This window comes from Pseudomonas sp. AK-TSAG1-1, assembly GCF_056821665.1.
On sequence record NZ_CM165965.1, the window covers coordinates 228704 to 286374 of the forward strand.

Genomic DNA, 57671 nt, shown 5'->3' on the forward strand with positions numbered 1-57671 from the left:
GCTGGTGCAAGCGGTGGAAATCGAACTGGTACGTCTGCGTCATGAAGTGCTCGAAGGCATCGACCAGAGTGATCTGGAAGCTACGCTTCGGGTACTGAGAGCTTTTGAGGCGGCCAATCCGCCTGTGGTGATCAATTCTTGAACGGTTTTTTCTCCGGCATTCCTCCGGCCCGGGACTGGTTCTACGGGGTCCGTACCTTTGCAGCGTCGATGATCGCGCTGTACATCGCCTTGCTCATGCAAATGCCGCGTCCGTACTGGGCGATGGCCACGGTGTATATCGTCTCCAGTCCGTTTCTCGGGCCGACCAGTTCCAAGGCTTTGTACCGCGCCATCGGCACCTTTCTCGGGGCTGCAGCGGCGGTGCTGTTCGTGCCGATGTTCGTGCAGAGCCCTTACGTGCTGGTGGTGGTCATCGCCTTGTGGACGGGGATCTTGCTGTTCCTGTCGCTGCACTTGCGCACCGCCAATAACTACGCGCTGATGCTCGCCGGCTACACCCTGCCGCTGATTGCCTTGCCGACGGTGGATAACCCGCTGGCGGTGTGGGACGTGGCGGAGGCGCGGACCGAAGAGATTTTTCTCGGCATTGCCGTGGCGGCGGTGATCGGCGCGATGTTCTGGCCGCGCCGGCTGGCGCCGGTGTTCAACGACGCAGTGAGCAAGTGGTTCGCCGATGCCACGACATACAGCCTGAAATTTCTCAGCCGCGATGTGCAGCCGGAGCAAGTCACGGCCCTGCGCATGGCCATGGTCGCCAGTTTCAACAGCCTGGAATTGATGATCGGCCAGTTGCCTCACGAAGGTTCCCGGCCGCAAACCGTGCGCAACACCAAGGAGCTGCGTGGGCGGATGATTCACCTGTTACCGGTAATCGACGCCCTTGAAGACTCGCTCTACGCCCTTGAACGACGCACGCCGGAACTGGTGGAGAAATTCGCGCCGCTGCTGGCGGCAACCCGTGAATGGCTCGCTCATAAAGACGCCGATCTGGCGCGTTGGCAGGCCCTCAAGGATCAGCTTCAGGCCTTGCAACCGAGCTGTGAAGCGCTGGAAGACCGCAAGCAATTGCTGTTCTCCAACTCGATTTATCGCCTCGGCGAATTCATCGATCTGTGGCAGGACTGCCGCAGCCTGCAGGACGCAATTCTGTGCGAACGGCAGGACAGCTGGCGCGCGGTCTACCGGCACTGGCGCCTCGGACGGCTGACGCCGTTTCTCGACCGCGGGATGATGCTGTATTCGGTGGCCTCGACCATCCTGGCGATCATCGTCGCCTCGACGTTGTGGATTCTGCTCGGCTGGCCGGACGGCGGCAGTGCGGTGATTCTGGCGGCGGTGGCCTGCAGTTTCTTCGCCTCGATGGACGACCCGGCGCCGCAGATCTACCGGTTCTTTTTCTGGACCGGGATGTCGGTGCTGTTCGCCAGCCTCTATCTGTTTCTGATTCTGCCGAACCTGCACGACTTTCCGATGCTGGTGCTGGCGTTTGCGATTCCGTTCATCTGTGTCGGCACCCTGACCGTGCAGCCGCGTTTCTACCTCGGCATGCTCCTGACGCTGGTCAACACCTCGTCGTTCATCAGTATTCAGGGCGCGTACGACGCGGACTTCTTCGCCTTTGTGAACTCCAACCTGGCCGGGCCGATGGGGCTGCTGTTTGCGTTCATCTGGACCCTGATTGCCCGTCCGTTCGGCGTCGAGCTGGCGGCCAAGCGTCTGACCCGCTTCAGCTGGAAAGACATCGTGCACATGACCGAGCCGGCCAACCTCGCCGAACACCGGCAGTTGGGCGTGCAGTTGCTCGACCGCCTGATGCAGCACCTGCCACGTCTGGCGATGACCGGTCAGGACACCGGCATCGCCATGCGTGAAGTGCGTGTCGGCTTGAACCTGCTGGATCTGCTGGCCTACACCCCGCGTGTCGAAGGCGCGCCGAAGGTCCTGCTGCAACAAGTCGTGGCTGAGGTCGGCGAGTATTTCCGCGCTTGCCTGAAGGCTGGCGAACGCTTGCCGGCACCGAGCCCCTTATTGATGACGATGGACCGCGCGCGCCGTGCGCTCAAAGGCCACGGCGACGAAGAAACCCGTCTAAACCTGTTGCATGCCCTGAGCGGTTTGCGCCTGGCGTTGTTGCCCGGCGTGGAATTTGTCAGCACGAGCGATGCCGAAGAACCGCTGCCCGATGGAGCGCCCCTATGATCGGTGATCTGGATATCAGCGGCATTTTCCTGCCGACCCTGCTGGTGCTGATGGGCATCACCTATGTGTTGTTTCTGCTGGTGCACGGCGTGCTTATACGTCTGCACTTTTACCGTCTGGTCTGGCACCGGGCATTGTTCAACGTGGCTCTCTACGCTGTGCTGTTGTACGGCGTGGACTCACTCAGTCGATACCTGATGACATGAAAAAACCGTTTCTGACCATCGGTCGCGTGGTACTGACCCTGCTGATCGTGACTTTCGCCGTCGTCCTCGTCTGGCGCATGGTGATGTATTACATGTTTGCGCCGTGGACCCGCGACGGCCACATTCGCGCCGACATCATCCAGATCGCTCCGGACGTGTCCGGGCTGATCCAGCAGGTCGAGGTCAAGGACAACCAGTTGATCAAGCGCGGCCAAGTGCTGTTCAGCATCGACCAGGACCGTTTCAAACTGGCCCTGCGTCAGGCCAAGGCCGCCGTCGCCGACCGCGAAGAAACCCTCGCCCAGGCGCAGCGCGAAGCCAAGCGTAACCGTGGCCTGGGCAACCTGGTGCCGGCCGAACAGCTGGAAGAAAGCCAGTCGAAGGTCGCCCGGGCGCAATCGGCCCTGGCCGAAGCGCTGGTGTCGGTGGACAGCGCTCAGCTCAACCTCGACCGCTCGGTGATCCGCAGCCCGGTGGACGGCTATGTCAACGACCGCGCGCCGCGTGTGCAGGAATTCGTCACCGCCGGGCGTCCGGTGTTGTCGGTGGTCGACAGCAACTCGTTCCACATCGACGGTTATTTCGAAGAAACCAAGCTCGACGGCATTCATGTCGGCCAGTCCGTGGATATCCGCGTGATCGGTGACAAGGCCAAGCTGCGCGGGCATGTCGAAAGCATCGTCGCCGGTATCGAAGACCGCGACCGCACCAGCGGTAATAACCTGCTGCCCAACGTCAATCCGGCATTCAGCTGGGTACGTCTGGCGCAGCGGATTCCGGTGCGCATCGCCTTTGACGATGTGCCGGAAGACTTCCGCATGATCGCCGGGCGTACTGCCACCGTGTCGATCATCGACGAGCAAAAGCAGGAGCCTGCGCAATGAACAGGCTCCTGATGATCGCCGGGTTGGGCGTGATGCTCTCGGCGTGTCAGATGGTCGGGCCGGACTATCACCTGCCCGCTGACGCGGCAGTCCAGCGCAAGGACTTTCAGGGTGAACTGGCGGTGGACGGCAAGCCGGTGGTGTCGGCGCCGGTGCCGGCGGACTGGTGGCGTTTGTACCGGGACCCGCGCCTGGACCAACTGGTGCAGCAGGCCATGGCGTCCAACACTGACTTGCGGGTGGCGGCGGCGAACCTGTCGCGGGCCCGCGCGCAGGTCGATGAAGCTGAAGCGGCCGGTGGCTGGAGCGGCGGCGTGAAGATGGGCGCGCAGCGCTTGCAGGAATCCGGTCAGGCGTTCCTGCTGCCGGAAAAAGTGCCGGTGGCCAACGTTGCTGACATCGGCATCAGTGCTTCTTATCAGTTCGACCTGTGGGGCACGTTGCAGCGCGGCATCGAAGCGGCGAAAGCCAACGCCGATGCCACGCAAGCGGCGGCCGATACCGCGCGCATCACCTTGGTGGCGGACGTGGTGCGGGCCTACACCCAAGTGTGTGCCGCCAATGAAGAGCGGGAAATCGCCCAGCACTCCCTCGACCTGCAATCGCAAAGCACCACCCTGATCCAGCGCCTGCGCGATGCCGGGCGTGGCGATGAAACCCAGGTCACCCGTTCGCAAACCCAATTCAAGTCGTTGCGCGCCGACATGCCGCGTTATGAAGCGTCGCGTCAGGCGGGTCTGTTCCGCCTGTCGATGCTGCTGGCCAAACCGGTCGATCAATTGCCGGCCGGCACCGCGAGTTGCGCCGAACTGCCGAAAATCGCTCAACTGGTGCCGGTTGGCGACGGTGCGGCACTGCTCAAGCGCCGGCCCGATGTGCGTCAGGCCGAACGTCGTCTGGCCGCCGCGACGGCCGGTATTGGCGTCGCCACTGGCGAGCTGTACCCGGACATCAGCATCGGCGCGACCATCGGCACCGTCGGCATCATTTCCGATCTGGGCGATCCGTCGACCAACCGCTGGGGCTTCGGCCCGTCGCTGAGCTGGAAGGTGCCGACCAACGGCGCCCGCGCACGTATCCGCGAAGCCGAAGCCAATACCCAGGGCGCGCTGGCGCATTTCGACGGCGTGGTACTCAATGCCATCCGCGAAACCCAGACCGGTCTGGCCCAGTACAGCGCGCTGCTGCAACGCCGCGACGCACTGGCCGACGCCGAGCAGTCGGCGAAACTGGCGGCAGACCAGACGCATCGCTTCTTCCAGGCGGGGCGTGAGTCGTTCCTCGCCGACCTGCAGGCGACCCGCACCTACACCGACGTCACCGCGCAACTGGCCGCCGCCAACACCCAGGTTGCCATGAGCCAGATCGATTTGTTCCTCGCGCTGGGCGGCGGTTGGGAAAGCGGACGAACGCAAGCCTCAAGCGCCAGCAAACCCTGAAGCCGTTGCTATGCTTTGAAGTGTTGGAAGGGCGCCCCGAGCAAGGCGCCCTTTCAGCGCACATTGCTAGCGCTGGTCTAGGGGAAACCAATAATGAAAAACCCTTACGCTCTCGGCTTCTGGTGCGCCCTGGTAGCGCTGGTGCTGCTATCGGCCACCTATTTCTACGGCATCATGCTGGCCCACCAGATCGACAAGGCCATGGTCTTCCTCGACAGCGCCACAGCGTTGATCGCGGTGATGGCAATCGTGGTGGTGGCCTGGGCGTCGATCCAGGTGCAGCGGGTGAAGAAAAGACAGCTTGAACAGGGCAAAACCCTGGTGCTGATCTGGGACACCAAAGTTGCCCTGCGTCGGGTTGAAACCGTGTTCGATCGCTACTTCTGGGGCAGCTACTGGCAACCGGGGCGCACTTTCGCCGAAGTCATGGGCGAACTCACCGGCACGCCGCTGGAAAAAAGCCTCGAAGCCCTGAAAAAGCAGTGCCTGGAGCTCGACAAACAAATTGCCGATGAAGGCTGGCACTGGCTCAACAACGCCCGTGAACTGTCGGATGTCGCCACCGCGATGGCCCGCGAACGTTATCAACTGGACTTCTGCGACCCCCGGGCCGACGGGCCGGGCGGGGCGGTGATCGATCGCGACTTTGAAGTGCTGGTGTATACCTGGACGGCGCGGCTCAAGAGCTTTGATCATCAACTGGATGAGATCGAGGTTCAGTATTCCTGATGTGCATTGCCTTCACTGGCCACTTCGCGAGCAAGCCCGCTCCCACAAGCACAACTCGGTATCTGTGGGAGCGGGCTTGCTCGCGAAGGCGTTTGCAATAACAGCGAAACTCTCCCTGCCTGTCGACTGTCCACACTCCCCATAGACACTCTTTAACCTTTAAACATTGGGCCGCCTCGCGCTGCCAGTGCTAATCTCCACCGCTAATTTCAGCGGAGTCGAGCCGCGACCCGGTCACGGGTTCAGGGAAGACGACCACACTTTCAGCCACGGACATTGATCAGGTCATTCATGAATAAATCAGCAGGCGTGCTTCTCGGGATTGTTGTTGCCATCGGTGCGATCAGCGCCGGCGGGGCCTGGTACACCGGGACCAAGATTGAAGGCGTGCTGAACAACGCCGTCACCAACGCCAACAAAGAGCTGCAGACCGCGATGGCCGGCTCCAATGGCAGCGCGTCGTTGGAACTGGTGTCGCTGGAGCGTCACACCTTCACCAGCACCGCGCACTACCGCCTCAAGGGTGAAGGCGAGATGTTCGGTGACAAGCCGGTCGAGTTGCTGTTCGTCGACCACATCGAGCACGGCCCGCTGCCGTTCTCGCGTCTGGTGTCGCTGAAGTGGCTGCCGGTCATGGCCACCAGCAACTACGAGCTGGAAAAGAGCCCGGCCACCGAAAAATGGTTTGCCGCCACCAAAGGCGCTGCGCCGCTCAAAGGCGTGACCAACATCGGCTACGACGAATCCACCACCAGCAGCGTCGAACTGCTGCCGCTGGAAACGGCGTTGGACGAGCAGTCGAGCCTGAAGTTCTCCGGCCTGACCATGAACATCTCCGCCAGTGCCCAGGCGCAGAAGGTCAAGGCTGACGGCTACATGGACAGCCTGAAACTCGTCACCGTGGCGCAAGACCAGGCACCGGTGCAGGTTGAACTCAACGGTCTGACCCTGGCCAGCAACCTGACCAAGAGCAGCTACGGCTACTACACCGGGGAAAACACCCTGGAGCTGACCAACAGCAAAACCACTTTCGGTCCCAAGCAGTCGGTGCTCGGCGTGAAGAACTTCGAAATGAAGAACCTCACCGAAGAGAGCGGCAGCAACGCCTCCGGCCGTGCTGACTATCAGGTCGGCGAAGTGACCCTCAACGACAAGAAAATCGGTTCGGCCAGCATGGCCATGAGCCTGAAGAACCTCGACATCCCGTCGACCCTGTCGCTGATGCAGATCTACCAGACCAAATTGCAGCCGTACGAGAAGGACGCGGCGGCCGCTGCCGAAGCCGGCCTGCCGGCACCGGAGCTGAACTTGACCGAAGCCGAGTCGGCACAGGTCAAGGCTGATCTGCAGAAACTGCTGGGCGCCGGGCCGCAGATCGCGCTGGAAAACCTGTCGCTGAAGACCGCCAACGGTGAAAGCCGCGCCAGTCTGGTGATTGACCTGACCAAGCCGCAGTCGATGGATCTGCCACCGGATCAACTGGGCAAACAACTGATCGCGTTGCTGGATCTGAATATTCAGGTGTCCAAGCCGATGCTGGTCGATCTGCTGAGCGTCCAGGCGCAACTCGACGGCCAGACTGACGCCAAAGGCATCGTCGACCAGGCGAGTGCCGGTGCCGACATGTTCTCCGGCATGGCGGTCGGTTCGCAGTTGGCGACTGTCGATGGCACCAATGTCGTGACCAAACTGCATTACGCCGCCAATCAGGTGGAATTCAACGGCCAGAAGATGACCGTCGAGCAGTTCGTCGGCTTCCTGATGAGCAAGTTCGCTGGCGTCACGCAAGTGCAGTAATACTGCGTTCTAAATAGCAACGCCCGGCCTCTGATCCCCAGACGCCGGGCGTTTTGCTGTCCGGTGTACGGGTTTTCGGCTGATCCGGCGCCACATTCTGAACAATTATTGTGTTCTGAATATTCGACTACGCTTGCATGCAAGACTGCCTGACTAAGCTTGGCCGAGTGCTATCTGACTTGGTCTCCGTTACGAATGGGCAAGGAGGGCATTGCGACCCGGCTGGCCATGTAAGGATGCTGACGAATGCCGCGTATTGATGTTCCTGTTTTACATCGTGGTCTACGCCCGTTGTTTCGCGTTGCGCTGTGCAGCCAGTTGCTTTGGCCGGCATTGGCGTTTGCCGACACCCCCTATGATCAGATGGTGCGTGATGCCCGTGCCGGGCAGACCACGCCGGCGCTGAATGTGCTGCGTCAGGTGCCGCCCGGTCAGTCGACCACCGGGCAGGTCAGCGATCACCTGCAGATTGCCAGTTGGGCGGGTCTCGATGCCGAAGTGGTGCAGGTCTATGAAACCCAGGGCCGTGACCGGGTGCTGCCGGTGCAGGCGCTGACCGCCACCGCACGCGCCTACCGCAACCTCAAGCGCTGGGACCAGGCGACTCAGGTCTACAACAAGGCCCTGGCGCTGGAGCCGGACAACGCCGACCTGCAACTGGGGCTGGCCCTGACTCAGGCGGACTCGGGCAAACCCGACGAAGCCGTGACTCGCGCCAAGGCACTGGTCGCCGCCAAACCGGATGATCCTTCCCGTCGTCTCGCGCTGGGCTACGCCCTGACCCGCGCCGGCAAGCAGTACGACGCTCTGTTTGAATACGATCAGGCATTCATGCGCGCCGGCAGCAAGCCGGAAGTTGCCCGTGAATACGTGGTCGCCCTGCAAAAGGCGCGTCTGCCGGAACCGGCACTGCGCCTGGCCAATCAACGCCCCGGTCTGATCGACCCGGTCACCCTGCGTCGCCTCGAAGGCGATCTGGCCGCCGAACGCGTGCGTCTGGCCGAACTCGCTTCGCGCAGCGAAAAGGAACGCTACGTGATTGCCGACCGCGCGCTGGCCGATTACGACAAACTGCTTGCCACCTGGACCCCGGACGCCAGCGCCCACGATGACGTGATTCGCTGGCGCATCGATCGCATGGGCGCACTCAAGGCCCGAGCGCGCACTGCCGAGGTCATTACCGAATATCAAAAGCTGCAAGCCGAAGGCGTGAAGATTCCGACCTACGCCCTGCGTTGGGTGGCGGCGTCGTATCTGGATCAGCGCCAACCGGAGATCTCCACCGATCTGTATCGTCAGGTGCTGTCGGCGCCGGACGCCGATGTGGGTGATCGCCTCGAAGACACCACGGCGTTGTATTACTCACTGCTGGAAAGCGACCGCGCCGAAGAGGCGCGCAAAGTCGCTGAGGATCTGGCCAAGAGCCAGAACCCGCGGGTCGAACTCAAGGGCCTGCCCATCGGCAACCCCAACGACGAATGGATGGACGCCCAGCAACTCGCGGCGCAGGCCGGCACCTACAGCTCCGACCTGCCGCACGGTGAGGAGCGCCTGCAGACGCTGGTCGATCAGGCGCCGGGCAATATCGGCCTGCGCCTGGCCCAGGCCGACTTGTATCTGGCCCGTCAGTGGCCCCGCCGCGCCGAAAACCAGCTCAAGGAAACCGAGAGCATGGTGCCCCGCGACATGGGCCTGGAAGTGGCCCAGGCGCGTACCGCGATGACCCTGCAGGAATGGCGGCAGATGGATGCGCTGACCGATGACGTGGTCGAGCGTTTCCCGGACAACCGTCAGGTGCAGCGCGCGGCCCGTGAGCGCGAAGTGCACGACATGTCCGAACTGCGCGTCGAAGCCTACGGTGGCAAGGCCAATGGAGGCGGCGGCAGTGGTGGTGCAGGCGCGGTCAGTGGCAGCCGCGATTTCGGTATCCAGAGCACCCTGTACAGCCCGCCGATCGATGAAGACTGGCGTGTGTTCGTCGGTGCCGGTTATGCCACCGGCGATTTCGCCGAAGGCACCGGCACCGACCGCTTCCAGCGCGTCGGCCTGGAGCGGCGTACCCGCGACATGAGCCTGGAAGCCGAGGTCTCCAACCACGATTACGGTTACGGCGCCAAGCAGGGCGCGCGCATCGCGATTGCCCGCGACATCAACGACAACTGGCAGTACGGCGGCAGCTTTGCCTATCTGTCGGCCGAGACACCGTTGCGTGCCCTCAACAGCGACATCAAGGCCAATGGCGGCAATGCGTTCATCCGCTGGCGCGCCAACGAGAGCCGCGAGTGGCGGCTGTCGGTCAGCCCGTCGCACTTCAGCGATGGCAACAATCGCGTCGAGGCGTTGCTGACCGGGCGCGAAGGCGTTTACAGCGCGCCGAACGTGCAGGTCGATGCCGGTCTGGAAGTCGGCACCAGCCACAACTCCAATTCCGAGGATGTGCCGTACTTCAACCCGAAGTCGGACTTCAGCGTCATGCCGACGGTCAACGTCAACCATGTGCTCTACCACCGTTACGAAACCTCGTGGAGCCAGCAGTTCCAGGCCGGTGCGGGTACGTACAGCCAGCGTGACCATGGCACTGGCGGCATGGCGATGCTCGGCTACGGCCAACGTTATGCCTGGAACGACGTGTTCGAGGTGGGCGGCTTGTTCAGTGTGATCAACCGGCCTTACGACGGTGATCGGGAGACCGATCTGCGTCTGCTCGTCGACCTCACTTTCCGCTTCTAGAAGAGTTTGAAGATGCCTTTGATTACGCGTTTCATCCTTCTGCTGGGAGTGCTGCTGGTCAGCGCCTGCGCCCAGCAAGCCCCGGCCTTCGCACCGCCGTCGCAGCGTCCGGTAGCGGCCAATGAAAAACCGTGGCCGAAAAACCATGTGCTGGGCATTGCCTATCACGACGTCGAAGACCGTGACCCCGATCAGGCGGTGGTGGCGGTACGCACCGAACGCATGATCGAGCAGCTCGCGTGGTTGCGCGAGAACGGCTACAAACCGGTCACCGTCGACCAGATCATGGCCGCGCGCAAGGGCGGCCCGGAACTGCCGCCCAAAGCCATCCTGCTCAGTTTCGACGACGGTTATGCGAGTTTCTACACCCGCGTGCTGCCGGTACTGCGCGCCTATAACTGGCATGCCTTGCTAGCGCCGGTCGGTGTCTGGATCGACACGCCGCTCAATCAACCGGTGGATTTCGCCGGTGCGCCGCGAGCGCGTTCGGACTTTCTGACCTGGGACCAGGTGCGGGAAATCTCGCAATCGGGGCTGGTGGAAATCGCCGCCCACACCGACGCCAGCCACAAAGGCATCCTTGCCAACCCGCAAGGCAACCTGCAGCCGGCGGCGGCGACTCGTCGCTACGATCCGGTCACCAAGCGCTACGAGTCCGAAGAAGATTTTCGTGCAAGGATCCGCACCGACGTCGTGACCATTTCGGAGAAGATTCGCAAGGTCACCGGCTACAAACCACGTATCTGGGTCTGGCCGTACGGTACCGCGGACGGTACTTCGCTGGCCGTGATCGGCGACCAAGGCTACGAAATGGCCCTGACCCTGGACGACGGTCTCGATGCCCTCGACAACCTGATGAGCAGCCCACGCTTCCTGGTGGCCTCCGACCCTGACGGCGAGCATTTCGCCAACAGCATCGTCGCGGCGCAGCAGGATTTCACCATGCGTGTGGTCCACGTCGATCTGGACAACGTCTATGACCCTGACCCGGCGCAGCAGGAAATCAACCTGGGCAAGCTGATCCAGCGCATGGCCGACATGGGCGCCAACACGGTGTTCCTGCAGGCCTTTGCCGATCCGAAAGGTGATGGCCTGGTGCACTCGCTGTACTTCCCCAACCGTCACCTGCCCGTACGCGCCGACATCTTTGACCGCGTCGCCTGGCAACTGCGCACCCGCGCCCATGTGAAGGTGTTCGCCTGGATGCCGGTGCTCAGTTTTGGCCTCGATGCGAAACTGCCGCGCGTGACGCGCTGGGATCCGCAGACCGGGACCACCGCGGTCGACCCGGATCAGTACCAGCGCCTCTCACCGTTCGATCCCGAGGTACGGCGGATCATCGGTGAAATCTACGAAGACGTGGCGCGCCTGACCTCGGTCGACGGCATTCTCTATCACGACGACGCCGTGCTTTCGGACTTCGAAGACGCCAGCCCCCAGGCCTTGAAGGCCTACGCAGCGCATGGCTTGCCGGGGTCGATTGCTGCCCTGCGTGACGATCCGGCAGCGATGCAGCGCTGGACGCGGTTCAAGAGCCGTTACCTGATCGACTTCACCAATGAGCTGACCGCCAAGGTCCGGGCGATCCGTGGCCCGCAGGTGTTGACCGCGCGCAACATCTTCGCCGAACCGGTGCTCAACCCTGACAGCGAAGCCTGGTTTGCACAGAACCTCGACGACTTCCTCGTGACCTACGACTGGACGGCGCCGATGGCCATGCCATTGATGGAGAAACAGACCCAGGCGCAATCCGGCCCGTGGCTCGAAGAACTGGTGGCAAAAATCAAACAGCGCCCCGGTGCACTGGACCGCACGGTGTTCGAACTGCAGGCCCGGGACTGGACGAAAAAAGACCAGGCCGACATCGATGGCGCCCAACTGGCCGACTGGATGGGCCGGCTCAAGCGTCAGGGCGCGACCAGTTTCGGTTACTACCCGGACAACTTCCTCGACAACCTGCCGGACCTGAAAACCGTACGGCCTGCGCTCTCCAACAAATGGAACCCATGACATGCTGGATAGACTGTTAGCCCTGCTTGTTCTGGCGCTCGTCCTCGGCGTGCCGCTGGGATTGATCTTCCTGGTCACCGGGCAGTTCCTGATGGACTTCGTGTTCTTCTACCCGTTGTTCATGTCCGGCCTGTGGATTTCCGGCGGCCTGTATTTCTGGCTGCACTGGGAACGCCACTGGCCGTGGAAGGACGACACCCTGCCGCCGCCACTGGAAGGCGAGCCGCTGATTTCGATCCTGATCCCTTGCTACAACGAAGGCGACAATGCCGCCGACACCATCCACGCCGCGCTCGGTCAGCATTACCCGAACATCGAAGTCATTGCGATCAACGACGGCTCCAAGGACAACACCGCGCAAGTGCTGGACGCACTGGCCAAGGAAGACCCACGGCTGCGGGTCCTGCATCTGGCGGAAAACCAGGGCAAGGCCGTGGCCCTGCGCATGGGCGCGATTGCTGCGCGCAGCGAATATCTGGTGTGCATCGACGGTGATGCGCTGCTGGCGCCGAACACTGCGGCCTATCTGGTGGCGCCGATGCTCGACAACGCACGGCTTGGCGCGGTGACCGGCAACCCACGGATTCGCACACGCTCGACATTGGTCGGGCGGGTACAGGTCGGTGAATTCTCGTCGATCATCGGTCTGATCAAACGTACTCAGCGCGTGTTCGGGCGGATCTTCACCGTCTCCGGAGTGATCGTCGCGTTCCGTCGCACGGCATTGAACCGGGTCGGCTACTGGAGCCCGGACATGATCACCGAAGACATCGACATCAGCTGGAAGCTGCAACTCGATCACTGGAGCATCTTCTACGAGCCGCGCGCCTTGTGCTGGATCCTGATGCCGGAAACCCTCGGCGGCCTGTGGAAGCAGCGCCTGCGCTGGGCGCAGGGCGGTGCCGAAGTGTTGTTCAAGAACATTCGCGGCATCTGGCAGTACCGTCATCGTTACCTGTGGCCGCTGCTGTTCGAATACTGCCTGTCGACCGGGTGGGCGTTCACCTTCCTGCTGTCGGTGATCTTCTGGGCGGTGGGCAAGTTCGTGGTCATGCCGGATGCGATTGCCGTTCACCATCTGATGCCGCCGGCGTTCACCGGGCTGTTGCTGGCGTTCGTCTGTCTGGTGCAGTTCGCTGTCAGCATCATCATTGACCGGCGCTACGAGCCGGGCCTGGGACGCACGATGTTCTGGGTGGTCTGGTATCCGTTGGTGTTCTGGTTCATCAGCCTGCTGACCACGCTGGTCAGTTTCCCCAAGGTGTTGTTCGGTCAGCATCAGAAGCGTGCGCGTTGGGTCAGCCCTGACCGGGGTATCAAACCGGTCGGAGACGACGAAGAGGAGGTCATCAAATGAAAATCATCCGGACCCGCCAGCGCCCCTTTCTGGTCGTGATCGATGTGATCCTCACCGTGCTGGCCTGGGTCGGCCTGCTGTTTCTGCTGGTGCGTGGGTTGTGGCCGCTGATCGACACCCATGCCGGTGGGCCGCGCATCGACAACTCGGCGTTCGAAGCGCTCGGTACTCTGCACGTCTACCTGTGGGTGGCGCTGATCAACGCGGTGATCCTGATTGCCTGGGCCCGCTATCAACAGCGCAAGAGCAGAAGCTTTGCCCAGCGCCGCTTGCCGGCGCCGGTGGTCGACGATGAAGGGCTGACCAAGAGCTTTCGCCTGTGCGATGACCGTTTGCAGAAGCTGCGCACGCCCGGGGTGATGACCATCCACAACGACCAGGACGGTGATATCAGCCATGTGGTGCTGAACTTCCGTCCGCTAGAGCCAGAGCAACTGCCATCACCGCTGGCGCCGCTGGAGCACCCTCGGGTGATCTTCCTGCACGCCGAGGACGACGACAATCGTGATCCTATGAATCGTCCTGGCTGAACTCGCCAACCAGCCGCCATGCCTCTTCCATGGGCAGCGGCTGCTTCATCCGTTCGGCCAGCATCGCCATGGCCCGCTCTTGCTCGCAGGCCACGGCGGCGACCACCACGCCGTTGTCGCCGAACAGGCCGATAAAGGGCGGCTGTTCGGGTGTGCCCTTGAATTCGACTTCATCCCACTGGCTGGCATGGCCCAGGTAGTCGTAGTTTTTGCCGAAGTGCCAGGTCCAGAAAAACGGCACGTCCAGATAATGCTCATCAGCGCCCAGCATGTTGGCGGCGGCGATGCGCGCGTGCTGCTGGGCCAGGCGCCAGTGTTCGATGCGTTGCGGCTGGCCGTTCAGGGGGAACGTGGCGATGTCGCCAATCGCCCATAACCCTTCGCAGATGCGCAGGCCGGCATCGACGTGCAACGACTGGTCTTGCTCCCGAGGTAGCGATGCAAACGGCTCGGTGGCCGGATGCACACCGACCCCCGCCAGCACCAGATCCGCCGACACACGCAAACCGTTGTCCAGCAACACCGCCTCGACGCTACCGTCGCCGGTGATTTCGCGGGCTTCGTGATCGGTGATGAATTTCACTCCGTGCGCTTCATGCAACGCACGGATCGCCTTGCCGACGGCTTCGCCGAACTGCGTGGCAAACGGAATCGCGTGGCGAGCGATCACTGTCACGTCGAGGCCGAACTGGCGCAGGGCCGAGGCGCATTCGAGGGCGATGAAGCTGTCGCCGATGATGACTGCGCGCTGTTCGGGTCTGGCCGCGCGCATGATCTGTTCGGCCTGGGCTTTCGAGCGCAGGACAAACACCTGCGGCAGGTTGGCACCGGGCAATGGCAGGGGGTTGGGCGCGCCGCCGGTGGCGAGCACTGCCGCGTCGTAGTGCAGGGACTGGCCGTCGTCCAACTGCAGGGTTTGCGCTGAGGCATCGAGGGCAGTGATTTCGCCTTGCCGGCGTTCGATGCGCTGCTCTCTATAAAAATTTTCATCACGCAGTGGCGGGGTGTCCTGCGCGGTCATCTCACCGGCGAGGACAAATTTGCTCAGCACCGTGCGGTCGTAACCGGCGTCCGGTTCGCGGTCGATCATGATGAGCCGGCCACCAAAACCTTTCTCGCGCAGTGCCGCCGCACACGCGGTGCCGGCTGCACCTGCGCCGACAATCACGAAAGTGCGCGGATCATCCGCCGGCGGCGTGTGTGCATCCGGTAGCGGTTGATCGTCGACCCAGACCTCATCGCCACGTAACTCCAGCGGATAACGCTTGAGGCTGTCGAGGGCCGGTGGCTCGCACAACGCGCCGTCTTCGGCGCGAAACGCGGCCTTGTGCCACGGGCAGATCAGGCGTCCGTGACACAGCGCACCGTCAGCCAGCGGCGCGCCGGCGTGTGGGCATTCGCCCTGAAACGCCCGTAGTTGGCCGTTTGCGTGGAGCAGAACAATCTTGCAGTCGCCGATTTCGACTTGCAGGCCACGGTCTTCAGGGACATCGGCGACACGGGCGACACGGTGCAGGGACATGATCGGCTTCCTCGCGGGTATTTCTCTTACGAGTTTGCGGCACAGTGCGAGGTTCAGCCAATTGCTACTGCCACGGCATCAACGGTACAGCTATAGTTTGCAGGCCGACGAAGGCCCAACTGCACAAGGTGCTCCCGGAATGACCCGATTGACCTCTCTCAACCCTTGGCTGGCGGCCGTTGCCGTCGCCCTTTGCGTGCAGTTTCCGGCGCAGGCAGCCGAGCGCTTTACCCTCGACATCCCCGGTGTCTCGGACAACCGCCTGTTCACCTCGGCTGCTGCGAGCGATTCGGCCGGTTGCGGCGGCAAGAACCAGTCGCCGGCGCTGGCCTGGAACGCGGGCCCCAGCGCCACCCAGAGCTACGCGATCGTCATGCATGACCCGGACGGCCAGAAGGGCATGGGCGTCGATCACTGGATTCACTACGGCATCAAGGCCACCACTCGGCAGATCCCGGCCGGTGTCGGTGCCAAATCCAACCTCGAAGGCGTTGGCGGCACCAACAGCAAAGGCACCACCCATTACATCGGGCCTTGCCCACCGGTTGGCGACAGCGCCCACCACTACATCATCCAGATCTACGCCCTGGACCTCGCCCCGGACGCCTTGCCGGCCGGTCTGACCCGCGCCGAACTGATGGACAAGATCAAAGGCCACGTCCTGCGTAACAGCAGTGTGGTGCGGCGTTATCACCGCTGAAAATAATTTCAGTGGCGTTTAACCCGAACTGAAGGGGCTGCCCGTCTCAGTGGATGAATGGATCACTTTCATCCCGAGGTCAGCCCCCATGTCCCTTTCTCTGCCTTTTCTGCGACCTGCTGCGGTCGGTGTGTTGTTGGCCGTCGCCGGTTGCGGCGTGTCTTCCAATCCGGAGTCAGCCGCCGTCCCGGCGCCGGCCCAGCCGCAGGCTTCGATTCAGCACGAAGCGGTTATGGCCGATGTCGCCATGGCCAAACGCAGTGCGCGTCCGGCGTCGATGGCCAGTTTCGTGGCGATGCCGGCCCCTGAAAGTTATCCACAAGGCTATCGCGACGCGCAGCGCGAGCAATATCAAACGCTGGCTGACAACCCGATCCATAGCGTCGCCGAGTCCCCGGTCTCGACCTTCAGCGCCGACGTCGACACCGGCGCCTATGCCAACGTCCGGCGTTTGCTCAATCAGGGGCGTCTGCCGCCAGAAGGCGCGGTGCGACTGGAGGAAATGGTCAATTACTTTCCCTACGACTATGCGTTGCCAACTGATGATTCGCCATTTGGCGTGACCACCGAACTGGCCGCCACCCCGTGGAATCCGCACACCCGTCTGCTGCGCATCGGCATCAAGGCCTCTGACCGCGCCGTGGCCGAGCTGGCGCCGGCGAATCTGGTGTTTCTGGTGGACGTGTCCGGATCGATGGATCGCCGCGAAGGACTGCCACTGGTCAAAAGCACGCTGAAATTGCTGGTCGATCAGTTGCGCGAGCAGGACCGGGTGTCGTTGGTGGTGTATGCCGGCGAATCCCGCGTGGTACTTGAGCCAACGTCCGGACGGGAGAAAGCGAAAATTCGCACAGCCATCGAGCAATTGACCGCAGGCGGTTCAACGGCTGGCGCGTCAGGCATCGAACTGGCCTATCAAATGGCGCAGCAGGCATTCATCCCCAAAGGCATCAACCGCATCCTGTTGGCCACCGACGGTGACTTCAACGTTGGCGTCAGCGACTTCGACAGCCTCAAGCAAATGGCTGTGGATAAACGCAAAACCGGAATTTCCCTGACCACCCTGGGTTTTGGTGTGGATAACTACAATGAACACTTGATGGAACAACTGGCCGACGCCGGCGATGGCAATTACGCCTACATCGACAACCTGCGCGAGGCGCGCAAAGTGCTGGTGGATCAACTCGGCTCGACCCTGGCGGTGGTGGCGAAAAACGTCAAACTGCAGGTGGAATTCAACCCGGCGCAGGTCAGTGAATATCGCCTGCTCGGCTACGAAAACCGCGCGCTCAAGCGTGAGGATTTCAGCAACGACAAGGTCGATGCCGGTGAAGTCGGCGCAGGACATACGGTGACTGCGCTGTATGAAATTGTCCCGGCAGGTGAGCAGGGCTGGCTGGAACCGCTGCGCTACGGTAAATCGGAGGCGGCGGTTGCGGCGAAGAACGGGGAATTGGCGATGCTGCGTGTGCGTTATCAACAGCCCGAAGGTGGGAAAAGTCTGCTGATCGAGCGGCCGATTGCCAATCAGGTCGCACCGGCCAGCGAGGATCTGCGCTTTGCCGCCGCCGTCGCGGCATTTTCCCAGCAGCTCAAGGACGCTCGCTACACCGGCGATTTCAGCCTCAAGGACACCGAAGCGCTGGCCCGTGGCGCGCGCGGCGATGACCGTTTCGGCTTGCGCAACGAGTTTGTGCAACTGGTGGAACTGGCGCAAAGCCTGCGCACCTCAACCGCATCGAGTGCGATGCCCACTGAGCGACGGATTGAATAGTGAGCCGCCTCAAAGGCTTCATCACACAGCTGTTTGCCTCCGCCGACAGCCTTGAGGCCAGCAGCGACGAATCGCTGCTGGCTCGTTATCGCGAGGGCGACAGCGTGGCGTTCGAGATTCTGTACGCCCGCCATCGTCAGGGTTTGTACGGCTTTCTGCTGGGATTGAGCGGCAAACCGGAACTGGCTGACGAAGTATTTCAGGACACCTGGCTGAGCCTGATTCGCAGTGCCAGTCAGCCACAGGGGCGGGCGACGTTTCGTACGTGGCTGTTCCAGATTGCGCGCAATCGCCTGATCGATCACTGGCGCAAACACGGTGCTCATCAGCCGCTGCACGACAGCTACGACGAACAGCTGCATGCGGTTGGCGACGAGACCAACGATCCCGAACAATTGCTGAACCTCAGCCGCGACAGCCAGCGCCTGGAAAGCGCCCTGCAAGCCCTGCCCGCCGATCAGCGCGAAGTGTTCCTGCTGCGTGCCCACGGCGACCTCGACCTGGCGCAAATCGCCAGCCTCACCGAAACACCGCTGGAAACCGTCAAGAGCCGCTTGCGCTACGCCCAGCAAAAACTGCGTCGGCTGCTGGCCGAGGAGGTACTGACATGACTGACGCCCGCCAGACACCCGAAGAACAACTGCTCAAGCATTACCGCGAGCAACACACCGGCGAACCGCCAGAGCACCTCGATGCGCTGATTCTCGCCGCTGCCCAGCGCGCCGCGCCGGCACTGAAGCCAAGCCTGTGGCAACGTTGGCTGCAAGCCTGCCAGAAACCCCGTTGGCAGGTCGCGTTCGCCAGCCTGGTCGGCGTGGCCCTGATGCTGTCGCTGGTGCAACGTGCACCGGAGCCGCAACCTCGATTCGACTTCGCCCCGGCCGCCAAACCCGCCGCACCACTGTCGCGCAAACAAGCCCCCGAAGCGCAGTCGCTGGCAACCCCTGCTGGCGCCATGCCCGCGCCGGCGCCGATGATGGAAATGGCTGCACCGATGCAAAGCGACGTAACCAGCGCCGACGAAGCCAAAGTCAGCAAACGCGCCGCCGCCCCGGCCAACGGCCTCGACACGCAACTGCGCGAAGTGCTGCGCCTGCGCGAATCCGGCCAGTCGCAAGCCGCTGATGCGCTGTACAACAACCTGCACAAACGCTACCCCAGCGTGGACCTCGACCTGCGACTGGAACAAATCCGCCAAAATTGACCGCCTGTTCGCCCAGCCATTTGGCATTGCCCCGCAAAAACGCGCACTATCGGGCCATAGCTGAACGCTGGAGAACACCGTGGCACCAAAAATCGACCGCATCGCCCAACTCCTCAACTGCCCGGAAAAGGGCGAGGAGATGCGGCGCGCGATTACCGAGGCTCGCAAGGAGTTTCTGCTGAACCAGTCGGAAGAAGACGTCGTGGAAGAAGACGAGGTTTTTGAGGAGGTTGGGGAGGAAGACGATGACGAGGACGACGATTACGATGAGTTTGACTGGACGACGGAGTGATCGCCGTCGCATGAAAAACCAGCGCCCACAAAAAAGCCCCGGACCATCACAGTCCGGGGCTTTCTCGTTTAAATCAGTGGTGCACCAGGCGGGATTCGAACCCACGACCCCTGCCTTCGGAGGGCAGTACTCTATCCAGCTGAGCTACTGGTGCAGCGGGCGACATCATACCTAGGTCGGCTCGGGGCGTCCATGCCGGGTTTTGGCGGGTTTTGTCAGGGCGCGTGTCGGGAGAAATCGCTGCATTCCTTAAAGCTGTAACGTCCTGCAAAACCCTCGCTTGGCGCTTTTGCCGGGCTGATCTATGGTTTGGTTGCGGCCGGGGCTTTTGGCTCGTTGATCTGAAAATTTCCACAAACACGCCGTTTTTGTTCTTTTTTTCGAACGACCTATTGTCCTTTAACCCCTTTGATCCTACGATCCGTTTGAGATTTCAAACGCTCTTTGATTGGGTGTTGAAGCGCAGGCGCTGTGAATAACGCACTATCGCTGCGCCTCACCCGGTAGATGATTTCCCTGACGGCAGCCTTGCGAGGCGCCTTTCTACAATCATAATTTTGCTCCGCGCAGGCCGCGGTGCTGTTAAGGAAAGCCGACATGCAGCTTAAAGACACCCTGTTGTTCCGCCAGCAAGCCTTCATTGATGGCGCTTGGGTCGATGCGGACAACGGTCAGACGATCAAGGTCAACAACCCGGCCACCGGCGAGATTCTGGGCACCGTGCCGAAAATGGGCGCTGCCGAAACCCGCCGCGCGATCGAAGCCGCTGATAAAGCGCTGCCGGCCTGGCGTGCACTGACCGCCAAGGAGCGTGCAGGCAAGCTGCGCCGCTGGTTCGAACTGATGATCGAAAACCAGGACGACCTCGCGCGCCTGATGACCCTCGAACAGGGCAAGCCGCTGGCCGAAGCCAAGGGCGAAATCGTTTACGCCGCTTCGTTCATCGAGTGGTTCGCCGAAGAAGCCAAACGCATCTACGGTGACGTGATTCCGGGCCACCAGCCAGACAAGCGCCTGATTGTGATCAAGCAGCCGATCGGCGTGACCGCCGCGATCACCCCGTGGAACTTCCCGGCGGCGATGATCACCCGTAAAGCCGGCCCTGCGCTGGCCGCCGGTTGCACCATGGTGCTCAAGCCGGCTTCGCAAACCCCATTCTCCGCGTTCGCCCTGGCTGAACTGGCGCAGCGTGCCGGCATTCCGAAAGGCGTGTTCAGCGTGGTCTCCGGCAGCGCCGGCGACATCGGCAGCGAGCTGACCAGCAACCCGATCGTGCGCAAGCTGTCCTTCACCGGTTCGACCGAAATCGGTCGCCAGCTGATGTCGGAATGCGCCAAGGACATCAAGAAAGTCTCGCTGGAACTGGGCGGCAACGCGCCGTTTATCGTGTTCGACGACGCGGACCTGGATAAGGCTGTCGAAGGCGCGATCATTTCCAAGTACCGCAACAACGGCCAGACCTGCGTCTGCGCCAACCGCCTGTACATTCAGGATTCGGTCTACGACGCGTTTGCCGAGAAGCTGAAAGTGGCCGTGGCCAAGCTGAAGATCGGCAACGGTCTGGAAGAGGGCACCACCACTGGCCCGCTGATCGACGAAAAAGCCGTGGCCAAGGTGCAAGAGCACATCGCTGACGCCGTGGCCAAAGGCGCCACCGTGCTGGCCGGCGGCAAGCCGATGGAAGGCAACTTCTTCGAGCCGACCATCCTGACCAACGTGCCGAAAGACGCCGCCGTGGCCAAGGAAGAAACCTTCGGCCCGTTGGCGCCGCTGTTCCGCTTCAAAGACGAAGCCGAAGTGATCGCGATGTCCAACGACACCGAGTTCGGTCTGGCTTCCTACTTCTACGCTCGCGACCTGGGCCGCGTGTTCCGTGTGGCTGAGGCCCTGGAATACGGCATGGTCGGCGTCAACACCGGGCTGATCTCCAACGAAGTCGCGCCGTTCGGCGGCATCAAGGCCTCGGGCCTGGGCCGTGAAGGCTCCAAGTACGGCATCGAAGATTACCTGGAAATCAAATACCTCTGCCTGGGCATCTAAGCCGGGAAAGGGATCGCTGCAAACGCAAAGGGCACGAGAGCGCTGTCCCTTTGCGTCGTTTCAAACCGGAATTTTCTCTGCGGCCAGGAACGCCGTGGCAGTCGATCATCGCATGCTGCCACCGCCGATTTCTCCCGCTTAATCCTTGAACCACGCCGCCCGATGAGCGGTGAATGAGGACTGTAATGAGTAAGACTAACGCTGAACTGATGGCCCGCCGTACCGCTGCCGTACCCCGTGGTGTTGGCCAGATTCACCCGATCTTCGCTGAATCGGCAAAGAACGCTACCGTGACTGACGTTGAAGGTCGTGAATTCATCGACTTCGCCGGCGGTATCGCTGTGCTGAACACCGGCCACGTGCACCCGAAAATCATCGCGGCCGTGACCGAACAGTTGAACAAGCTGACCCACACCTGCTTCCAGGTGCTGGCTTACGAGCCGTACGTTGAGCTGTGCGAAAAGATCAACGCCAAGGTGCCAGGTGATTTCGCCAAGAAAACCCTGTTGGTCACCACCGGTTCCGAAGCCGTGGAAAACGCCGTGAAAATCGCTCGCGCCGCCACTGGCCGTGCCGGCGTGATCGCCTTCACCGGCGCTTACCACGGTCGCACCATGATGACCCTGGGCCTGACCGGTAAAGTCGTGCCTTACTCGGCCGGCATGGGCCTGATGCCAGGCGGCATCTTCCGCGCGCTGTACCCGAACGAACTGCACGGCGTGAGCATCGACGACTCGATCGCTTCCATCGAACGCATCTTCAAGAACGACGCCGAGCCGAAAGACATCGCCGCGATCATCATCGAGCCTGTGCAGGGTGAAGGTGGTTTCTACGTCGCGCCGAAAGAATTCATGAAGCGTCTGCGTGCACTGTGCGACCAGCACGGCATCCTGTTGATCGCTGACGAAGTGCAGACCGGCGCTGGCCGTACCGGCACCTTCTTCGCCATGGAACAGATGGGCGTTGCTGCCGACCTGACCACCTTCGCCAAATCCATCGCGGGCGGCTTCCCGCTGGCCGGTGTCTGCGGCAAGGCCGAATACATGGACGCCATTGCCCCAGGCGGCCTGGGCGGCACCTACGCCGGTAGCCCGATTGCTTGCGCTGCGGCCCTGGCCGTGATGGAAGTGTTCGAAGAAGAGCAACTGCTGGACCGCTGCAAGGCAGTCGGCGAGCGTCTGGTCACCGGTCTGAAGGCCATCCAGTCCAAGTACCCGGTGATCGGCGAAGTGCGTGCCCTGGGCGCGATGATCGCGGTCGAGCTGTTCGAAAACGGCGACAGCCACAAGCCAAACCCGACGGCCGTTGCAGCTGTGGTGGCCAAGGCGCGTGACAAGGGCCTGATCCTGCTGTCCTGCGGCACCTACGGCAACGTTCTGCGTGTACTCGTACCGCTGACCTCGCCGGACGAGCAACTGGACAAAGGCCTGGCGATCATCGAAGAGTGCTTCTCGGAGCTGTAAGCCCCGGCACTGTGTGATCGGTTCGACAAAAAACCCGCTTCGGCGGGTTTTTTTACGCCCCTTGAAACACATCCGGTGCTTTTGCGCTGTATCGAAAGGCCAGCATTGGCTAAGGTTCAGGCATTGCAAGGGAGAGCGCGCATGACTGCCGTTGATTTACCCGCCGTACCTCGAGTGCTGATTGCCGAAGCCGATCCGTGGTCCCGGGACCTGCTCAAACAAGTGTTGCTCAACGTCCGTTGCGATGCACGGCTGGACCTGTGTGCCGATGGCCAACAAGCTCTGTCATTGCTCAGCGAAGTGCCGTATGACCTGGCGATCGTCGACTGGGAGTTGCCGGGCATCGATGGCTTGAGCGTGCTGCGCAGCGTGCGTCAGCGCAAGCGCAATCCACCACTGCCGTTCATCCTGATGAGCAGCCGCAACGACAGCGCCAGCGTGCGCGAAGCCATCCCGCTGGCTCCCACGGCTTACCTGACCAAACCGTTGAACATGGAAAGCCTGACCGAACGCCTGCAGGGCTTGCTGCTCAATGCCGGCGAAGAAGTGTTCTGCGAGGTGCCGACGCTGGCGCCCGGCATGACCCTGGCCGTGTTCCTTGAGCGGCGCCGCGAGCGCGCCGATGGTGCGCCGTTGATGACCGATGTGCAGGTGGCGGTGAAGCGCAGCCTGAACCCCAGTGGCCTCGACCTGAAGTTGCTGGAAGATGAAATTCGCACTGATCCGCAAATCACTGCGGTACTGATCGCGGCGGCCAACAGTGCGGCGCAGCATCATGGCGCGGCGGTGCAGACCCTGGGGCAAGCGCTGCATCGGCTCGGCACCGGGCAGAGCATGAACCTGATTCTTGGTCTGGCGCTCAAGCGCAGTGCCAGACTCAGCGACCCGTGCCTGGCGGACTACGCCGAGCGCTATTGGGGGCTGTCGCTGCACACCGCGGAATACGCCCGCACCCTGGCACGCCTGCTCGATCTGGATCAGGAGCGCTGCTATTGCGCCGGCATGCTGCATCGCCTTGGCGATCTGGCGTTGCTGCGTTGTTTGCAGGAGTGGAAACAGGCCGGCGGAGAACTGGATGAGTGGGAGGAGGTGGGCGACGCGCTGGCGGAGTTTGGCGCGGCCTACGGTTCGGCGCTGCGCACGCGCTGGCGCTTGCCGCTGGAGCTGCGCGAGTTGATTGCGTCGGTCTATCAGCTCGGTGGCGGGGTTTATTCTCGCGAGGCGCTGGTGATGAACATGGCAGCACAAATGGCCCGCCTGACCGAGCATGAGGGCGTAGAGGAACTGGCCAGGAGTCGCACGGCGCGGCTGCTGAAGATCGGGTTGCCGGAATTGATGAGGATGCGTAAATAACCGGGGTTTTCACCCAACCCTGTGGGAGCGGGCTTGCTCGCGAAGGCGGTGTATCAGGCAACACAATTGCTGAATGACACACCGCCTTCGCGAGCAAGCCCGCTCCCACATCGGAGCTCTGGATGGCGCAAATCCGGGTTCAGGCAGTAATGATCCGATTCTTGCCCTGGCGCTTGGCCTCGTACATCGCCGCATCTGCCCGGGCGAACAGGCTGTCGAGGCTGTCGTCCTCTGGGTTGAGGCTGGTCAGGCCCTGGCTGACGGTGATGCCGAACGTCTGCCCGTCATGGCTGAAACTCAAGCGCTGAATTTCCTGTTGCAGCCGTTCTGCCACTTGCATCGCCATGTCCGATGCACAACCGGGGAACACCGCTGCGAACTCTTCTCCGCCAATGCGCCCGAACAGATCACCCCGGCGTAAAGAGCCGCGCCCGCATTCGGCGATGCGCTGCAGCACGCTATCGCCCTCGGGGTGGCCGTAGCTGTCGTTGATCAGCTTGAAGTCGTCGATGTCCAGCAGCAGAAACGCCAGTGGCGCACCTTGCAGGCGTGCCTCTTCGAATTCGCGGTTGGCGCATTCGAAGAAATGGCGGCGATTGCTGCTTTGGGTCAGCACGTCGGTGGTCGCCAGGCGTTGCAGCTCGGTTTCCATGTGCTTCTTGTCGGTGATGTCCTCGGCGATGCCGACAATGATCACCGGTTGTCCGGGCTCGTCCTGACGGTTGATGAAGCATTTGTCGCTCAGCCAGCGAAGCTGGCCGTCGGCGGCGATGATCCGGTATTCGCGGTCTTCCACCGCGCCCTTGTGCAGGACTTCGGCAAGGCTGCGTTCGGCGTAATCCAGATCGTCGGGGTAGATACTGTCGCGCCACTGGTTGTAGTCGGCGAGCAAGAGCCCTGCGGAGCGCCCGAAAATCCGTTCATACGCGGGGCTGACGTACAGCACCTGACGGGTTTCCCAGTTGAACGCCCAAAGCACCGCGTTGACGCTCACCAGCAGTGAGCTGAACAGCTGTTCGCGCTCGCTCAGCCGAGCAACTTCGCCCTGGGCGTGCATCAGCGCCATCAGGGTTTGCGCGGCCTCGGGCCACTGCGCAAGGGATGAGTCATTTTGATTGTTGTTGACCATCGGCACATATCTCAAAGGGCGTGCCGCAATTTCGACAACGGCCACAGTACAGCCCGCCGGGGTGGCGAAGTGTCTTTGAGATAGGGGATTTTGTGCTTAGTTCCGAAGGGTGCACCCGGGAGCCCGGGCGCACCGATCAACGGCATCAGACCGCTGCAGGACGCAACGAGTAGGTTTTCAACTGGTCGGCGAATTCACGCAGGGACTGAATACCACTGGCCTCGGCCTCGTGCACCCATTCCTTGATGGCGGCGAGCATGTCGTGGCCATTGGCGCTGGTCTTGACCCAGATCTGCTGCAGGGCCAGGCGTTTTTCGTAAATTACCTTCAGCGCCTGACTGTGCTCGAGCATGTTCTGGATGCGCAAGTGATGACGGTCTTCCAACAGGCTGGTTTCCCGCGACAGCAGGCGTTTGGCCCGATGGAATTGATGGCGTACCGAATGATCGACCTTGTCCAGCTCCTGCTTGACCAGCGGGCCGATCACCAATTTGCGGTACTGGGCCATGATCTGGAAGCGATTGTTGAGGATCGCCATGGCGGTATCCATGTCCAGGTTGCCCTTGCCTTCGACGCGGTGGGCGATCGGCGCCACACGCTGCACCTTGGCCAGACCGAGGAAGCTGAAGACCTTGATCCACGCCCAGCCGAGGTCGAACTCCCACTTCTTCACCGACAGCTTGGCCGAGTTGGGGTAGGTGTGGTGGTTGTTGTGCAGCTCTTCGCCGCCGATCAGGATGCCCCACGGCACCAGATTGGTTGCCGCGTCGCGGCATTCGAAGTTGCGGTAGCCGATGGCGTGCCCCAGACCGTTGACCACGCCGGCGGCCCAGACCGGAATCCACATCATCTGGATTGCCCAGATGGTGATGCCGATGGTGCCGAACAGCAGCAGGTCAATGACGCCCATGATTGCCACGCCCAGCAGCGGATAGCGGCTGTAGAGATTGCGTTCGATCCAGTCTTCGGGGCAGTTCTTGCCGTAGATGCGCAGGGTCTCCGGGTTCTCGGCTTCGGCGCGATACAGCTCGGCGCCTTTGCGCAGCACGGTAGACAGACCCTTGATGACCGGACTGTGCGGGTCATCTTCGGTTTCGCATTTGGCGTGGTGCTTACGGTGGATGGCGGTCCACTCGCGGGTGTTCTGCGCCGTGGTCAGCCACAGCCAGAAGCGGAAAAAATGTTTCAGGCCGGCATTCAGCTCAAGCGAGCGATGGGCCGAATAACGGTGCAAATAGACCGTGACGGCGACAATTGTCACGTGGGTCATCAGCAGGGTGACCGCGACCAGTGACCAGGCCGACAAGCCAAGAAAACCTTCGTACCACATAGGCTATAGGGCCCTCGATAAAGATAAAAACAGCCGTTGCATTATCACCAAGCACACAGATAAAACCAGTCGCCCTTTCAGATAAGAGTCGCTGGATGTTTCTTGACCTATAATTCCAACCTTTTTGTAGGGACATGGACAGCCGAATGTCTGCCACTTATCGCGATGCCTTGCGTGCAGCGCTGCTTTATCTCGTGCTTGCGGCCGTCTGGCTGCAAGGGACTGGTTATTTATTAAACAATTTCTTCGATGAGTCCGTCGATCAACTGCGTTGGCAACTGATCAACGGTTACGTCTGGGCGGCGCTGAGTGCCGGGCTGATCTTCCTGGCCCGCGTGCGTTTGTGTGAGTTTCTCGGCATTGGTGCGCGGTTGCGCGAGCGTCAGGCCGACCGTGAGCGCCTGCGTCAGGCGGCTGCGGTGTTCGACTGCACCCGCGAAGGGGTGCTGGTCACCAATCGCGAGGGCCTGATCGTGCACGTCAACCGCGCGTTCATGGAGATCACCGGCTACCAGCGTGAAGAAGTCCTCGGTCATCAACCGAGCTTGTTCAAGTCCGGTCACCATCCACCAGACTTCTATCAGGCGATGTTTGCCACACTGCAGGCACACGGCGAATGGAGCGGGGAAATCTGGAACCGGCGCAAGAGCGGTGAGATTTACCCACAGTGGCAGACCATCCGCGTGATTCACGATGATCAGGGACGCCTCAGCCACTATGTGGCGGTGTTTTCCGACATCAGTGCGATCAAGGATTCCGAGCACGAACTCAAGCACCTCGCGCACCACGATCCACTGACCGACCTGCCCAACCGTCTGCTGTTCAGCGACCGCGCCGAACAGGCGCTGACATCGGCGCAACTGCACAAGCGCGGCTGCGCCTTGCTGATGATCGATCTGGATCACTTCAAGATGATCAACGACAGCCTCGGGCATAACGTTGGCGATCGCTTGCTCAAAGCGGTGGCGGCACGCCTGCAGGATCTGTTCGGCCCCGGGATGACCCTGGCGCGGCTCGGCGGTGATGAATTCGCGGTGCTGGCGGAAAGTTGTCCACAGCTGGTACAGGCTGCGGCGCTGGCGCAACGCATTCTCGATGCGCTGAAGGAGCCGTTCGCCATCGACCGGCATGAGTTGTTCATCAACGCCAGTATCGGTATCAGCCTCTTTCCCAGCGACGCGCTGAGTGCCGATCAGCTGTTGCGCAATGCCGATGCCGCATTGTTCAAGGCCAAGAGCAGCGGGCGTAACGGATACGCGTTGTACACCGAAGAGCTGACGGCACATGCCCAGCAACGGGTCGAGATCGCCTTCGAATTGCGCCGCGCGCTGGAGCAGCAGGAGCTGCGGGTCTACTACCAACCGGTTCACGATTTGCACAGCAGTCGCCTGATCGGCGTCGAAGCGCTGGTGCGTTGGCAGCATCCACAGCGAGGGCTGGTGTCGCCGGCGGAATTCATTCCGATTGCCGAGCGCACCGGGATGATTGCCGAAATCGATGCCTGGGTGATGCGCCAGGCGTGTTCGCAGATGTGCCAATGGCAACAGGCGGGAGTTGTCCTGTCGTTCGTCGCAGTCAACGTCTCGTCGCGGCTGTTCGCCCGGCGCGAGCTGTATCAGCAGGTGGCGCAGGTGCTGCACGAGACCGGGCTGGATCCGGCCTATCTGGAGCTGGAAGTCACCGAAAGTGCGGTGATGGACGACCCTGAAGTGGCGCTGGAGCAGATGCATCGGTTGCGCGAGCTGGGCATTCGCCTGGCCATCGACGACTTCGGCACCGGCTATTCATCTCTCTTGCGGCTCAAGCGCCTGCCGGTGCAGAAGCTCAAGATCGATCAGGGTTTTGTGGCCGGGCTGCCGTCTGACGAGGACGATGTGGCGATCGTTCGCGTGATCATCGCCCTGGCCCGCAGCATGGGCATGCAGGTGCACGCCGAAGGGATCGAGCAGGCGGAGCAGGCGGCGTTTCTGTTGGATCAGGAATGTGATCTGGGCCAGGGCTACTGGTTTGGGCGGCCGGTGCCGGCGGGAGAAATTGATTGGGCGAAGGCTCCTGTTATCGGCTGAATCCAGTCTCTGTGGTGAGTACAAAACCTGTCGCGAGTGAATTTATCCCCGTCGGGTTGCGAAGCGACCCTGAAAATTTTGCGACTGCTGCGCAGTCCAGCGGGGATAAATCCCCTCACCACAGGGTTATCTGTCGGTCCCGAATCTGCGCAAACCCTTGCCCCGACAGATAATGTTTTCTAGTTATATAAACATTCTTAAATAGTCTTTTTAAGAATATCTGCGCCTCTCTTATATTGCTCCCACGCCGAACGCAGTGCCGCCCACTGCCAGGCATATCCCATTCAAAGGAGCAGCACCATGAGCGCATCCCTTCGCAGCGTTGACGGTCAGGACGAAACCACCATCTTGCGTGAAATCCAGAGCGCCCTGCGCGATCTGCGTTTCGGTGCGGTGGAGATCACTGTGCACAACGCCCAGGTCGTACAGATCGAACGCAAAGAGAAATTCCGTTTGCAGCAACCGGGCAACAAGCCGAGCTGAAAAAGATCGCCGCCTGCGGCAGCTTCTGCAGGGGGCTGTGCGCAAGAGCTGTCGCAGGCGGCGATCTTTGAATGAGCAACCCGACTCCAGCAACACATAAGAAAAAGCCACCACTCAGAATTCCAGGAGCTTTCACCATGTCGTCGATTCGCCGTTACGCTTTGGCCGCCTTGGCCAGCGCTGTGTTTGCCGGTTCCGCGGTTGCCAAGGATTACGAACTGCTCAACGTGTCGTACGACCCGACCCGTGAGCTGTATCAGGACTACAACGCCGAATTCATCAAGTTCTGGCAGCAGGACCATGCCGGCGACACCGTGAAAATCCAGCAATCCCACGGCGGTTCGGGCAAGCAGGGCCGCGCGGTGATCGACGGTCTGCGCGCTGACGTCGTGACCCTGGCACTGGCCGGCGACATCGACGAAATCGCCAAGCTCGGCAAGACCCTGCCGGCCGACTGGCAGAAGCGTCTGCCGGACGCCAGCACCCCGTATACCTCGACCATTGTGTTCCTGGTGCGCAAGGGCAACCCGAAAGGCATCAAGGACTGGGGCGACCTGGTCAAGAACGATGTCTCGGTGATCACCCCGAACCCGAAAACCTCGGGTGGCGCACGCTGGAACTTCCTCGCTGCATGGGCTTATGGCCTGAAAGCCAACGGCGGTAGCGAAGCAAAAGCCAAAGAGTACGTACAGACCCTGTTCAAGCACGTTCCGGTATTGGACACCGGCGCTCGCGGCTCGACCATTACCTTCGTCAACAACGGTCAGGGTGACGTGTTGCTGGCCTGGGAAAACGAAGCGTTCCTGGCGCTGAAAGAAGACGGTGGCGCCGACAAGTTCGACATCGTCGTGCCGTCGCTGTCGATCCTCGCCGAACCGCCAGTGGCTGTGGTCGACAAGAATGCCGAGAAGAAGGGCAACGAGCAGATCGCCGAAGCCTATCTGAAGCACCTGTACAGCCCGGCCGGTCAGGAGATCGCCGCGAAGAACTTCTACCGCCCGCGTGACAAGGACGTGGCGGCGAAGTACGCCCAGCAGTTCCCGAAACTGGAACTGGTAACCATCGACAAGGACTTCGGCGGCTGGAAATCCGCGCAGCCTAAATTCTTCAACGACGGTGGCGTGTTCGACCAGATCTATCAGGCGCAGTAATCTCAAATGAAACGAGCCTGATGTTCAGGCACAAAACATGTGGGAGCGGGCTTGCTCGCGAAGACGGTGTGTCAGACGACATAAATGTTGAATGATAGGGCCCATTCGCGAGCAAGCCCGCTCCCACATTGATGCGTTTTCAACCAAGGACTTTTATGTCGCGTCGTATCTCCCCCGTCATACCCGGCTTCGGGCTGACGCTGGGTTACACCTTGGTGTACCTCAGCCTGATTGTGCTTATCCCGCTGGCGGCGATGTTCGTCCATGCCGCCCAACTCACCTGGGATCAGTTCTGGACGATCATCTCCGCGCCCCGCGTTCTCGCTGCACTGAAGCTGAGCTTCGGCACTGCGCTGTGCGCCGCGATCATCAACGGCATCATCGGCACGTTGCTGGCCTGGGTGCTGGTGCGCTACACGTTCCCGGGGCGCAAGGTGATCGACGCGATGATCGATCTGCCGTTCGCGTTGCCGACCGCGGTGGCCGGTATTGCACTGACGGCGCTGTACACCCCGACCGGGCTGGTCGGGCAGTTCGCCGCCGACCTCGGTTTCAAGATCGCCTACACCCCGCTCGGGATCACGCTGGCGTTGACCTTCGTGACCCTGCCGTTCGTGGTGCGCACGGTGCAGCCGGTGCTGGCGGACATTCCGCGTGAAGTCGAAGAAGCCGCCGCCTGCCTCGGGGCGAAGCCACTGCAGGTGTTCCGCCACATCCTGTTGCCGGCGCTGTTGCCCGCCTGGCTGACCGGTTTTGCTCTGGCGTTCGCGCGGGGCGTCGGCGAGTACGGTTCGGTGATTTTCATTGCCGGCAACATGCCGATGAAAACCGAAATTCTGCCGCTGCTGATCATGGTCAAACTCGACCAGTACGACTACACCGGCGCCACTTCCATCGGCGTGCTGATGCTGGTGGTTTCCTTCGTCCTGTTGCTGCTGATCAACTTGCTGCAGCGGCGCATCGAAACCCCATAAGGAGGCGCGAACCATGTCCCAATCGTCTATTGCGGCCGCTTCCTCGGCCAACGCTGCGCGCCGTGGCAGCGCCACTTCGCGCAGAGTGCTGATCGGTCTCGGCTGGCTGATCTTTTTTCTGTTCCTGGTGTTGCCGCTGTTCATCGTCGTATCGCAAGGTTTGAAGAACGGCCTCGGTGCATTCTTCACCGCGATCTTTGAACCCGATGCCTTGTCGGCGCTCAAACTCACGGTGATCGCGGTGCTGATTTCGGTGCCGCTGAACCTGGTGTTCGGCGTCAGCGCCGCGTGGTGCGTGAGCAAGTACTCGTTCCGCGGCAAGAGCATGCTGGTGACGCTGATCGACCTGCCGTTCTCGGTATCGCCGGTGATCGCAGGTCTGGTCTACGTGCTGATGTTCGGCGCCCAGGGCCTGTTCGGGCCGTGGCTGCAGGATCACGACATCCAGATCGTCTTCGCCCTGCCGGGCATCGTGCTGGCGACGATCTTCGTCACCGTGCCGTTCGTGGCCCGTGAACTGATTCCGCTGATGCAGGAACAAGGCACGCAGGAAGAGGAGGCCGCGCGCCTGCTCGGCGCCAACGGCTGGCAGATGTTCTGGCACGTCACCGTCCCCAACATCAAATGGGGCCTGATCTATGGCGTGGTGCTGTGCACCGCGCGGGCCATGGGTGAGTTCGGTGCGGTGTCGGTGGTTTCCGGGCACATTCGCGGGGTGACCAACACCTTGCCGCTGCACGTCGAGATCCTCTACAACGAATACAACCACGTGGCCGCGTTCGCCGTGGCGAGCCTGTTGCTGATCCTGGCGCTCTTCATCCTGCTGCTCAAGCAGTGGAGCGAAAACCGTATCAACCGCCTGCGCGCCAGCGCCGCGGAGGAATAACTCATGTCGATCGAAGTGCGTAACGTCAGCAAGAATTTCAATGCGTTCAAGGCGCTGGACAACATCAGCCTGGACATCCATAGCGGTGAACTGGTGGCGTTGCTCGGCCCGTCCGGTTGCGGCAAGACCACGCTGCTGCGGATTATTGCCGGCCTGGAAACCCCGGATCAGGGCAACATCGTCTTCCACGGTGAAGACGTCTCCGGCCACGATGTGCGTGATCGCAACGTCGGTTTCGTGTTCCAGCACTACGCGCTGTTCCGCCACATGACGGTGTTCGACAACGTCGCGTTCGGCCTGCGCATGAAGCCGAAAAACCAGCGCCCGAGCGAAAGCCAGATCGCGACCAAGGTCCACGAACTGCTGAACATGGTGCAACTGGACTGGTTGTCGGATCGTTACCCGGAGCAATTGTCTGGCGGCCAGCGTCAGCGTATCGCCCTGGCCCGCGCGTTGGCGGTGGAACCGAAGGTGCTACTGCTCGATGAGCCGTTCGGCGCCCTCGACGCCAAGGTGCGCAAAGAGCTGCGCCGCTGGTTGGCGCGGCTGCACGAAGACATCAACCTGACCTCGGTGTTCGTGACTCACGACCAGGAAGAAGCGATGGAAGTCGCTGACCGTATCGTGGTGATGAACAAGGGCGTGATCGAGCAGATCGGCTCACCGGGCGATGTCTACGAAAACCCGGCCAGCGATTTCGTCTATCACTTCCTCGGCGACTCGAACCGCTTGCTGCTCAGTGACGACAACCACGTGCTGTTCCGCCCGCACGAAGTGTCGCTGTCCAAGCATGAACTGGAAGATCACCACGCCGCTGAAGTGCGCGATATCCGCCCGTTGGGCGCAACCACGCGGGTGACGTTGAAGGTGGAAGGGCAGACGGACCTGATCGAGGCCGAAGTGGTGAAAGACCATGACAGCCTGATTGGTCTGGCCAAAGGTGAAACGCTGTTCTTCAAACCGAAGGTCTGGCAGAAAGTCGCAGGCCTCTGACGTCAAAAGCTTCGTCGGATCGCCGCCCCGAGCAAGCTCGCTCCCACACTTGGAATGCGTTTCCCTGTGGGAGCGGGCTTGCTCGCGAATGCGATCTACACAGCCGCCCGATTCGGATTGACCCGTACCACGCCCGCCCGCGCCTCGATCTGCTCTTTCAGCGCCTGTCGCATGCCGAGCATGAACGCCAGTTCCGCCACCACAAACAACGGCCCGACAATCAACCCGCTCACGTCATCGACAAACGCCGGTTTGCGTCCTTCATAGTGGTGCCCGACAAACTGGATCACCCAGCCGATCACAAACATTGCCAGGCCGCTGCTGAGCCAGACCATGGTGCTCTGCTGCGCCAGTACATGCCCGGCCCAGACCGACAACGCCATCAGCACCGTCATCAGAACGCCCAGCTTCACTTCCAGGCGCAGGTAGAACCACGCTGAGGCCAACGCCAGCAACACCGCCGGAGATAGCCACAAACTGCCCAGCGCCCATTCTGGCCGCGACAACAACACCGCCACGGCCACTACGATCAGCGGAATGCCGATAAAGTGGCTGGCGATGTTGCGCGGGTCGCGGTGATACGCGGCGTATTGACTCAAATGATCGACGAGGCTTTTCATTGTTGTTCCTCCTGTAGGGTGAGAGCAGCATGCCCCGGGTTCGGCGTTCGCTCTGTCAGGCAGGCGACAATTGGGAGTGTTCATGGATAAGCGTTCACAGCTGATGACAGGGCAATGGTTCAGTCATCTGCCAGCGTCCTTTCAGGATAGTCTGCTGGCGGCGGCCCGGGAGCGGCGGCTGACGGCGGGGCAGCGGCTGTTTCAGCGCGGCGATGCGCCGTGCGGATTGTATGCGGTGCTCGACGGCGCGATCCGTATCGGAGCGGTGAGCGAGCAGGGCAAGGAGGCGTTGCTGAGCCTGGTGGAAGCGCCGCACTGGTTCGGCGAAATCTGCCTGTTCGACGGCCAGCCGCGCACCCATGACGCCTACGCTGTCGGGCCTTGCACCTTGCTGAACATCGCGCAAAACACCCTGCTGACAATCCTCGACGAGCAGCCGCTGTACTGGCGGCATCTGGCGTTGCTGATGAGCCAGAAATTGCGCCTGACCTTCATCAATCTTGAACAGTTGAGTTTGCTCCCGGCCCCGGCACGCCTGGCCCATCGCCTGTTGATGATCGCCGAAGGCTACGGCGAACTCGACCCGCCGCGCCGTGTGCTGCAACTGCCGCAGGAGCAATTGGCGTCGATGCTGTCGCTGTCACGGCAGACCACCAACCAGATCCTCAAGGATTTACAGGGGCAGGGGATTATCGGGCTGGGGTACGGCGAGATCGAAATTCTTGATGCCGTTCGATTGCGGGCGCTGGCCACACTCTGAAGAACACGGGTTTCCCCTGTGGGAGCGGGCTTGCTCGCGAAGGCGGTGCATCAGCTAACACATCATGAACTGACACACCGCCTTCGCGAGCAAGCCCGCTCCCACATTGGATCAATGTTGTTTCTACGAGCCGCGATAGGTCGAGAAGCCATAAGGGCTGAGCAGCAACGGGATGTGGTAGTGCTGGTCAGTCTGCTGCACCTGGAAAATCACCGGGATCTCCGGGAAGAACGTCTGGCGCTTGTTCTTCTCGAAATACTCGCCGGTCTTGAACACCACGCGGTATTCGCCCGCCTCGAAAGGCTGTTTGGCCGGGAACAGTTCGGCGATGCGTCCCTGTTCGTTGGTGGTGCCCTGGGCCAGTGGCTGCCAGTCCTGGCCGACATGTTTTTCCAGGGTCACGTTGATCCCGGGGGACGGCAGGCCGTTTTCCAGATTGAGCACGTGCACGCTCAGTGGGTTGCCGGCGGCCAGCGCCAGGCCTGAAACAGCGCTCAGGCCGAGCGCGGCGAAGGTCATGCGCAGGGGGGTCATGGTCAGTCTCCTTATGGGGAACGGATGAGGGTCAGGCCGGCCTTTTCGGCGGCCTTGATGGCACAGTTTTCGTCTTGTTCGCCGCCGCCGGATCCGGCCACGCCCATGGCGCCCACCAGCTCATTGCCGGCGAACAACGGGATACCGCCGCCGAGCAACAGCAGCTCATCGAGGGTGTTGAGATTGGCGGTCTGCGGGTTGCTGCGGGCGTGCTCGGCAAACAGCCGGGTCGGGGTTTTCGTCGACAGCGCGGTGTAGGCCTTGCGCTGGCTGGCGGCGGTGTTGTGCGGGCCGATGCCATCGCCGCGCAGAGTCACCAGCAGGTTGCCGCCACGGTCGAGCACTGACACCGTGCCGGTGCAATTGCTCAGCGCCGAATCGGCCAGCAAGCGTGCGGTTTTCAGATCGAGGTCGGCGTGACGTGGCAGTTCCGGGCTGGCAACCGCGCTGGCGCTCAGGCCGATGGCGAGGCTCGCGACAAGATATTTGAAGGTCATGAACAGGCTCCGAAAGCGAAGGTCGCCACCTTAGCCGGCGCTCTTCGTCAGAACCTCGTCAGTCGGATTACAAGTTTGTAATGGGCAACCGGACCGAAGGCGCCTAGCCTGTGTGCCTGATCAATCGAGGTGTGCCATGCGTTTGCTGGTCGTAGAAGATGAAGCCAAAACCGCGAATTTCCTTGCCAAAGGGCTGGGCGAATCGGGTTTTGCCGTGGACGTGGCACTCAATGGCCTCGATGGGCGCTATTTCATCGAGCAGCAGGCATACGACCTGATCATCCTCGACGTGATGCTGCCGGGCCTCAATGGTTGGCAGTTGCTGCAACTGATCCGCCAGCGCGGCGCCACGCCGGTGCTGTTCCTGACCGCCAAGGACGCTATCGAAGACCGCGTGCGCGGACTGGAACTGGGCGCCGACGATTACTTGCTCAAACCCTTTGCCTTCGCCGAATTGCTCGCGCGGGTGCGCACGCTGCTGCGGCGTGGGCCGATGCGCGAGGCCGAGTCCTACTGCATCGCTGACCTTGAGATTGATGTGCTGCGGCGTCGGGTCAGTCGCGGCGGTCAGCGCATTGCCCTGACCAACAAGGAATTTGCCCTGTTGCAATTGCTCGCCAGTCGTCAGGGCGAAGTGTTGTCACGCACGCTGATCGCCTCCCAGGTGTGGAACCTGAATTTCGACAGCGACACCAACATGGTCGAAGTCGCGGTGCGCCGCTTGCGGGCCAAAGTCGATGACCCGTTCATGCCAAAACTGATCCACACCGTGCGCGGCGTCGGCTATCAGCTGGAAGCGCCCGACGATGCGCGCTAGGTCGATCGCCTGGCGTCTGGCGCTGGCGTTTGCCGTGGTCTGCGCGTTGGTGCTGAGTGCGATTGGCGTGTTTCTCTATCGCTCGCTGGCGTCGGAGATCGCTTACCGCGATGACCTGGCCCTGCTCGGCCGACTTGAGCAGGTGCGCGCGCTGCTCGCCGACAGCGACAGCCTTGACGCCTTGCAGGCGCGCCCGCGTCTCTATCAGAACATGCTCGGTAACCTCGACAGTCTGCTGCTGGTGCGGCGTGCCGACGGATCGAGCGTGATCGGCATCAACCCTCGTCAGCGCGAGTTGCCGGCGCTGAACGCCATCCCCCGCGAGCAGACGCCACAGCGTCACGACGTGCTGACCTGGCAGGCGCCGGACGGTGCCGAGCTGGCGTTGTTGTCCGGTGAAGCCCAAGGGCCGAACGGCGAGCCGCTGACGGTGATTGCCGGCAAGGTGCTCAGTGAACGTGAGCAGATGCTCGGCAGCTATCGCTTGCGCCTGTACCTGGCGGTCGGGCTCGGCGCGTTGCTCGCGTTTGCGCTGGGCCTGGTCCTGCTGCGCCGGGGTCTGCAACCGTTGCGGCAGTTGAGCGATGCGGTGCGCGGAATTGATCTGCGCAGCCTTGATCAACGGTTGTCGGCGAGCGGTACGCCGGCAGAGCTGCTCGAACCGGTGCAGGCGCTCAACGGCATGCTCGCCCGGCTGGACGACAGCGTGCAGCGGTTGTCGCAGTTTTCCGCTGACCTTGCGCACGAAATCCGCACGCCGTTGCACACCTTGCTGGCGAGCAACGGCCAGGCGCTGAATCACCCGCGCAGCACTGCGGAGTATCAGGAGCTGCTGGCCTCGAACATGGAAGAATTCGAACGCCTCAAGCGCATGGCCGAAAACCTGATGTTCCTCGCCCGCGCCGAACAGGCAGAACGGGCGCTCGAACGGCGGACGCTTGATCTGCACAGCGTCGGCAGTGAGCTCTGCGATTACTTTGAAGCGTTGGCCGATGACCGCGAGTTGCGCCTGAATAACCAGTTGCACGGCGAACTGCTGGCCGACCAGCAACTGCTGCAACGCGCCCTTGGCAACCTGTTGGCCAATGCGGTGCGGCACGCGGATGCAGGCACGCTGATCAGCCTTTGCCGCCGTGATGAACCTGGCATGTGCTGGTTGCAGGTGCACAACCTCGGCCCGGCCGTCGCGCCACAGCACCTGGGCAAATTGTTTGATCGCTTTTACCGGGTCGATCCGTCACGGGCGGAACCGGGGGATTCCGGTGGGTTGGGGCTGGCGATTGTGCAGTCGATCATGCAGTTGCATGGGGGGCGGGTGCGGGTGAGCAGTGATGCCACTGGTACCGTGTTTGAGTTGGGCTTTGAGGTGTTCTGACTGACGCCTTCGCGAGCAAGCCCGCTCCCACTTTGAAATACGTTCCCCTGTGGGAGCGAGCCTGCTCGCGAAGAGGCCCGTGAATTCCCCACAAATATTGGTTAGCGCAACTGATCGCGAAACTGCCCCGGCGTCATCCCGGTCCAGCGCTTGAACGCCCGACTGAAACTGCTGGTATCAGCAAACCCCAGCAGATAACTGACCTCGCTCAACGAACACTGCGGATCGCGCAGGTGCAGCAGCGCGAGGTTTTCGCGGCTCTCGTTGAGCAACGTGTCGAAGCGACACCCTTCATCCGCCAGATGCCGTTGCAGGCTGCGCAGGCTCAGGTGCAACGCCTGGGCGATGCGCTCGGCACCGGGCTCACCTTCGGGCAGTTGCTCTTCGATGGCGTCGCGCACCTTGCGCTCCCAGGTCAGCGGTTTGAGCTGGGCCAGGGTGCGCTTGAGCACCGCTTCGTTGTGTTCAGCCAATTCCGGGTTGGCGTCGTCAAGGTGGCTGTCGAAGTCGGCGAGGGCGAACTCCAGGCGGTCCTCGGCGGAGGAGAAATGCACCGGCGCGCGAAATACCTTGTGCCATTGGTGCGCATCGGACGGTTCCGGGCGGCGCAAGTACACCGCCAGCGGCGCGTAGTCGCGGCCCAGACGATTTCGACAAGTGCGCACGTAGATCGCGGCAAAGGCATCGATGGCCTCGAAGGCCGGCGCCGGATTACCTGACGGAATGTTCAGACGAAACAGATAACGGTCGTCGCTGCGGCTCAGTTCCAGCTCCAGCGCATCGCTGACCACCGGGTGATAACGCACGATGCGCTCGAACACTTCACGCAGGCTGCCGCTGGCCACCAGCGCATAACCGAGCGCATGGAACGTGGTCGGGCTGACGAACCGCGAGACCCGCAGGCCGATCGCCGGATCACCGCTGAACTGCACTGCCAGCTCCCACAGGCGTGTGGTGCCGGATAACGGGTAACGCGCGTTCGGGTCATCCATCAACTGCGGATCGAGGCCGGCCTGTTGGCACAGGCCAATACTGTCCAGCCCCAGCGCATCGAGTTGCTTGCGCAAGGCACGGGTCCAGCTGGCGAGGGAGGTCGGTTCCTTCATGCTGATTGGCGCTTCCGGTCAACAGGTTGGCGTTCTCGGCTAGCGTGTTCTGCAAATGCACAGGGCAGGATGCGAACATCGATAACCAGAGGATGGAAGCATGGACCGTACTTCTGCAAGCCCCCAGCGACACAATGCTGCCCAGCGATCAGCGCATATTCGCGAAGTGGTGCTGGCCAAGGGTGTCGAGTTGCGCGAGCGCTACCCGATTCTGCTGTATCAGGACGCGCTGGGCGCCGGGATTCTGGCCTTTGCCCTGGTCGGGATGATCGGTTCGGCAGCGCTCTACATCACTGGCCACATGGCGTGGTGGGTGTGCTTGCTGCTCAATGCGTTTTTCGCCTCGTTGACCCATGAGCTGGAGCACGACCTGATCCACAGCATGTACTTCCGCAAACAGCGCGTGCCGCACAATCTGATGATGGGCCTGGTGTGGCTGGCGCGGCCCAGCACGATCAACCCGTGGACTCGCCGGCACTTGCATCTCAATCATCACAAGGTCTCCGGCACTGAAACCGACATGGAAGAACGCGCGATCACCAACGGCGAACCGTGGGGCTTTGCCCGGTTGCTGATGGTCGGCGACAACGTGATGTCGGCGTTCATCCGCATGCTGCGGGCGAAAACCTGGGCGCACAAAATCAGCATCATCAAACGCAGCTTGAAGGTTTACGCGCCGCTGGCGCTGGTGCATTGGGGCGCGTGGTACGTGTTTCTCGGCTTCCATGCGGCGAATGGCATCGCCTATCTCGTGGGGTCGCCGATTGAATGGTCGGCGACCACGCTGTCGGTCATGCAAGTGATCGACATCGCGGCGGTGGTGATCATCGGCCCGAACGTGCTGCGCACGTTTTGCCTGCACTTCATCAGTTCGAACATGCATTACTACGGTGACGTCGAGCCAGGCAATGTGCTGCAGCAATGCCAGGTGCTGAATCCGTGGTGGTTGTGGCCGCTGCAGGCCTTTTGCTTCAACTTCGGCAGCAGCCACGGGATTCACCATTTCGTGGTCAAGGAACCGTTCTACATTCGCCAGATGACGGTGCCGGTGGCGCATGAAGTGATGCGTGAGATGGGGGTGCGGTTCAATGATTTCGGCACGTTTGGGCGGGCGAACCGGTTTGTTCGTCGGGATGAAGTGGTGCAGGAAGAGGTGCGCACTGCCAGGGCTTGATGGGTGAGTTTGCGGGCCTCTTCGCGAGCAAGCCCGCTCCCACAGGGAAACGCATTCCAACTGTGGGAGCGGGCTTGCTCGCGAAGGCGTCAGATCAGGCAACCTCAATCCGGTTGAAATGGCGAAGCACCGAGAATCACCCCGGTCTCCTCCCACAGGGGAACGCATTCCAACTGTGGGAGCGGGCTTGCTCGCGAAGGCGTCAGATCAGGCAACCTCAATCCGGCTGAAACGGCGAAGCACTGAGAATCACCCCGGTCTCCTCCACATACTGCTGCCAATGTCCGATCAAGCTGCTGAGCCGATCCGGCTGACTCAACGCCAGATCATGAATCTCCCCCGGATCACTCGCCAGATCATAAAGCTGCCAGGTCGCCGGCCCCACCGGCCCGGGGATCCACACCGCTTTCCACGACCCTTGCCGAATCGCCCGCCGTCCAAACAATTCCCAACCGGTGACGGTGTGCTCGTCATGCACCTGCGCCGTCTCGCCGGACAAAAAGCCCAGCCACGATTTACCGCGTAACGGCGCCACCGGTTTGCCGTGCCATTGCTTGCCCGGGTGGCGTACGCCGGCCAGGTCGAGGATGGTCGGAGTGATGTCCATCACCGTGCCAAAGCCGTGGCTGATCTGCCCTTTGATTGGCAGTTGCGGGTAGTGCAGCAGCGCCGGCACACGAATCCCGCCCTCGGTGGTAAAGGCCTTGAACAGCCGTGACGGCGCGGTGGCCACCTGCGCCCAGTTCGGCCCGTACCAGACGTAGGAATTGGCCCGGCCGATGTTGTCCAGGCTGTTGTCGTAGTGCTGGTTCAGATAGGTCATCAACTCCGGGCCGAACTTGGGGAAGGCTTCCAGCAGCGCGCCTTCGGCTCCGTTGTCGGACATGAACAGAATGAAGGTGTTGTCCAGTTGCCCTTGCTGGCGCAGGTAATCGACCACCCGGCCGATGTTCCAGTCCATGCGCTCGACCATTGCTGCGTAGACCTCCATCGCCCGTGCGGAAATCTGTTTTTGCTCAGCGCTCAGCGCATCCCATTGCGCGCTCAGCTGGATCAGCGGGTGCGGTTCGACGTCGGGCTCGATCAGCCCGAGGGTTTTGAGTTTTTCCAGGCGTTCCAGGCGCAGCACTTCGGGACCTGAGTCGTAGCGGCCACGGTATTTCTCGACGATATCGGCCGGCGCCTGCAACGGCCAGTGCGGTGCGGAGAAGGGCAAATAGGCGAAGAACGGCCGGCTCTGATCACGCTCCTTGAGGTACTGCAGCAGCTTGTCGCCGAAGGCGTCCGACGAGTAAAAGTCCTTGGGTAATTCGTCGAGGAATGTGTCGTCTTCGATGTACAGCGCCGGGGTCGATTTCAGCAGGCCCGGGGTGTGCTCATCGTAAGTCGGCTCGAAACCGTAGTGGTTGGCCGCTCCCGGCAGCAGCGAGAATGAACGCTCGAAACCACGGGCCTGCGGCGCCTGTTCAGCCTTCAAGCCCAAGTGCCATTTGCCGCTCATCAACGTCTGGTAACCGGCCTCGCGCAGCAGCTCGGGCAGGGCGACAACGCGGTCGTTCAAGTAGCCCTCGTAACCCGGTTTGCCGATCAGCTCCGGGGTCAGGGTTTCCGCCATGGTGCCGATGCCGGCGATGTGGTGATCGGTGCCGGTCAGCAACATCGAACGGGTTGGCGAACAGGTTGGCGCGGTGTGGAAATCGGTCAATCGCAGGCCGTTGCTGGCCAGGGCATCAAGGTTCGGCGTGGCGATTTCGCCGCCGAAGGCACCGAGGTCGGAGAAGCCGAGATCGTCGGCCAGGATCACCAGAAAATTGGGACGTTGCGGCATCGATAAAGCTCCTCTCAACAGGCAATGAACGACAGCGGCAGATCGCGGATCTGCACCGGTACGCTCGGTTGGTAATGGTCGTCACTGGTCAGCTCGTGCAGCAGCTCTTCGCGCAGCTGATGGAAGTCGAAACTGCTGCGCTGGCGCGGATGCGGCAGGGCAATCTCGACCACTTGCTTGATCCGTCCCGGACGCGGCTCCATCACCACCACGCGGTCGGCCAGAAAGATCGCTTCCTCGACGTCGTGGGTGACCAGAATCGTGGTGATTTTCGCCCGGGCACGAATCGCCAGCAGCTCGTCCTGCATCTGCTGGCGGGTCAGTGCGTCGAGCGCGCCGAAGGGTTCGTCGAGCAACAGGATCCTTGGGCTGGCGACCAGCCCGCGAGCAATCGCCACGCGCTGCGCCATGCCGCCAGAGAGCTGGTGTGGATAGGCGCGGGTGAAGTCACGCAGGCCGACCAGCTCGATGAAATCGTTGATGCGCCGCTGCTTTTCGGCGGCAGCCAGTGGCTCGTTGACCAGGCCCAGGCCGATGTTGTCGGCCACGGTCAACCACGGAAACAAACGGTGTTCCTGAAACACGATGCCGCGTTCGCCGCCAATGCCGCTGACGGCTTTGCCATCCACCGTGATCTGCCCGCGAAACTGCGTGTCGAGGCCCACCAGCAAACGCAGCAAGGTGGATTTGCCGCAACCGCTGGAGCCGACAATGGCGACGAATTCGCCCTCGGTGATGTCCAGATTGAATTCGCGAATCGCCTCCAGTTCGAAACCGTCGACGTCGAAGGATTTGCCTACGTGGGTGAAACTGACAATCGGTGCGTTCATGCGTGTCTCCAGCGGGTGGCGCGAATTTCCAGGCGTTGGCCAACAAGGTTGAGCAGGGCGCCGGTCAGCCCGACCAGGAGCATTCCGGCCATGATCAGGTCCATGCGCAGCAGCTGTTGGGCGCCGATCATCTGGCTGCCGATGCCGCCGTTGGACGGCATGAAATATTCGGCGCCGATGGTGCCGAGCCAGGCGTAGATCAGACTCAGCCTGAGCCCGGCGAAAATCCCCGGTGCTGCGCCCGGCAACACCAGACGGCGCAGGCGCTGGCCGAGGCTCAGGCGTAGCACCTGCGCGGCTTCATTGAGTTGCGGCGAGAGGTTGGCGACGCTGCGTTGGGTGGCGATGAACAGCGGGAAGAACGCGGCGAGGGCGACGAACACCCACTTCGACAGTTCACCCAGGCCGAACCACGCGGTGAGCAGCGGCACCCAGGCGAAAATCGCGATCTGGCGGATTGCGGCGAGTGTCGGGCCGAGCAACCGTTCGCTGGTGCGCGACAGGCCCAGCAGCAGGCCGAGGGCGAAACCGAGTCCGCCACCCAGCAACAATCCACCGACGGTGCGGCCGAGGCTCAAGGCCATGCCGCTGATCAACGTGCCGTCGAGCAGGCCGTTTTTAGTCGTTTCCAGCACTGCCACCGGGCTGACCAGAATGTTCGCGTCGATCCACTGCTGATCGCTCGCCACTTGCCACACGCCAATCAGGCCCAGCGGCAACAGCCACGGTTGCAGACGTTGCCAGCCTTCATAGCGCGGGCCTCGGCGGATTTCTGCGGTGGCCGGGTGCGGCCAGCGCACCAGTTTGCGGTCGAGCAAGCCGATGCCGCGATCCATCGCCACGCCGAGCAGGCCGATGACTACGATGCACACGAACACGATGTCGAGCATGAACAGTTGCCGCGCCCAGACCATCAGGTAGCCGATGCCTTCGCTGGACGCCAGCAGCTCCACCGCCAGCAATGAAGTCCAGCCAGCGGCCAGAGCGAGGCGCACGCCGGCCATGAATGCCGGCAGTGCGGCGGGCAGCATCAGGCGGCGGATCAGCAGATAGGACGGCAGGCGCAATACGGCGGCGGCTTCGCGCAGTTTCGGTTGTGCATCACGGACGCCGACCAGTGTGTGCAGGGTCACCGGGACCACGATGGCCTTGATCAGCACCACCAGTTTCAGCACTTCGCCGATGCCGAAAAACACCATGAACAGCGGAATCCACGCCAGCGTCGGCACCTGTGCCAGACCGGCGAACGTCGGAAAGACCAGCCGTTCGAGGCGCCGGCTGAAACCCAGCGCGGCACCCAGAACTGCCCCAGTGGATATGCCTGCCAGCAAACCCCAGAGCAGGCGTTGCAGGCTGATCCACAGATGACTCCACAACTCGCCCTGGGACAGCTCGATGGCGCTGTTCCACACCAGTGATGGCGCCGGCAGGATCTGTTCGCTCATCCATTGATTGCGCGCCGCCAGCCACCACAGGGTGAACAGGCTGATCGGCAGCAGCCAGGGCAACAGACGCTGGTTGAGGCTTGGCCACGCCCGCCGACGTTTGAGCGGCGGCGCAGGCAGCGACAGGCTGAGCAGGGAATCACGGGCCATGGGTGACCTCCGTTGTCGGGTTGCATGGCTGACCGCTGTGCGGGTGTGGGCGTGGGCTAGCTCACGAAGGTGGAGTGTCAGGCGCCAGTGATGGTGGATGACACGGTCTCTTCGCGAGCAAGCCTGCTCCCGCAGTGGGTTAGCGGTGTATGCAAAATTGGTCTAATAAAATTCAAATCAATTCTATTAAGAGATAAGCAAGACCATTTAAGGCCTCCAGAGCGATGCGCATCCAATGCATTCGAAGAATATTTTCGATGCTGTTAATGCATAGGCCGCTGCAAGCCGCGTTTTTTCTCGCTTAGCGTAAAAAGATATAAAAATGTGCATTTATAGTATTTAAGCGAAGGTCCTGCTTCGGCCTACTTTCGGCTCCTCAACGCCCGTCGTGATCAAGGAGCCGTACCCATGAACCTTCCCTTCAAACGTGTCTTCAGCCTGTTGACCATCCCGGCGCTGGCGGGGCTGCTGGCCTTTACCGCGCACGCCGACGAACTCAAGGAAATCAGGATCGCCGTGCCCGACTTGAGCGCCGGCACCCAGCACAGCGGTGGCGGCGTGGTGGACGTGCTGCGCGATCGGCAGATCTTCGAAAAGGCCTTTGCCGATCAGGGCATCAAGATTCAGTGGAGTTTCTTCAAGGGCGCCGGGCCGGTGATCAATGAGGCGTTCGCCAACGGGCAGGTCGATCTGGCGTATCTGGGCGATCTGGCGGCGATCATCGGCAAGTCCAACGGTCTCGATACGCGTCTGCTCAGCGCCAGTGCGCGCGGGGTGAAGCAGTATCTGGGCGTGGTGCCGGGTTCGGGGATCAAGACCTTGCAGGATCTCAAGGGCAAGCGCGTGGCGATCTTCCGTGGCACCGCCACGCAGTTGTCGTTTGACGCGGCACTGGCCAGCCAGGGTTTGAGCGAGAAGGACTTGAAGGTGATCAACCTCGACTTCAGCGGCGCGGTCGCGGCACTGGCGGCCAAACAGATCGACGCGTCGTGGGGCAGCTCAGGGCTGACGGCGCTGCAAGCCAAGGGGCTGGCGGAATTGCCACTGAACACCAAAGACCTGGGCGGCGCCGGCAGCGTGCAGTCGGTGCTGGTGGGGGCCGGCAAGTTTGTCGACGGGCATCCGGAAGTCGTGGCGAAACTGCTCAAGGCGCAGCAGCAGGCGGTGGAGTGGTTGACCCAGGACAGCAACAAGGAGGCCTATGTGCAACTGGTGTCGGGGCTGGCAAGTTATCCACCGGTGATCCTGTCGCAGGATCTGCAGGATCAGAAACTCAGCGAAGTGTTCCCGTCGACGCTGGACCCGGTGTTCCTCGGCAAATTGCAGGACTCGGTGGACCTGGCGGCGCAGCAGAAGCTGATTCGCAGGCCGTTCAAGGTCAGCGATTGGGTGGCGCCTGAATTGGCGGCAGCCAAGCTCTGAATCTCCGTCGTCTGGTGGGGCCTCTTCGCGAGCAAGCCCGCTCCCACCTGGAAATGCATTCCAACTGTGCGAGTGGGCTTGCTCCCACCTGGAAATGCATTCCAACTGTGGGAGCGGGCTTGCTCGCGAAAGGGCCCTAAACCGCGACGCTGACCTCCTGCTTATCCACCGCCACCAACGTCTCGATCATCGCCCGCGCCGCCGGCGACAGCCTGAATCCGGTGCGACTGACAATCCCGCAGCGTGCATTCATGCTCTCCAGATTCTGCGGCAGGTTGCGCCAGTGCAGCAGCGCCAGCGAACCCTGGGCAATGTCCTCGACGAACGCCTCTTCCGTGCCCACGCCAATCGCATTCGATTGCAGCACCACTTTCACCAGTGCCGGGAAATGCTCGGTCTCGATGGTCGGCGAAAAATCGATCCTGCCACTGAGGTTCGCCAGCAGTTTGCGGATGCCCGGCGGGATCAGCGTGGTCGCCAGCGGGTAATCGAACATGTCGTTGGTCGACAGACTTTCCTTGGCCAGCAACGGATGCCCCGGGCGGCAGAAAAATACCCCGCGCTTGGGCGTCAGGGCCTGGGTCTGGAAGTTTGGGTCGGCCTCGAAATGGCGGATGTCGGCGATGAAGAATTCGATTTCCTCGCGGCTCAGCGCGCGGCTGAGTTTTTCCCAGTTATCCACCTGAAAACAGGTGCGCACTTTCGGGTGCGCATTGACGAATTGCGCCACCGCATCGGGCACCAGTTTCACTGCCGGCGCCGGGCCGCAACCGAAGTGCAGTTCACCGGCATCGAGCTTGGTCATCTGCGTCACCTCGGCACTGAGCAGCGCGGCGCCCTGCACCAGGCTCAGGGCGTGTTGCAGTACCACCTGGCCCTCGGGCGTGGGGCGCAGATCCTTGTTGCCGCGATCCACCAGCACACAACCGAACTCCTGCTCCAGCCCCTGAATGCTACGGCTGAACGCCGGTTGGGTGATGCCCATCGCGTCCGCCGCACGGACAAAACTGCGGTGTTCGTTGAGGGCGATGAAGTAACGCAACTGGCGAAGATCCATATGCTTTTCCGGCATCCTAAAAATAGCTCGAAGGCATTTGCGACGAGGGTTGCTTGAGGTTTTAAATGCAAGCTCTTATTCCGTCAACGAAGCATGTGAATATCTATTAGATGTAAATGGAATATAGATAGAGCGATGTTTCGCTGCCGCCCAACCGCAAGCAGTCGATGAGGGTCTACCCATGAGCAATGCCGCACTCGCTGTAAAACCCGCTGTCCACGCGCTGGAAATCCATCCGGTGGCCGGTCGTATCGGCGCCGAGATTCGTGGCGTGCACTTGTCCGGTGAGCTGGACGCCGCTACGGTCGAAGCCATTCAGCAGGCGCTGATCCAGTACAAGGTCGTGTTCTTCCGCGAGCAGACCCAACTCGACGATCAGCGCCAGGAAGCCTTCGCCCATCTGCTCGGCGAACCTGTGGCGCATCCAACTGTGCCGGTGCGTGAGGGCACGCGTTATCTGCTGGAACTGGACGGCGCCGAGGGCCAGCGCGCCAACTCCTGGCACACCGACGTGACGTTCGTCGACGCCTACCCGAAAGCCTCGATCCTGCGCTCGGTGGTGGCCCCGGCCTTCGGTGGCGACACCCTGTGGGCCAACACTGCGACCGCGTACAACGAACTGCCAAGCGAGCTGCGTGAACTGGCGGACAAACTGGTCGCCGTGCACAGCAACGAATACGACTACGCCGGGGCCAAGCCGGACGTGTCGGCGGAGAAGCTCGAGCGCTATCGCAAAATCTTCACCTCGACCGTCTACGAGACCGAGCATCCGGTGGTGCGTGTGCATCCGATCAGTGGCGAAAAAAGCTTGCTGCTGGGGCATTTCGTCAAACGTATCAAGGGTTACTCGCAGGCTGATTCGGCGCACCTGTTCGGGCTGTTGCAGAGCCACGTGATTCGTCAGGAAAACACCGTGCGCTGGCGCTGGAAGGCCGGTGACGTGGCGATCTGGGATAACCGTTCGACCCAGCATTACGCGATTGATGATTACGGCACCCAGGATCGCATCGTGCGGCGGGTGACGCTCAAGGGTGAAGTGCCGGTTGGGGCTTCGGGGCAGCGCAGTCAAACGATTAAAGGTGCCGAGCTCGTCGGCGTCTGATCGGGCCTCTTCGCGAGCAAGCCCGCTCCCACAGTGGGAATGTGTGGAACACAATGGATGTGAACAACACATAACCCTGTGGGAGCGGGCTTGCTCGCGAAGCTTTTAATTACCAGACACCGATCTGCACCACCTTCTCGCTTTCCGGCTCCCCATATCGAAACCGCTGCCCGCGCGAATCAATCTCCTGATGACTGATCGTGGTGCGCCGCTTCAACCCACGCACCCATTCAAACAAATACCCCGCATGCTCCTCGCGCACCGCCGCGTACGCCGGATCTTCGCCCAAATCACGCAGCTCCTGCGGATCATTCAGCAGGTCAAACAACTGTGGCCGGAAGCCGTCGTACGCCAGGTATTTCCAGCGGTCGCTGCGCACCATGGTCATGCGGCAACGGTCGATCGGCTGGCCGAGCCGCTCACGTGCCGGGGCTTGAAAGGCGTAGTCGTATTCGCTGATTGCATAGCGGCGCCATTCAGGATTTTCGCCGTGCAACAGCGGGATCAGCGAGCGCCCTTCCAGTCGATGTTCGGCCTTTGGCAAACCCAATGCCTGCAGAAACGTCGGCAACGCGTCGATGGTTTCCGCCAGGCGCTCATCCACCGTGCCCCGAGTGATGTCTGCCGCCGCGCGAGGATCGCGCACGATCAGCGGCACGCCCACCGCCTGCTCCAGCAAAAACTCCTTCTCGCCCAGCCAGTGATCACCGAGAAAGTCGCCGTGATCGCTGGTGAACACGATCAGCGTGTCCTCCCAGCGGCCGTTGCTCTGCAGAAAATCGAACAGCCGCCCGAGCTGATCATCCACTTGCTTGATCAGGCCCATGTAGGTGGGGATTACGTTCAATCGTACTGAGTCACGGGAGAAGTTGAGACTTTCCTCATGCTGGCGAAACGCCGTGTATACGGGGTGTTTGCTGGCTTCGGAGGGCGTCGCGCGGACCGGTTCGAGAATCGATTTCGTACTGTACAAGGTGTGGTATGGCGCCGGTACGATGTAGGGCCAGTGCGGTTTGATGTAGGACAGGTGCAAACACCAGGATTTGTCACCTTGCTCACCGATGAAGTCGATGGCTCGATTTGTAGTGTAGACAGTCTCTGAAAATTGCTCGGGAATTCGCGCTGGCAAATGCGCATGACGCATCTGCCAGCCGCTGAGGATTTCGCCGTTCTCGCCTTCGGCGGCGTTGGCCCAGTCGTGCCAGGGGTTGCGCCCGTCGAAGCCCTGCTCGCGCAGGTAATGGGTGTAGGGCGCGGATTCGCGTTTGGCGTCGAACAGCGGGTCGTCGGGGAAGATCCCGTCGTGGCGAAAGTACGGTTCGAAGCCGACCTCGTTGAGCACCTCGGCCTGCGCGCTGTCCGGGTTGATCGCCAGCCGCTGCAGCGCGTCGACATTGGCCGTGGCGTGGGTCTTGCCGACCAGCGCGGTGCGGATGCCGTGGGGGCGCAGGTAGTCGCCGATCGTCAGTTCTTCCAGCGGTAACGGCACGGCGTTCCACGCCACTTGGTGGCTGCTGACATAGCGCCCGGTGTAGGCCGACATTCGCGATGGCCCGCAGATCGTGCCTTGGGTGTAGGCATGGCTGAAGCGCACGCCGGCGGCGGCCAGGCGATCGATGTTCGGCGTGTGCAGATGCGGGTGGCCGTAGCAGGACAGGTAATCGCGGCGCAGTTGATCGCACATGATGTACAGCACGTTGCGCACGGGGTTTGGCGGGTTGGACATGGGGTTCACCGGTCAGAGAGACAGGCGAGGGTTTTCGCTTTCGGCGGGGGTGTTCGGCAAGTGCATTTGGGGAATGGGTTTTATGCAGTGGATGCATCGGTGTCTGTGACGACGCCTTCGCGAGCAAGCCCGCTCCCACAGGCGTACGCACATCCAGATGTGGGAGCGGGCTTGCTCGCGAAGGCGGTCGCTCAGACGGCAAAATTCTCCAGCGAACACACCTCATCATCCACCGCATCAATCGCCTTGATCTGCTCAATCATCGCCTCCGCCAGCGGCGACAACCGATACCCCGCGCGGCTGACAATCCCATAACGGGTGTACAGCTCCTCCAGATCATCCGCCAGGCCCTCGATCTTCAAGCACACCAACTCACCTTTGGCCTGATGCAGAGCATCGGAGTACGCGCCAACGATCCCGATCGCGTCCGAACGCAAAACAACGCTGAGCAGGCTGGAACTGTTTTCGCATTCCACATTGGGCGTGAAGTCCGGGCGGCCGCTGAGATCGACGATGACCTTGCGCAGGTTCGGCGGACGGATGCTCACCGCCAGTGGATAACTCATCAGTTGCTCGGCCGTGACCCGTTCACAAGTGGCCAGCGGATGCCCGGCACGACAACAGAAATGCCATTTGCGCGGACGTAATCGATAGGTCAGGTAATCCGGATCGGCCTCGAAGTACCGGGTGTCGGCGACAAAGAATTCGAACTCCTCGTTGAGTAGGCGTTTGCTCAGGCTCTGCCAGTCATCGACCTGAAACTGCACCCGCGCCTTCGGATAACGCCCGATGAACGCGCCGATCGCTCGCGGGATCAATCCGGCCGCTGGCGCCGGGCCGCAACCGAAGCGCAGCTCACCGGCCTCCAGGCCATTGAACTGATTGATCTCGTTGGCCATTTGCTGCGCACCGCTGACCAGTCGCCGTGCATGTTCGAGCAGCACCTGGCCTTGTTTCGTTGGCGGCAAATCCTTACGCCCGCGATCGACCAACTGGCAGCCGACGCTGTGCTCCAGTGCCTGAATACTGCGGCTGAACGCCGATTGCGACAGGTTCACCGCCTGCGCGCCAGCGACGAAGCTGCGTTGTTCGGCGAGGGCGATGAAGTGTCGTAACTGGCGCAAGTCGATATGCATTTTTCACATAAAAAATATCCGGGAAATGCATTGGATATGCATTAGGTCGACTCCTTATAAAGGCAATCTCTTATGCAGTAAATATTTGTAAATCCATAAATAAATAACTGAAAAGAATATGCAGCACTGAAGATGTCTGTGTGTTTTTTGACCAGGAGCCGCGCCATGAGTCCGTTGAACCTTGCGTCACCCTTAACGCCACGACGGCTCAAACGCCTGCCTCTGGCCTTGTTGCTGGCGGGCAGCGCCAGCTGGACACACAGCTACGCCGCCGACGCTGAAACTTCGCCATCGGCGCCGGCCGGCAAGCCGGCGGCCAACAGTTCGCAACTGGAAACCGTGACGGTCACCACCCGCCGTCGCGAAGAAAGTTCGCAAGACGTGCCGACGCCGATGAGCGTGGTCAGCGGCCAGACCCTGGAGACGCAGCGGGTCTACCGGATTCAGGATTTGCAGCAGCTGGTGCCCAGCGTCAACGTCGCCTACATGCACGCCCGCCAGTCCAGCGTGTCGATTCGCGGCTTGGGCAACAACCCGGCCAGTGACGGGCTGGAAGGCAGCGTCGGCCTGTACATCGACAACGTGTATCTGGGTCGCCCGGGAATGGCGGTGTTCGACCTGATGGACATCGAACAGCTCGAAGTCCTGCGCGGGCCGCAGGGCACGCTGTTCGGCAAGAACACCACCGCCGGGGTGATCAACATCAGCACCCGCGCGCCGACATTCACGCCGGAACGCAGCATCGAAACCTCGGTCGGCGAGGATGGCTATTTCCAGACCAAGGGCACGATTTCCGGGCCGCTCAACGATCAGTTGGCCGGACGCTTTTCGGCCTATCGCACCCGCAGCGACGGCGACATCAAGAACGAGTACAACGGCCATGATCTGAATGGCGGATCGCGCGACGGTTTCCGTGCGCAGTTGCTGTTCAAGCCCAACGAAGATTTCAATCTGCGCTGGATCGGTGACTACAACGAAGAGGATTCCAGCGCCGGTACCCGCGTGCTGTACAACACCGGGCCGACCATCAACGGCGTCAACCTCTATCAATCGCGGGCCAACGCCGCCGGTGCGACGCTGGTCAACGGTTCGCACCGCAAGGTCAATCTGGACAACGACCAGCACGTCACCGTGCATCAGGGCGGCACGTCGGTGGAGGCCAACTGGACGTTGCCCAGCGACTTCACCCTGACCTCGATCAGCTCCTACCGCTTCTGGAATTTCACCCCGGCCAACGACGATGGCCTCAACGTCGCGGCGACTTATAACGCCGGTGTCTCGGTGGAAGACAAACAGTACTCGCAGGAATTTCGCCTCGCTTCGCCCAAGGGCGAGTTCTTCGATTATGTGGTCGGCGCGTACTACTTCGGCTCGGATCTGGACAACAAATCCTTCGCCTATTACGGGCCGCAGGCCGACATCTGGAATGGCACGCCGCGCGGTGCCCTGGCCAATGTCGGCAGCGTCGGCAACGGCCACATCAAGACCGACAGTTTCGCGCTGTTTGCCCAAGGCACCTGGCACCTCACCGAGCGTCTGGATTTTACCGCCGGGGTGCGCGGCACCTATGAAGAGAAGAACGCTTGGGTCACCCGCGATGCACCCGTCGGTGGCGCTGCTGTCAGCGGCGCAGCGGCCACCGCACGACGCGGCCGTGCCGGTGCCTACGATTCCGGCGATCTCAATCAGTACAGCTCCAGCCCGTCCGGGTTGCTCAACCTCAGCTATCGCATCACCGATGATCTGCTCGGTTACGCCACCCTGTCCCACGGTGAAAAATCCGGTGGGGTGAACCTTGCCGTGGGGTCTGCGCCAACCGCCGGCGCCGACTCGCTGCTGATCGGCACCGAGCGCGCCAACAACGCCGAACTCGGCTTCAAGAGCACCCTGTGGGACCGCCGTCTGCAGCTTAACGCCAACCTGTTCTGGACCCAAGTCAACGCCTACCAGACCAACGCCTACGACGACGTCAATCGTGTGCAGTACCTGACCAACGCCGGCTCCGTGCGCTCGCGCGGCGTCGAGTTTGAAAGCACGGTGATCCCGCTGCGCGGCCTGACGCTGAACTTCAACGGTTCGTACAACGACGTCAGCTACCTCTCGTACAAGGATGCACCATGCCCACCTGAAGTCAGCCAGGCACCAGGTGCGCCGGCCTCTTGCGACCTCAGCGGTCACCAGGTCGTCGGTGCCTCGAAATGGATTGGCAACGCCAACGGCAAATACGAATGGAATCTGGCCAACGGACTGCAACCCTACGTTACCGGCAGCTACGCATTCCGCTCCAAAGCAGTGGGCACGGTCGAGGATTCCGACTACGGGCAGATCCCGAGTTACGCGGTGGTCAATCTCTCCACCGGCCTGCGCGGCGATTTCCATCAGGGACAGTGGGACGTCTCGCTGTGGCTGAAAAACGCCTTCGACAAAACCTATTACACGACCCTGTGGACCGGCGGCAATGGCGGCTACGAAGGCCTGCTCGGCACGCCGCGCACCCTGGGCGTGACCGGTCGCTACGACTTCTGATTTGATCGTTCAAGGAGCTGCATCATGTTGCCAGGCAAAACCGCTTTAGCGCTGTTGGTGTCCGGCGCGGTACTCAGTAGCGGGGCGTTTGCCGCGCCCAGCGTGTACCCGACCGGCGTTACCCGCTACGACCCGAACAAGGCGTTCAATCAGTACGTGATCTTCAGTGGCGCCGACAAGCAGACGCACCTGATCGACATGAATGGCAACGAGGTTAAAACCTGGCCGCAGGCGGGGTTTCCGTCGGCAATCATCGACCCGCAACTGGTCGGTGGCGAGCGCGGGCATGTGCTGCTGCAACTGAGCGACAAGGATCCGGGCAAGCTTGGTTCGGCCGGCAACGGCCTGGGCAACCAGAGCGTCGGCGAGCTGGACTGGAGCGGCAAAGTTATCTGGCAGTGGGGCGACAAGGCCCCTGGTGGCGCGGCGCAACAACATCATGATCAACGTCGTTTGAGCAACGGCAACACCGTCGTGCTGGCGAACAAGGTGCACCAGGTCAAGGGCTTCAAAGTACCCGAGGTGATCGACGATGCGATCTATGAAGTCAGCCCTGACGGTGCGGTGAAATGGCAATGGTTGGCCTCGGAACACCTGAGCGAATTCGGCTTCACCCCGGAGCAACTGAAACTGGTGCGCGCCAGTGACAATCCGGATTACCTGCACATCAACAACCTCAGTGTGGTCGGGCCGAACAAGTGGTTCGATGCCGGCGATAAACGCTTCAATCCGGACAACCTGCTGCTCGATTCGCGCAACGCCAACTTCATTGCGATCATCGACAAACACAGCGGCAAAGTGGTCTGGCGCCTCGGTCCGAATCTGCCGCTGATCAACCCGAAAACCGCGCAAAAACTGCCGCGTCCGGTGGACCAGTTTGTCGGTCAGCATGATGCGCACATCATCCCGGCAGGACTGCCCGGCGCCGGCAATCTGCTGGTGTTCGACAACCAGGGTTCGGCGGGGTATCCGAACGTTACGCTGGGGTTGATTTCCGGGTCGCGAGTGCTGGAAATCGATCCGCAGAAAAACCAGATCGTCTGGCAGTACAGCGCCGCCAATTCGAAGCAGCCGGGGTGGGCGTTCTACAGCTCGTTCATCAGCAGCGCGCGACGTTTGCCCAATGGCAATACGCTGATTGACGAAGGCATGAACGGGCGGTTTTTCCAGGTGACGGCCAACGGCGAAAACGTCTGGGAATACGTCAGCCCTTACCTGGGCAAGGCGCCAGGCAGCGATGCAATCAGCAACTGGGTCTATCGCGCCTTGCCGGTGAGTTACGACTGGGTGCCGGCGGGCACGCCGCGCTCTGAGAGCGCCGTCATTGCTCCGGCATCGGCCGTGCAACAGACAAGCGCCAGTCGTTAGTTGAAAAGGAATTAATGCTCGAATGAATGGCAATAAGTTATGTGTGATTTGGGCAGCGCTTATTGCAATTTCGTTGAAAAGTCGCGTGGACAATAAGTGAATGCCGAACCATCCTGATTGTCGTGAGTTTCCAGGAGGAAACTTGCTCTCATCGGAAGACACTTATCCAACGATAAAGGAAATCTCGTTATGTCGAGCATTAATGGCAACTATATAAACGCTAACGCTGGCGCCAAACTGACGATTACCGATGGCAACGACTCCAACGGCACCTTCAGCGGCAAGTTCAGCCAGAACGGCGTGAACTACGACATCGCTTACGGGCATTACCATTTCCAGAACAGCACCGGGCAGCCTACGATCATCACGTTCACGGCTCTGAATGATGGCACTGGCTATCAGTCCTGGACATTGTTCTCACCCGATCACAATTACTCGAAAGTGCGTGCGGTGGGTTCACGCAATAATTTTGATGGTGATGTTGTTGGTCTGGCAGGAGAGTTTATTAAACAGTAATTTTGTGTAAAAAAGCCGCCCAGCTATTTAAGCTGGGCGGCTTTTTTCTTACATGAAATAAGTCGTTTTCATGTCGGTCGTGCTTCCAGTGGATGACAGAGTTTACTCATGCTTGATTCTAAGCTCACTGTGAACTTAATCATTCGATCAGGACGCTTTAGATGCAAAACGCACTTTATTCCAACACTCACAATGGTCCCTCTCTGACGATTGTCGACTCCGATGATCGCACCGGAATCTTCGCCGGCACGCTGCATCACCAAGGCATCAACTACGGCATCGTCGATGGCCGTTATGCCAGCCTCAACGGCTATCAGCCACCGACGGTGGTCACGCTCATTGCGGCTCATCAGGATCATGGCTACTTCGCCTTGACGCTGTTTTCACCCAGCCGTGGCACCCACGAACTGACAGGGCATTGCGTGCACGTCACTTACGACGGTGCGGTCAGCAGTCTGCCGGGTGACTTCGTTCGAAATGCCTGAGCGCCGCCTGCTTCAGGCCTCGCCCTTCAAACTAAACCCAGCAAGGATGCTACACATGTCCACGATCAACGGCGTTTATCGCCACGAGCCTTCCGAAACGACCCTGACCCTGACCGAGGGCGATGATCGCACCGGCAGTTTCACCGGCACTCTGTCTGTGTCCGGGATCGATTACCCACTCGCATTCGGCAACTTTCATTTCAGGCATGGTTTTTCAACGGGCGCGGTTGCCATCACGTTCAGCACGTTGATGGCCGATGGTACGGGGCAAGCGTGGGTGATGTTCTCGCCTGACCAGTCCTATGCACGCCTGCGGGCAATGGGCAGCGCTGCCGACCTGGCCGGAGAGGTCGCGTTGACCGGCCTTGAGTTTGTCCGACAAGCACCCTGAAAAAGCCCGGATTAAACGGTTTTCGCATGCCTTGGCCGAATATTTTTCATGCTTGAAAAGCATTGTAAATTTGCGTTGCGGCGCAAGCCCTTGCAGGCCGGGGCCTCGCGGAGATTGCTGAGAATTCATATTCAATAAACATCTAAACACATCAATAAAAGTTACTTTCGGAGATAAGTGATTGCTCCAATGATTCACCCAACGACCGGTCGCACGGGGGATACAGGTGGCGGCCGGTCGGGTACTTCGCAAAAGAGACCGCAGGGAGTGAATCAATGGGCAATGTCCAGACCGCCGCCAGCGCACAGGAATTGCTGTGGCGCCAGGCACCGAGTGGCGAATTGGTCGATCTTGGCCGGCCTCATCGTGTGCCGTTGGGGCAGTTGCGTTTGCAGCGTGCGCCCAAGGGCATTCTGAGCCGACGCGAAGCGATCCTGCTCGGGGTGCTGGCGCTGCTGGTGCACGCTGCGGTGATCTACTGGATCAACCAGCAGCCAACGCCGGTGCTGCCAATCGTGCCGCCGGAAATTCCGCCGATGACCATCGAGTTCTCGCGGCCGGCGCCGCCTGCACCACCCGTGGTTGAACCGCCGCCACCGGCTCCGGTGGTCGAGCCGCCGCCACCGGTTGAAGACGAGTTGGCCGTGAAGCCGCCACCGCCCAAACCGATCCCCAAACCCAAGCCGAAACCGGTGGCCAAACCGGTGCCGAAGCCGGCACCCAAAGCCGTGGAGCAACCCCCCGCGCCGCCGCAACCGGCAGCCCCGGTCGCTGCGCCAGCGCCACCCGCACCACCGGCCCCGGCGCCGGTGACGCCGGCCTCGGCCAACGCCGCGTATTTGAAGAACCCGGCGCCGGAATATCCGTCGCTGGCCCAGCGTCGCGGTTGGGAAGGCACGGTGATGCTGAGGGTGCACGTGTTGGCCAATGGCAAACCGGGCGAGATCCAGATTCAGAAAAGCAGCGGTCGGCAGCAACTCGACGATGCGGCGCTAAGCGCGGTCAAGCAGTGGAGCTTCGTCCCGGCCAAGCAGGGTGATGTTGCCCAGGACGGCTGGGTCAGCGTGCCCATCGATTTCAAGATTCATTAATTGGTAATCAGCCGGCTTTATTCTCGCGGTGTGTCTGGAACCGTCATCGCGAGCAAGCCCGGCTCCCACACACGAGGGAACACATCATGACGTTACTGGCATCTCCACTGGAATCCATCGAAAGCGCGGTGATCTGGCTGCTGGTGGTTTTTTCCGTCGCCACTTGGGGGCTGGCGCTGCTCAAAGCTGTGCAGTTTGGTCGTCTGAAGGCGCAGGATCGCAAGTTTCATAAACGCTTCTGGGCGGCGTCGAGTCTGGATTCCGCCGCCGAGTTGAGCGAAACCCAGCCTGGCGCTGCAGCCCGGGTGGCGCAGGCCGGTTACGCGGCGATCCAGGTCGGCGAAGCACCGCAGGCCAATGACCTGAGCCAGGCGATCAACCATCAGGATCGACTGGAGCGCGCCTTGCGTCAGCAGATCGTGCGCGAACGCCGTTCGCTGGAAACCGGTCTGGCGGTGGTCGCGAGTATTG

General features: G+C 61.4%; 51 protein-coding genes and 1 tRNA gene (2 of these 52 running past the window's edge). 38 read left to right on the forward strand and 14 right to left on the reverse strand.

Translation table 11 applies throughout. From position 1 onward, the window contains the following. From AC1UK9_RS00975 to pgaD, 11 genes are all read left to right on the forward strand, one after another. Positions 1–142 carry the end of a MarR family winged helix-turn-helix transcriptional regulator gene (locus AC1UK9_RS00975; protein ID WP_007961473.1) on the forward strand. Its footprint begins 287 nt before the window's first position, so 142 of the gene's 429 nt are visible here — the last part of the coding sequence; the start codon falls outside the window, past its left edge; the stop codon is at positions 140–142. After that, on the forward strand, positions 139–2202 hold the full coding sequence (locus AC1UK9_RS00980; RefSeq protein WP_482579041.1) for an FUSC family protein: 2064 nt from the start codon (positions 139–141) through the stop codon (positions 2200–2202). The genes AC1UK9_RS00975 and AC1UK9_RS00980 overlap by 4 nt, the downstream gene beginning before the upstream one ends. Then, a complete protein-coding gene (locus AC1UK9_RS00985; RefSeq protein WP_025113419.1) occupies positions 2199–2408 on the forward strand; it encodes a DUF1656 domain-containing protein in 210 nt (69 codons plus the stop codon). The genes AC1UK9_RS00980 and AC1UK9_RS00985 overlap by 4 nt, the downstream gene beginning before the upstream one ends. Beyond that, positions 2405–3292 (forward strand): efflux RND transporter periplasmic adaptor subunit, encoded by an 888-nt coding sequence (locus AC1UK9_RS00990; protein ID WP_025113418.1) that lies wholly within the window; start codon positions 2405–2407, stop codon positions 3290–3292. The genes AC1UK9_RS00985 and AC1UK9_RS00990 overlap by 4 nt, the downstream gene beginning before the upstream one ends. Then, entirely contained in the window at positions 3289–4731 is a 1443-nt protein-coding gene (locus tag AC1UK9_RS00995) for an efflux transporter outer membrane subunit (RefSeq protein ID WP_482579043.1), read from the forward strand. The genes AC1UK9_RS00990 and AC1UK9_RS00995 overlap by 4 nt, the downstream gene beginning before the upstream one ends. A gap of 93 nt (positions 4732–4824) precedes the next feature. Then, positions 4825–5460, forward strand: coding sequence for a hypothetical protein (locus AC1UK9_RS01000; RefSeq protein ID WP_025113416.1), 636 nt, complete (start codon positions 4825–4827; stop codon positions 5458–5460). A gap of 291 nt (positions 5461–5751) precedes the next feature. Beyond that, positions 5752–7257, forward strand: a complete 1506-nt coding sequence (locus tag AC1UK9_RS01005) for a YdgA family protein (RefSeq protein ID WP_025113415.1) — start codon at positions 5752–5754, stop codon at positions 7255–7257. A 246-nt stretch (positions 7258–7503) separates the two neighbouring features. Further along, positions 7504–9987, forward strand: a complete 2484-nt coding sequence (gene pgaA, locus AC1UK9_RS01010) for a poly-beta-1,6 N-acetyl-D-glucosamine export porin PgaA (RefSeq protein ID WP_482579045.1) — start codon at positions 7504–7506, stop codon at positions 9985–9987. Positions 9988–9999: 12 nt separating this feature from the next. Further along, positions 10000–11997, forward strand: coding sequence for a poly-beta-1,6-N-acetyl-D-glucosamine N-deacetylase PgaB (gene pgaB, locus AC1UK9_RS01015; protein WP_025113413.1), 1998 nt, complete (start codon positions 10000–10002; stop codon positions 11995–11997). A 1-nt stretch (position 11998) separates the two neighbouring features. After that, positions 11999–13354 (forward strand): poly-beta-1,6-N-acetyl-D-glucosamine synthase, encoded by a 1356-nt coding sequence (gene pgaC / locus AC1UK9_RS01020; RefSeq protein ID WP_025113412.1) that lies wholly within the window; start codon positions 11999–12001, stop codon positions 13352–13354. Further along, positions 13351–13884: a poly-beta-1,6-N-acetyl-D-glucosamine biosynthesis protein PgaD gene (gene pgaD, locus AC1UK9_RS01025; RefSeq protein ID WP_482579048.1), complete on the forward strand. Its 534-nt coding sequence runs from the start codon at positions 13351–13353 to the stop codon at positions 13882–13884. Before pgaC ends, pgaD begins: the two co-directional genes overlap by 4 nt. Here pgaD and AC1UK9_RS01030 read toward each other — a convergent pair. Next, positions 13865–15406 (reverse strand): FAD-dependent oxidoreductase, encoded by a 1542-nt coding sequence (locus tag AC1UK9_RS01030; protein ID WP_482579050.1) that lies wholly within the window; start codon positions 15404–15406, stop codon positions 13865–13867. The two genes, pgaD and AC1UK9_RS01030, sit on opposite strands and share 20 nt — an antisense overlap. Positions 15407–15545: 139 nt before the next feature. Between AC1UK9_RS01030 and AC1UK9_RS01035 the strand changes: the two genes are divergently transcribed. The 5 genes from AC1UK9_RS01035 to AC1UK9_RS01055 all read left to right on the forward strand — a co-directional run bounded on the left by AC1UK9_RS01035 (position 15546) and on the right by AC1UK9_RS01055 (position 19376). Next, positions 15546–16106 (forward strand): YbhB/YbcL family Raf kinase inhibitor-like protein, encoded by a 561-nt coding sequence (locus AC1UK9_RS01035; RefSeq protein WP_025113409.1) that lies wholly within the window; start codon positions 15546–15548, stop codon positions 16104–16106. 88 nt (positions 16107–16194) lie between these two features. Beyond that, positions 16195–17880 (forward strand): vWA domain-containing protein, encoded by a 1686-nt coding sequence (locus AC1UK9_RS01040; RefSeq protein WP_482579052.1) that lies wholly within the window; start codon positions 16195–16197, stop codon positions 17878–17880. A gap of 29 nt (positions 17881–17909) precedes the next feature. Then, on the forward strand, positions 17910–18491 hold the full coding sequence (locus AC1UK9_RS01045) for an RNA polymerase sigma factor (protein ID WP_482580443.1): 582 nt from the start codon (positions 17910–17912) through the stop codon (positions 18489–18491). Continuing rightward, positions 18488–19084 (forward strand): hypothetical protein, encoded by a 597-nt coding sequence (locus AC1UK9_RS01050; protein WP_482579054.1) that lies wholly within the window; start codon positions 18488–18490, stop codon positions 19082–19084. The genes AC1UK9_RS01045 and AC1UK9_RS01050 overlap by 4 nt, the downstream gene beginning before the upstream one ends. Before the next feature lie 79 nt (positions 19085–19163). Continuing rightward, complete coding sequence (locus tag AC1UK9_RS01055; RefSeq protein ID WP_473014121.1) at positions 19164–19376, forward strand: hypothetical protein; 213 nt, start codon at positions 19164–19166, stop codon at positions 19374–19376. A gap of 77 nt (positions 19377–19453) precedes the next feature. On the opposite strand, the gene AC1UK9_RS01060 is transcribed toward AC1UK9_RS01055, so the two are convergent. Next, positions 19454–19530 (reverse strand) — tRNA-Arg (locus AC1UK9_RS01060). Between the two features lie 443 nt (positions 19531–19973). Here AC1UK9_RS01060 and gabD point away from each other — a divergent pair. From gabD to AC1UK9_RS01075, 3 genes are all read left to right on the forward strand, one after another. Next, a complete protein-coding gene (gene gabD / locus AC1UK9_RS01065; RefSeq protein WP_025113404.1) occupies positions 19974–21416 on the forward strand; it encodes an NADP-dependent succinate-semialdehyde dehydrogenase in 1443 nt (480 codons plus the stop codon). A gap of 185 nt (positions 21417–21601) precedes the next feature. Continuing rightward, positions 21602–22879 carry a 4-aminobutyrate--2-oxoglutarate transaminase gene (gabT, locus tag AC1UK9_RS01070; protein WP_482579057.1) on the forward strand — a complete coding sequence of 426 codons (1278 nt, stop codon included), beginning with the start codon at positions 21602–21604 and terminating at the stop codon, positions 22877–22879. Positions 22880–23020: 141 nt separating this feature from the next. Next, positions 23021–24232, forward strand: a complete 1212-nt coding sequence (locus AC1UK9_RS01075) for a response regulator (protein WP_025113403.1) — start codon at positions 23021–23023, stop codon at positions 24230–24232. A 139-nt stretch (positions 24233–24371) separates the two neighbouring features. Here the strand turns inward: AC1UK9_RS01075 and AC1UK9_RS01080 are convergent, their stop codons facing one another. Then, a complete protein-coding gene (locus AC1UK9_RS01080) occupies positions 24372–25361 on the reverse strand; it encodes a GGDEF domain-containing protein (protein ID WP_482579059.1) in 990 nt (329 codons plus the stop codon). A 145-nt stretch (positions 25362–25506) separates the two neighbouring features. Beyond that, positions 25507–26691 (reverse strand): delta-9 fatty acid desaturase DesA, encoded by a 1185-nt coding sequence (gene desA / locus AC1UK9_RS01085; protein WP_025113401.1) that lies wholly within the window; start codon positions 26689–26691, stop codon positions 25507–25509. A gap of 146 nt (positions 26692–26837) precedes the next feature. On the opposite strand from desA, the gene dibA reads away from it, so the two are divergent. From dibA to AC1UK9_RS01115, 6 genes are all read left to right on the forward strand, one after another. After that, positions 26838–28757, forward strand: coding sequence for a phosphodiesterase DibA (gene dibA / locus AC1UK9_RS01090; RefSeq protein ID WP_025113400.1), 1920 nt, complete (start codon positions 26838–26840; stop codon positions 28755–28757). A gap of 300 nt (positions 28758–29057) precedes the next feature. Beyond that, positions 29058–29240 carry a sulfur starvation response protein OscA gene (gene oscA, locus AC1UK9_RS01095; protein WP_003220508.1) on the forward strand — a complete coding sequence of 61 codons (183 nt, stop codon included), beginning with the start codon at positions 29058–29060 and terminating at the stop codon, positions 29238–29240. Between the two features lie 137 nt (positions 29241–29377). Next, positions 29378–30391, forward strand: coding sequence for a sulfate ABC transporter substrate-binding protein (locus AC1UK9_RS01100; protein ID WP_025113399.1), 1014 nt, complete (start codon positions 29378–29380; stop codon positions 30389–30391). Positions 30392–30546: 155 nt separating this feature from the next. Then, entirely contained in the window at positions 30547–31365 is an 819-nt protein-coding gene (gene cysT, locus AC1UK9_RS01105) for a sulfate ABC transporter permease subunit CysT (protein WP_007952818.1), read from the forward strand. Between the two features lie 13 nt (positions 31366–31378). After that, complete coding sequence (gene cysW, locus AC1UK9_RS01110) at positions 31379–32251, forward strand: sulfate ABC transporter permease subunit CysW (RefSeq protein WP_003220512.1); 873 nt, start codon at positions 31379–31381, stop codon at positions 32249–32251. 3 nt (positions 32252–32254) lie between these two features. Further along, positions 32255–33244, forward strand: a complete 990-nt coding sequence (locus tag AC1UK9_RS01115; RefSeq protein ID WP_025113397.1) for a sulfate/molybdate ABC transporter ATP-binding protein — start codon at positions 32255–32257, stop codon at positions 33242–33244. Positions 33245–33339: 95 nt separating this feature from the next. Here the strand turns inward: AC1UK9_RS01115 and AC1UK9_RS01120 are convergent, their stop codons facing one another. Next, positions 33340–33864 carry an Mpo1 family 2-hydroxy fatty acid dioxygenase gene (locus AC1UK9_RS01120; protein WP_025113396.1) on the reverse strand — a complete coding sequence of 175 codons (525 nt, stop codon included), beginning with the start codon at positions 33862–33864 and terminating at the stop codon, positions 33340–33342. An 82-nt stretch (positions 33865–33946) separates the two neighbouring features. Between AC1UK9_RS01120 and AC1UK9_RS01125 the strand changes: the two genes are divergently transcribed. Further along, entirely contained in the window at positions 33947–34624 is a 678-nt protein-coding gene (locus tag AC1UK9_RS01125) for a Crp/Fnr family transcriptional regulator (RefSeq protein WP_473014124.1), read from the forward strand. 123 nt (positions 34625–34747) lie between these two features. Here AC1UK9_RS01125 and uraH read toward each other — a convergent pair whose 3' ends face one another. Continuing rightward, positions 34748–35158, reverse strand: coding sequence for a hydroxyisourate hydrolase (gene uraH / locus AC1UK9_RS01130; protein WP_482579064.1), 411 nt, complete (start codon positions 35156–35158; stop codon positions 34748–34750). 11 nt (positions 35159–35169) lie between these two features. After that, complete coding sequence (locus AC1UK9_RS01135; protein WP_025113393.1) at positions 35170–35655, reverse strand: GlcG/HbpS family heme-binding protein; 486 nt, start codon at positions 35653–35655, stop codon at positions 35170–35172. 136 nt (positions 35656–35791) lie between these two features. Between AC1UK9_RS01135 and AC1UK9_RS01140 the strand changes: the two genes are divergently transcribed. Further along, a complete protein-coding gene (locus AC1UK9_RS01140) occupies positions 35792–36472 on the forward strand; it encodes a heavy metal response regulator transcription factor (protein ID WP_025113392.1) in 681 nt (226 codons plus the stop codon). Beyond that, positions 36462–37847: a heavy metal sensor histidine kinase gene (locus AC1UK9_RS01145; RefSeq protein ID WP_482579066.1), complete on the forward strand. Its 1386-nt coding sequence runs from the start codon at positions 36462–36464 to the stop codon at positions 37845–37847. Before AC1UK9_RS01140 ends, AC1UK9_RS01145 begins: the two co-directional genes overlap by 11 nt. Positions 37848–37948: 101 nt before the next feature. Here the strand turns inward: AC1UK9_RS01145 and AC1UK9_RS01150 are convergent, their stop codons facing one another. Beyond that, positions 37949–38953: an AraC family transcriptional regulator gene (locus tag AC1UK9_RS01150; protein ID WP_025113390.1), complete on the reverse strand. Its 1005-nt coding sequence runs from the start codon at positions 38951–38953 to the stop codon at positions 37949–37951. 100 nt (positions 38954–39053) lie between these two features. On the opposite strand from AC1UK9_RS01150, the gene AC1UK9_RS01155 reads away from it, so the two are divergent. Beyond that, on the forward strand, positions 39054–40127 hold the full coding sequence (locus tag AC1UK9_RS01155) for a fatty acid desaturase (protein ID WP_482579069.1): 1074 nt from the start codon (positions 39054–39056) through the stop codon (positions 40125–40127). Positions 40128–40344: 217 nt separating this feature from the next. Here the strand turns inward: AC1UK9_RS01155 and AC1UK9_RS01160 are convergent, their stop codons facing one another. From AC1UK9_RS01160 to AC1UK9_RS01170, 3 genes are read right to left on the reverse strand one after another with little or no spacing between them, the layout of a single operon-like run. Then, positions 40345–41955 carry an arylsulfatase gene (locus tag AC1UK9_RS01160; RefSeq protein ID WP_473014128.1) on the reverse strand — a complete coding sequence of 537 codons (1611 nt, stop codon included), beginning with the start codon at positions 41953–41955 and terminating at the stop codon, positions 40345–40347. A 14-nt stretch (positions 41956–41969) separates the two neighbouring features. Next, the gene (locus AC1UK9_RS01165; RefSeq protein WP_482579071.1) at positions 41970–42785 is read right to left on the reverse strand and encodes an ABC transporter ATP-binding protein; all 816 of its coding nucleotides are present in this window, start codon (positions 42783–42785) and stop codon (positions 41970–41972) included. Next, entirely contained in the window at positions 42782–44380 is a 1599-nt protein-coding gene (locus tag AC1UK9_RS01170; RefSeq protein WP_482579073.1) for an ABC transporter permease, read from the reverse strand. The genes AC1UK9_RS01165 and AC1UK9_RS01170 overlap by 4 nt, the downstream gene beginning before the upstream one ends. 408 nt (positions 44381–44788) lie before the next feature. Here AC1UK9_RS01170 and AC1UK9_RS01175 point away from each other — a divergent pair, with 408 nt between their 5' ends. Beyond that, complete coding sequence (locus tag AC1UK9_RS01175; protein WP_482579074.1) at positions 44789–45802, forward strand: ABC transporter substrate-binding protein; 1014 nt, start codon at positions 44789–44791, stop codon at positions 45800–45802. 136 nt (positions 45803–45938) lie between these two features. Here the strand turns inward: AC1UK9_RS01175 and AC1UK9_RS01180 are convergent, their stop codons facing one another. Beyond that, positions 45939–46859, reverse strand: coding sequence for a LysR family transcriptional regulator (locus AC1UK9_RS01180; protein WP_482579075.1), 921 nt, complete (start codon positions 46857–46859; stop codon positions 45939–45941). 181 nt (positions 46860–47040) lie between these two features. Between AC1UK9_RS01180 and AC1UK9_RS01185 the strand changes: the two genes are divergently transcribed. Then, the gene (locus AC1UK9_RS01185) at positions 47041–47961 is read left to right on the forward strand and encodes a TauD/TfdA dioxygenase family protein (protein ID WP_025111029.1); all 921 of its coding nucleotides are present in this window, start codon (positions 47041–47043) and stop codon (positions 47959–47961) included. A gap of 109 nt (positions 47962–48070) precedes the next feature. Here the strand turns inward: AC1UK9_RS01185 and AC1UK9_RS01190 are convergent, their stop codons facing one another. After that, complete coding sequence (locus AC1UK9_RS01190; RefSeq protein ID WP_482579076.1) at positions 48071–49687, reverse strand: alkaline phosphatase family protein; 1617 nt, start codon at positions 49685–49687, stop codon at positions 48071–48073. Between the two features lie 191 nt (positions 49688–49878). Further along, the gene (locus tag AC1UK9_RS01195; RefSeq protein ID WP_025111027.1) at positions 49879–50823 is read right to left on the reverse strand and encodes a LysR family transcriptional regulator; all 945 of its coding nucleotides are present in this window, start codon (positions 50821–50823) and stop codon (positions 49879–49881) included. 165 nt (positions 50824–50988) lie between these two features. Here AC1UK9_RS01195 and AC1UK9_RS01200 point away from each other — a divergent pair, with 165 nt between their 5' ends. From AC1UK9_RS01200 to AC1UK9_RS01230, 7 genes are all read left to right on the forward strand, one after another. Beyond that, positions 50989–53349 (forward strand): TonB-dependent receptor, encoded by a 2361-nt coding sequence (locus AC1UK9_RS01200; RefSeq protein WP_482579077.1) that lies wholly within the window; start codon positions 50989–50991, stop codon positions 53347–53349. Positions 53350–53373: 24 nt separating this feature from the next. After that, positions 53374–54717 carry an aryl-sulfate sulfotransferase gene (locus AC1UK9_RS01205; RefSeq protein WP_473014133.1) on the forward strand — a complete coding sequence of 448 codons (1344 nt, stop codon included), beginning with the start codon at positions 53374–53376 and terminating at the stop codon, positions 54715–54717. Positions 54718–54906: 189 nt separating this feature from the next. After that, positions 54907–55233: a hypothetical protein gene (locus tag AC1UK9_RS01210; protein ID WP_473014134.1), complete on the forward strand. Its 327-nt coding sequence runs from the start codon at positions 54907–54909 to the stop codon at positions 55231–55233. A gap of 161 nt (positions 55234–55394) precedes the next feature. Next, positions 55395–55718, forward strand: coding sequence for a hypothetical protein (locus tag AC1UK9_RS01215; RefSeq protein WP_473014135.1), 324 nt, complete (start codon positions 55395–55397; stop codon positions 55716–55718). 55 nt (positions 55719–55773) lie between these two features. Then, positions 55774–56109, forward strand: coding sequence for a hypothetical protein (locus AC1UK9_RS01220; protein WP_482579078.1), 336 nt, complete (start codon positions 55774–55776; stop codon positions 56107–56109). A 275-nt stretch (positions 56110–56384) separates the two neighbouring features. Then, positions 56385–57200, forward strand: a complete 816-nt coding sequence (locus AC1UK9_RS01225) for an energy transducer TonB (protein WP_482579079.1) — start codon at positions 56385–56387, stop codon at positions 57198–57200. Positions 57201–57286: 86 nt separating this feature from the next. Beyond that, a protein-coding gene (locus AC1UK9_RS01230; protein WP_025111020.1) for a MotA/TolQ/ExbB proton channel family protein crosses the window boundary here: on the forward strand, positions 57287–57671 show its 5' portion. 341 nt of this gene lie beyond the right edge of the window; 385 of the gene's 726 nt are visible here — the first part of the coding sequence; its start codon is at positions 57287–57289; its stop codon lies beyond the right edge, outside the window.

Coding starts and splice junctions, on each gene's coding strand:
- AC1UK9_RS00985 (WP_025113419.1), top strand. CDS start 2,199: ATGATCGGTGATCTGGATATCAGCGGCATTTTCCTGCCGACCCTGCTG.
- AC1UK9_RS00990 (WP_025113418.1), top strand. CDS start 2,405: ATGAAAAAACCGTTTCTGACCATCGGTCGCGTGGTACTGACCCTGCTG.
- AC1UK9_RS00995 (WP_482579043.1), top strand. CDS start 3,289: ATGAACAGGCTCCTGATGATCGCCGGGTTGGGCGTGATGCTCTCGGCG.
- AC1UK9_RS01000 (WP_025113416.1), top strand. CDS start 4,825: ATGAAAAACCCTTACGCTCTCGGCTTCTGGTGCGCCCTGGTAGCGCTG.
- AC1UK9_RS01005 (WP_025113415.1), top strand. CDS start 5,752: ATGAATAAATCAGCAGGCGTGCTTCTCGGGATTGTTGTTGCCATCGGT.
- pgaA (WP_482579045.1), top strand. CDS start 7,504: ATGCCGCGTATTGATGTTCCTGTTTTACATCGTGGTCTACGCCCGTTG.
- pgaB (WP_025113413.1), top strand. CDS start 10,000: ATGCCTTTGATTACGCGTTTCATCCTTCTGCTGGGAGTGCTGCTGGTC.
- pgaC (WP_025113412.1), top strand. CDS start 11,999: ATGCTGGATAGACTGTTAGCCCTGCTTGTTCTGGCGCTCGTCCTCGGC.
- pgaD (WP_482579048.1), top strand. CDS start 13,351: ATGAAAATCATCCGGACCCGCCAGCGCCCCTTTCTGGTCGTGATCGAT.
- AC1UK9_RS01030 (WP_482579050.1), bottom strand. CDS start 15,406: ATGTCCCTGCACCGTGTCGCCCGTGTCGCCGATGTCCCTGAAGACCGT.
- AC1UK9_RS01035 (WP_025113409.1), top strand. CDS start 15,546: ATGACCCGATTGACCTCTCTCAACCCTTGGCTGGCGGCCGTTGCCGTC.
- AC1UK9_RS01040 (WP_482579052.1), top strand. CDS start 16,195: ATGTCCCTTTCTCTGCCTTTTCTGCGACCTGCTGCGGTCGGTGTGTTG.
- AC1UK9_RS01050 (WP_482579054.1), top strand. CDS start 18,488: ATGACTGACGCCCGCCAGACACCCGAAGAACAACTGCTCAAGCATTAC.
- gabD (WP_025113404.1), top strand. CDS start 19,974: ATGCAGCTTAAAGACACCCTGTTGTTCCGCCAGCAAGCCTTCATTGAT.
- gabT (WP_482579057.1), top strand. CDS start 21,602: ATGAGTAAGACTAACGCTGAACTGATGGCCCGCCGTACCGCTGCCGTA.
- AC1UK9_RS01075 (WP_025113403.1), top strand. CDS start 23,021: ATGACTGCCGTTGATTTACCCGCCGTACCTCGAGTGCTGATTGCCGAA.
- AC1UK9_RS01080 (WP_482579059.1), bottom strand. CDS start 25,361: ATGGTCAACAACAATCAAAATGACTCATCCCTTGCGCAGTGGCCCGAG.
- desA (WP_025113401.1), bottom strand. CDS start 26,691: ATGTGGTACGAAGGTTTTCTTGGCTTGTCGGCCTGGTCACTGGTCGCG.
- dibA (WP_025113400.1), top strand. CDS start 26,838: ATGTCTGCCACTTATCGCGATGCCTTGCGTGCAGCGCTGCTTTATCTC.
- oscA (WP_003220508.1), top strand. CDS start 29,058: ATGAGCGCATCCCTTCGCAGCGTTGACGGTCAGGACGAAACCACCATC.
- AC1UK9_RS01100 (WP_025113399.1), top strand. CDS start 29,378: ATGTCGTCGATTCGCCGTTACGCTTTGGCCGCCTTGGCCAGCGCTGTG.
- cysT (WP_007952818.1), top strand. CDS start 30,547: ATGTCGCGTCGTATCTCCCCCGTCATACCCGGCTTCGGGCTGACGCTG.
- cysW (WP_003220512.1), top strand. CDS start 31,379: ATGTCCCAATCGTCTATTGCGGCCGCTTCCTCGGCCAACGCTGCGCGC.
- AC1UK9_RS01115 (WP_025113397.1), top strand. CDS start 32,255: ATGTCGATCGAAGTGCGTAACGTCAGCAAGAATTTCAATGCGTTCAAG.
- AC1UK9_RS01120 (WP_025113396.1), bottom strand. CDS start 33,864: ATGAAAAGCCTCGTCGATCATTTGAGTCAATACGCCGCGTATCACCGC.
- AC1UK9_RS01125 (WP_473014124.1), top strand. CDS start 33,947: ATGGATAAGCGTTCACAGCTGATGACAGGGCAATGGTTCAGTCATCTG.
- uraH (WP_482579064.1), bottom strand. CDS start 35,158: ATGACCCCCCTGCGCATGACCTTCGCCGCGCTCGGCCTGAGCGCTGTT.
- AC1UK9_RS01135 (WP_025113393.1), bottom strand. CDS start 35,655: ATGACCTTCAAATATCTTGTCGCGAGCCTCGCCATCGGCCTGAGCGCC.
- AC1UK9_RS01140 (WP_025113392.1), top strand. CDS start 35,792: ATGCGTTTGCTGGTCGTAGAAGATGAAGCCAAAACCGCGAATTTCCTT.
- AC1UK9_RS01145 (WP_482579066.1), top strand. CDS start 36,462: ATGCGCGCTAGGTCGATCGCCTGGCGTCTGGCGCTGGCGTTTGCCGTG.
- AC1UK9_RS01150 (WP_025113390.1), bottom strand. CDS start 38,953: ATGAAGGAACCGACCTCCCTCGCCAGCTGGACCCGTGCCTTGCGCAAG.
- AC1UK9_RS01155 (WP_482579069.1), top strand. CDS start 39,054: ATGGACCGTACTTCTGCAAGCCCCCAGCGACACAATGCTGCCCAGCGA.
- AC1UK9_RS01160 (WP_473014128.1), bottom strand. CDS start 41,955: ATGCCGCAACGTCCCAATTTTCTGGTGATCCTGGCCGACGATCTCGGC.
- AC1UK9_RS01165 (WP_482579071.1), bottom strand. CDS start 42,785: ATGAACGCACCGATTGTCAGTTTCACCCACGTAGGCAAATCCTTCGAC.
- AC1UK9_RS01170 (WP_482579073.1), bottom strand. CDS start 44,380: ATGGCCCGTGATTCCCTGCTCAGCCTGTCGCTGCCTGCGCCGCCGCTC.
- AC1UK9_RS01175 (WP_482579074.1), top strand. CDS start 44,789: ATGAACCTTCCCTTCAAACGTGTCTTCAGCCTGTTGACCATCCCGGCG.
- AC1UK9_RS01180 (WP_482579075.1), bottom strand. CDS start 46,859: ATGGATCTTCGCCAGTTGCGTTACTTCATCGCCCTCAACGAACACCGC.
- AC1UK9_RS01185 (WP_025111029.1), top strand. CDS start 47,041: ATGAGCAATGCCGCACTCGCTGTAAAACCCGCTGTCCACGCGCTGGAA.
- AC1UK9_RS01190 (WP_482579076.1), bottom strand. CDS start 49,687: ATGTCCAACCCGCCAAACCCCGTGCGCAACGTGCTGTACATCATGTGC.
- AC1UK9_RS01195 (WP_025111027.1), bottom strand. CDS start 50,823: ATGCATATCGACTTGCGCCAGTTACGACACTTCATCGCCCTCGCCGAA.
- AC1UK9_RS01200 (WP_482579077.1), top strand. CDS start 50,989: ATGAGTCCGTTGAACCTTGCGTCACCCTTAACGCCACGACGGCTCAAA.
- AC1UK9_RS01205 (WP_473014133.1), top strand. CDS start 53,374: ATGTTGCCAGGCAAAACCGCTTTAGCGCTGTTGGTGTCCGGCGCGGTA.
- AC1UK9_RS01210 (WP_473014134.1), top strand. CDS start 54,907: ATGTCGAGCATTAATGGCAACTATATAAACGCTAACGCTGGCGCCAAA.
- AC1UK9_RS01215 (WP_473014135.1), top strand. CDS start 55,395: ATGCAAAACGCACTTTATTCCAACACTCACAATGGTCCCTCTCTGACG.
- AC1UK9_RS01220 (WP_482579078.1), top strand. CDS start 55,774: ATGTCCACGATCAACGGCGTTTATCGCCACGAGCCTTCCGAAACGACC.
- AC1UK9_RS01225 (WP_482579079.1), top strand. CDS start 56,385: ATGGGCAATGTCCAGACCGCCGCCAGCGCACAGGAATTGCTGTGGCGC.